General features: G+C 44.6%; 49 protein-coding genes, 2 tRNA genes, 1 rRNA gene and 1 pseudogene. 42 read left to right on the forward strand and 11 right to left on the reverse strand.

What is annotated here, in order from left to right:
• Nucleotides 1–117: 117 nt before the first annotated feature.
• The 4 genes from rrf to L1D23_RS21140 all read left to right on the forward strand — a co-directional run bounded on the left by rrf (nt 118) and on the right by L1D23_RS21140 (nt 1,544).
• Nucleotides 118–233: ribosomal RNA gene (rrf, locus tag L1D23_RS21125) — 5S ribosomal RNA — on the forward strand.
• Nucleotides 234–274: 41 nt separating this feature from the next.
• Nucleotides 275–351 (forward strand) — tRNA-Asp (locus L1D23_RS21130).
• 33 nt (nt 352–384) lie between these two features.
• Nucleotides 385–461: transfer RNA gene (locus L1D23_RS21135), tRNA-Trp, on the forward strand.
• Between the two features lie 186 nt (nt 462–647).
• Nucleotides 648–1,544 (forward strand): AraC family transcriptional regulator, encoded by an 897-nt coding sequence (locus L1D23_RS21140; RefSeq protein ID WP_239871433.1) that lies wholly within the window; start codon nt 648–650, stop codon nt 1,542–1,544.
• A gap of 63 nt (nt 1,545–1,607) precedes the next feature.
• On the opposite strand, the gene suhB is transcribed toward L1D23_RS21140, so the two are convergent.
• Complete coding sequence (gene suhB / locus L1D23_RS21145) at nt 1,608–2,411, reverse strand: inositol-1-monophosphatase (protein WP_239871436.1); 804 nt, start codon at nt 2,409–2,411, stop codon at nt 1,608–1,610.
• 178 nt (nt 2,412–2,589) lie between these two features.
• On the opposite strand from suhB, the gene trmJ reads away from it, so the two are divergent.
• From trmJ to fusA, 12 genes are all read left to right on the forward strand, one after another.
• Nucleotides 2,590–3,315, forward strand: coding sequence for a tRNA (cytosine(32)/uridine(32)-2'-O)-methyltransferase TrmJ (gene trmJ, locus L1D23_RS21150; RefSeq protein ID WP_239871439.1), 726 nt, complete (start codon nt 2,590–2,592; stop codon nt 3,313–3,315).
• A gap of 118 nt (nt 3,316–3,433) precedes the next feature.
• Nucleotides 3,434–3,940: a Fe-S cluster assembly transcriptional regulator IscR gene (gene iscR, locus L1D23_RS21155; RefSeq protein ID WP_239837387.1), complete on the forward strand. Its 507-nt coding sequence runs from the start codon at nt 3,434–3,436 to the stop codon at nt 3,938–3,940.
• A gap of 29 nt (nt 3,941–3,969) precedes the next feature.
• Nucleotides 3,970–5,184 carry an IscS subfamily cysteine desulfurase gene (locus L1D23_RS21160; RefSeq protein ID WP_239837388.1) on the forward strand — a complete coding sequence of 405 codons (1,215 nt, stop codon included), beginning with the start codon at nt 3,970–3,972 and terminating at the stop codon, nt 5,182–5,184.
• A gap of 50 nt (nt 5,185–5,234) precedes the next feature.
• Complete coding sequence (iscU, locus tag L1D23_RS21165; RefSeq protein ID WP_239837389.1) at nt 5,235–5,618, forward strand: Fe-S cluster assembly scaffold IscU; 384 nt, start codon at nt 5,235–5,237, stop codon at nt 5,616–5,618.
• A gap of 66 nt (nt 5,619–5,684) precedes the next feature.
• On the forward strand, nt 5,685–6,008 hold the full coding sequence (gene iscA, locus L1D23_RS21170; RefSeq protein WP_004747799.1) for an iron-sulfur cluster assembly protein IscA: 324 nt from the start codon (nt 5,685–5,687) through the stop codon (nt 6,006–6,008).
• A gap of 55 nt (nt 6,009–6,063) precedes the next feature.
• Nucleotides 6,064–6,579, forward strand: coding sequence for a co-chaperone HscB (hscB, locus tag L1D23_RS21175; protein WP_239871442.1), 516 nt, complete (start codon nt 6,064–6,066; stop codon nt 6,577–6,579).
• A 19-nt stretch (nt 6,580–6,598) separates the two neighbouring features.
• Nucleotides 6,599–8,452: a Fe-S protein assembly chaperone HscA gene (hscA, locus tag L1D23_RS21180; protein ID WP_239871445.1), complete on the forward strand. Its 1,854-nt coding sequence runs from the start codon at nt 6,599–6,601 to the stop codon at nt 8,450–8,452.
• A 13-nt stretch (nt 8,453–8,465) separates the two neighbouring features.
• A complete protein-coding gene (gene fdx / locus L1D23_RS21185; RefSeq protein ID WP_239837392.1) occupies nt 8,466–8,804 on the forward strand; it encodes an ISC system 2Fe-2S type ferredoxin in 339 nt (112 codons plus the stop codon).
• 30 nt (nt 8,805–8,834) lie between these two features.
• Nucleotides 8,835–9,029: a Fe-S cluster assembly protein IscX gene (gene iscX / locus L1D23_RS21190; protein ID WP_239837393.1), complete on the forward strand. Its 195-nt coding sequence runs from the start codon at nt 8,835–8,837 to the stop codon at nt 9,027–9,029.
• Nucleotides 9,030–9,190: 161 nt separating this feature from the next.
• Entirely contained in the window at nt 9,191–10,489 is a 1,299-nt protein-coding gene (gene pepB, locus L1D23_RS21195) for an aminopeptidase PepB (protein ID WP_239871448.1), read from the forward strand.
• Between the two features lie 58 nt (nt 10,490–10,547).
• Nucleotides 10,548–10,976: a nucleoside-diphosphate kinase gene (gene ndk / locus L1D23_RS21200; protein WP_239871451.1), complete on the forward strand. Its 429-nt coding sequence runs from the start codon at nt 10,548–10,550 to the stop codon at nt 10,974–10,976.
• A gap of 226 nt (nt 10,977–11,202) precedes the next feature.
• The gene (fusA, locus tag L1D23_RS21205; RefSeq protein ID WP_239871454.1) at nt 11,203–13,290 is read left to right on the forward strand and encodes an elongation factor G; all 2,088 of its coding nucleotides are present in this window, start codon (nt 11,203–11,205) and stop codon (nt 13,288–13,290) included.
• Nucleotides 13,291–13,428: 138 nt separating this feature from the next.
• Here fusA and L1D23_RS21210 read toward each other — a convergent pair whose 3' ends face one another.
• Complete coding sequence (locus tag L1D23_RS21210; RefSeq protein WP_239871456.1) at nt 13,429–14,361, reverse strand: LysR substrate-binding domain-containing protein; 933 nt, start codon at nt 14,359–14,361, stop codon at nt 13,429–13,431.
• A gap of 97 nt (nt 14,362–14,458) precedes the next feature.
• Between L1D23_RS21210 and L1D23_RS21215 the strand changes: the two genes are divergently transcribed.
• A complete protein-coding gene (locus tag L1D23_RS21215; protein WP_239837398.1) occupies nt 14,459–14,665 on the forward strand; it encodes a DUF1127 domain-containing protein in 207 nt (68 codons plus the stop codon).
• Nucleotides 14,666–14,677: 12 nt separating this feature from the next.
• Here L1D23_RS21215 and L1D23_RS21220 read toward each other — a convergent pair whose 3' ends face one another.
• The 3 genes from L1D23_RS21220 to L1D23_RS21230 form a co-directional block, all read right to left on the reverse strand.
• Entirely contained in the window at nt 14,678–15,577 is a 900-nt protein-coding gene (locus L1D23_RS21220) for a LysR substrate-binding domain-containing protein (RefSeq protein ID WP_239837399.1), read from the reverse strand.
• Nucleotides 15,578–15,667: 90 nt separating this feature from the next.
• Nucleotides 15,668–17,353, reverse strand: a complete 1,686-nt coding sequence (locus tag L1D23_RS21225) for an AMP-binding protein (protein WP_239871460.1) — start codon at nt 17,351–17,353, stop codon at nt 15,668–15,670.
• Between the two features lie 133 nt (nt 17,354–17,486).
• The gene (locus L1D23_RS21230; protein WP_239837401.1) at nt 17,487–18,224 is read right to left on the reverse strand and encodes an AraC family transcriptional regulator; all 738 of its coding nucleotides are present in this window, start codon (nt 18,222–18,224) and stop codon (nt 17,487–17,489) included.
• Between the two features lie 501 nt (nt 18,225–18,725).
• Here L1D23_RS21230 and L1D23_RS21235 point away from each other — a divergent pair.
• The 15 genes from L1D23_RS21235 to L1D23_RS21305 all read left to right on the forward strand — a co-directional run bounded on the left by L1D23_RS21235 (nt 18,726) and on the right by L1D23_RS21305 (nt 31,391).
• A complete protein-coding gene (locus L1D23_RS21235; RefSeq protein ID WP_239837402.1) occupies nt 18,726–18,899 on the forward strand; it encodes a Flp family type IVb pilin in 174 nt (57 codons plus the stop codon).
• 78 nt (nt 18,900–18,977) lie between these two features.
• Complete coding sequence (locus tag L1D23_RS21240) at nt 18,978–19,130, forward strand: hypothetical protein (RefSeq protein ID WP_239837403.1); 153 nt, start codon at nt 18,978–18,980, stop codon at nt 19,128–19,130.
• Between the two features lie 25 nt (nt 19,131–19,155).
• Entirely contained in the window at nt 19,156–19,680 is a 525-nt protein-coding gene (locus tag L1D23_RS21245; protein ID WP_239871462.1) for an A24 family peptidase, read from the forward strand.
• 15 nt (nt 19,681–19,695) lie between these two features.
• Nucleotides 19,696–21,042 (forward strand): AAA family ATPase, encoded by a 1,347-nt coding sequence (locus tag L1D23_RS21250; protein WP_239871465.1) that lies wholly within the window; start codon nt 19,696–19,698, stop codon nt 21,040–21,042.
• Nucleotides 21,039–21,782 carry a Flp pilus assembly protein CpaB gene (gene cpaB / locus L1D23_RS21255; RefSeq protein WP_239837406.1) on the forward strand — a complete coding sequence of 248 codons (744 nt, stop codon included), beginning with the start codon at nt 21,039–21,041 and terminating at the stop codon, nt 21,780–21,782. The genes L1D23_RS21250 and cpaB overlap by 4 nt, the downstream gene beginning before the upstream one ends.
• Before the next feature lie 8 nt (nt 21,783–21,790).
• Nucleotides 21,791–23,257 (forward strand): type II and III secretion system protein family protein, encoded by a 1,467-nt coding sequence (locus tag L1D23_RS21260; RefSeq protein WP_239837407.1) that lies wholly within the window; start codon nt 21,791–21,793, stop codon nt 23,255–23,257.
• A gap of 11 nt (nt 23,258–23,268) precedes the next feature.
• A complete protein-coding gene (locus tag L1D23_RS21265) occupies nt 23,269–23,538 on the forward strand; it encodes a hypothetical protein (RefSeq protein ID WP_239837408.1) in 270 nt (89 codons plus the stop codon).
• Between the two features lie 17 nt (nt 23,539–23,555).
• On the forward strand, nt 23,556–24,764 hold the full coding sequence (locus L1D23_RS21270; protein WP_239871467.1) for a pilus assembly protein TadG-related protein: 1,209 nt from the start codon (nt 23,556–23,558) through the stop codon (nt 24,762–24,764).
• Nucleotides 24,761–25,204, forward strand: coding sequence for a TadE/TadG family type IV pilus assembly protein (locus L1D23_RS21275; RefSeq protein ID WP_239871470.1), 444 nt, complete (start codon nt 24,761–24,763; stop codon nt 25,202–25,204). The genes L1D23_RS21270 and L1D23_RS21275 overlap by 4 nt, the downstream gene beginning before the upstream one ends.
• Complete coding sequence (locus L1D23_RS21280; protein ID WP_239871473.1) at nt 25,201–25,686, forward strand: TadE/TadG family type IV pilus assembly protein; 486 nt, start codon at nt 25,201–25,203, stop codon at nt 25,684–25,686. The genes L1D23_RS21275 and L1D23_RS21280 overlap by 4 nt, the downstream gene beginning before the upstream one ends.
• Before the next feature lie 11 nt (nt 25,687–25,697).
• On the forward strand, nt 25,698–26,921 hold the full coding sequence (locus L1D23_RS21285; RefSeq protein WP_239871476.1) for an AAA family ATPase: 1,224 nt from the start codon (nt 25,698–25,700) through the stop codon (nt 26,919–26,921).
• Nucleotides 26,922–26,949: 28 nt separating this feature from the next.
• The gene (locus L1D23_RS21290) at nt 26,950–28,428 is read left to right on the forward strand and encodes an ATPase, T2SS/T4P/T4SS family (protein WP_239871478.1); all 1,479 of its coding nucleotides are present in this window, start codon (nt 26,950–26,952) and stop codon (nt 28,426–28,428) included.
• Nucleotides 28,429–28,439: 11 nt separating this feature from the next.
• On the forward strand, nt 28,440–29,408 hold the full coding sequence (locus L1D23_RS21295; protein WP_239837414.1) for a type II secretion system F family protein: 969 nt from the start codon (nt 28,440–28,442) through the stop codon (nt 29,406–29,408).
• Nucleotide 29,409: 1 nt separating this feature from the next.
• Nucleotides 29,410–30,357, forward strand: a complete 948-nt coding sequence (locus tag L1D23_RS21300; protein ID WP_239871480.1) for a type II secretion system F family protein — start codon at nt 29,410–29,412, stop codon at nt 30,355–30,357.
• A 14-nt stretch (nt 30,358–30,371) separates the two neighbouring features.
• On the forward strand, nt 30,372–31,391 hold the full coding sequence (locus L1D23_RS21305) for a tetratricopeptide repeat protein (protein WP_239837416.1): 1,020 nt from the start codon (nt 30,372–30,374) through the stop codon (nt 31,389–31,391).
• A gap of 48 nt (nt 31,392–31,439) precedes the next feature.
• Here the strand turns inward: L1D23_RS21305 and chrA are convergent, their stop codons facing one another.
• Nucleotides 31,440–32,585, reverse strand: coding sequence for a chromate efflux transporter (chrA, locus tag L1D23_RS21310; protein ID WP_239871483.1), 1,146 nt, complete (start codon nt 32,583–32,585; stop codon nt 31,440–31,442).
• A gap of 105 nt (nt 32,586–32,690) precedes the next feature.
• Between chrA and L1D23_RS21315 the strand changes: the two genes are divergently transcribed.
• A complete protein-coding gene (locus L1D23_RS21315) occupies nt 32,691–33,599 on the forward strand; it encodes a LysR family transcriptional regulator (protein ID WP_239871484.1) in 909 nt (302 codons plus the stop codon).
• Here the strand turns inward: L1D23_RS21315 and L1D23_RS21320 are convergent.
• Nucleotides 33,580–34,683, reverse strand: a complete 1,104-nt coding sequence (locus L1D23_RS21320; RefSeq protein ID WP_239871487.1) for a phosphatase PAP2 family protein — start codon at nt 34,681–34,683, stop codon at nt 33,580–33,582. The two genes, L1D23_RS21315 and L1D23_RS21320, sit on opposite strands and share 20 nt — an antisense overlap.
• Nucleotides 34,684–34,761: 78 nt before the next feature.
• Nucleotides 34,762–35,772, reverse strand: a complete 1,011-nt coding sequence (melR, locus tag L1D23_RS21325; protein WP_239871490.1) for a transcriptional regulator MelR — start codon at nt 35,770–35,772, stop codon at nt 34,762–34,764.
• A gap of 331 nt (nt 35,773–36,103) precedes the next feature.
• Here melR and L1D23_RS21330 point away from each other — a divergent pair, with 331 nt between their 5' ends.
• The 3 genes from L1D23_RS21330 to L1D23_RS21340 all read left to right on the forward strand — a co-directional run bounded on the left by L1D23_RS21330 (nt 36,104) and on the right by L1D23_RS21340 (nt 41,275).
• Nucleotides 36,104–37,456: an alpha-glucosidase/alpha-galactosidase gene (locus tag L1D23_RS21330; RefSeq protein WP_239871493.1), complete on the forward strand. Its 1,353-nt coding sequence runs from the start codon at nt 36,104–36,106 to the stop codon at nt 37,454–37,456.
• Nucleotides 37,457–37,526: 70 nt separating this feature from the next.
• Entirely contained in the window at nt 37,527–38,957 is a 1,431-nt protein-coding gene (gene melB / locus L1D23_RS21335; RefSeq protein WP_239871496.1) for a melibiose:sodium transporter MelB, read from the forward strand.
• A gap of 74 nt (nt 38,958–39,031) precedes the next feature.
• The gene (locus tag L1D23_RS21340) at nt 39,032–41,275 is read left to right on the forward strand and encodes a hypothetical protein (RefSeq protein WP_239871499.1); all 2,244 of its coding nucleotides are present in this window, start codon (nt 39,032–39,034) and stop codon (nt 41,273–41,275) included.
• Between the two features lie 188 nt (nt 41,276–41,463).
• On the opposite strand, the pseudogene L1D23_RS21345 reads toward L1D23_RS21340, so the two are convergent.
• Nucleotides 41,464–41,643: pseudogene (locus L1D23_RS21345) on the reverse strand (LacI family DNA-binding transcriptional regulator); the annotation flags it as partial.
• Between the two features lie 379 nt (nt 41,644–42,022).
• Here L1D23_RS21345 and galE point away from each other — a divergent pair.
• The 4 genes from galE to galM all read left to right on the forward strand — a co-directional run bounded on the left by galE (nt 42,023) and on the right by galM (nt 46,466).
• Nucleotides 42,023–43,045 (forward strand): UDP-glucose 4-epimerase GalE, encoded by a 1,023-nt coding sequence (gene galE, locus L1D23_RS21350; RefSeq protein WP_239871503.1) that lies wholly within the window; start codon nt 42,023–42,025, stop codon nt 43,043–43,045.
• Nucleotides 43,046–43,107: 62 nt separating this feature from the next.
• Nucleotides 43,108–44,163: a UDP-glucose--hexose-1-phosphate uridylyltransferase gene (locus L1D23_RS21355; RefSeq protein ID WP_239871507.1), complete on the forward strand. Its 1,056-nt coding sequence runs from the start codon at nt 43,108–43,110 to the stop codon at nt 44,161–44,163.
• A 69-nt stretch (nt 44,164–44,232) separates the two neighbouring features.
• Entirely contained in the window at nt 44,233–45,393 is a 1,161-nt protein-coding gene (gene galK / locus L1D23_RS21360; protein ID WP_239871510.1) for a galactokinase, read from the forward strand.
• 8 nt (nt 45,394–45,401) lie between these two features.
• Nucleotides 45,402–46,466: a galactose-1-epimerase gene (gene galM / locus L1D23_RS21365; protein ID WP_239871513.1), complete on the forward strand. Its 1,065-nt coding sequence runs from the start codon at nt 45,402–45,404 to the stop codon at nt 46,464–46,466.
• Nucleotides 46,467–46,500: 34 nt separating this feature from the next.
• Here galM and L1D23_RS21370 read toward each other — a convergent pair whose 3' ends face one another.
• Complete coding sequence (locus tag L1D23_RS21370; protein WP_239871516.1) at nt 46,501–47,508, reverse strand: LacI family DNA-binding transcriptional regulator; 1,008 nt, start codon at nt 47,506–47,508, stop codon at nt 46,501–46,503.
• Nucleotides 47,509–47,722: 214 nt separating this feature from the next.
• Between L1D23_RS21370 and L1D23_RS21375 the strand changes: the two genes are divergently transcribed.
• Together L1D23_RS21375 and L1D23_RS21380 are read left to right on the forward strand one after the other, a co-directional pair.
• A complete protein-coding gene (locus tag L1D23_RS21375) occupies nt 47,723–48,793 on the forward strand; it encodes a cellulase family glycosylhydrolase (RefSeq protein ID WP_239871519.1) in 1,071 nt (356 codons plus the stop codon).
• A 109-nt stretch (nt 48,794–48,902) separates the two neighbouring features.
• Nucleotides 48,903–50,252, forward strand: a complete 1,350-nt coding sequence (locus tag L1D23_RS21380) for an MFS transporter (RefSeq protein WP_239871522.1) — start codon at nt 48,903–48,905, stop codon at nt 50,250–50,252.
• Nucleotides 50,253–50,399: 147 nt separating this feature from the next.
• On the opposite strand, the gene L1D23_RS21385 is transcribed toward L1D23_RS21380, so the two are convergent.
• Nucleotides 50,400–51,348 (reverse strand): EAL domain-containing protein (locus L1D23_RS21385; protein WP_239871525.1); only part of this gene is annotated, 949 nt, incomplete at its 5' end.

The raw sequence follows: 51,348 nt of genomic DNA on the forward strand, positions 1-51,348 counted from the left end.
AGGCTTAACCATACAACACCCAAAGGGTTTTGATGGACTCAAAGTAGAACATTGAATGTGTAAACACAGAACTTGCTCTTTATTTTAAAGAAAGCAGCTTTCCGAATTAAGAATTTGCTTGGCGACCATAGCGTTGTGGACCCACCTGACTCCATGCCGAACTCAGAAGTGAAACGCAATAGCGCCGATGGTAGTGTGGGGCTTCCCCATGTGAGAGTAGGACATCGCCAGGCTTTAAATTTTGGACATCTGCAATAGCAGATGATACCACTGCGGAGTGGTAGTTCAGTTGGTTAGAATACCGGCCTGTCACGCCGGGGGTCGCGGGTTCGAGTCCCGTCCACTCCGCCACTTATTAGAGAGTCGTCTCATTAAACACGAGATAGGGGTGTAGCTCCAATTGGCAGAGCAGCGGATTCCAAATCCGCGTGTTGGGAGTTCGAATCTCTCCACCCCTGCCATATTTAAGGCTCTAGTCGAAAGACTAGAGCCTTTTTCATTTTTCGTTTGTCTCCAGTCTAACCAATAGCCACCTTTACCAATGATGGATTTATATCTATCACAAAACAATCGCCTGTGAATCTACTACCTAATGATCTTACTTTACTGTGTTAGCATGGTAGCAGGATTGGATGATAGGAGAGGGAATGGATCACTTGCAAAGGGTTAGACAGCTTCAATTCTATTTAGAGGAGAACTGCTCTGAGCGACTTAATTTAGATAAGGCCTCAAAGGTCGCCAATCTCTCACCTTTCCACTTACATCGAGTGTTTAAAGTCGTAACAGGGGAGACCATCTCTGAATATATACGCCGAATAAGGTATGAGAAAGCTGCACAGTTACTCATGTTTCAATCCTCTTCAATAACAGCAGTGGCACTAGAGTGTGGCTTTTCAAGCTCTCAGGCTATGGCCAAAAGCTTTAAAACTTATATTGGTGTCACCCCAACTCAGATTAAGCAATGCCAAACCATGCAGGAATACTCGGCTTTAATGAGAAATAGCAAGATTGGATCCAAGCTCCGCAAGAATGGTAACGAAGTAGGTGCTTCTCTTAGATATTCTGATTTCGAATTAAAGAAGCAAGGGAATATTGATATGAAGACAGTGAATTTAGAAAAGAGAACGGTTGCGTATGTTCGGGTTGTTGGGCCTTACGGTGAGAACTATGAAGAAGCGGTAGAAAAGCTCTATTTATGGGCTGGGGCTAAAGGTTTACAAGGAGAATGCCTATTTCTCTATCATGATAACCCTGAAATTACACCTGCTGATAAGTGTCGAACAGATATCGCTTTGCAAGTACCTGAAGGTACGACTGGTGGGAGTGGCGTTGCTATCGAGGTGATCCCTGCGGGGAGCTATGCAGTATTACGTAAAACTGTTGAAGATAAACAGCAATATGAAAAATACTGGAATCAGTTGATTGAGGAAATCATTGCGAAAGAGTTTGAGCTGGATCAGCGCCCATGTTTCGAACTGTATCATTCTTATGATGAGAAAACGGGTAGGGCTGATGTGAGTTTTTGTGAAGCTATCAAAATCTAATTAAACAAAAAGCCCACTCGTTGTAGAGCGGGCTAAGAATTTCAGCTGTGACGGAGCTTTTGGTTATTTTAGGAGTGCTTCATTGCCATTTTCACGGATGTGCTTAAGAATACCTTTTACACCACGTGCACTTGAAGCAACAAGGTTACCAGATTTTATATAATCCGTACCACCAGCGAAGTCGGTGACAATAGCGCCAGCTTCGCGAGCAATCAATTCACCTGCAGCGATGTCCCAAGGCTTTAGGCCAAGTTCGAAGAATCCATCAACACGCCCAGCTGCTAAATAACATAAGTCTAGGGCGGCAGAGCCCGTACGACGGAAGTCTGAACAATCAACAAAGAGTGAAGACATGATCTTGAAGTAAGACTCAGAGTGTTGCTTCTGTTTGAATGGGAAACCTGTAGCTAGAACAGTGCCTTGAAGATCTTTTAATTGCTTAACACGAATGCGAGCATTGTTAAGTTGAGCCCCAGAACCACGTTGAGCCGTGAAGAGCTCGTTGAGCATAGGGTCATAAACACAAGCGACTTCTGTTTTGCCTTTGATGCGTACAGCAATCGATACAGAAAAATGAGGCAAACCTTTTACAAAGTTTGTTGTGCCATCCAGTGGGTCGATGATCCATTGCACTTCGTCATCTTTACCTTGAATAAGGCCTGATTCTTCACCAACAACAGTGTGATCAGGGTAAGACGCTTTGATCGTATCGATGATGATAGCTTCTGCTTCTTTGTCTACGTTAGTAACAAAGTCATTGATGCCTTTTTGAGTCGATTCAATCTTCTCAGCATTTTCTAAAGATTTAGCAATATGATTGCCTGCTTTTCGTGCAGCACGAATAGCAATATTAAGCATTGGATGCATACTAATTTCCCAACGGATGTTAAAGAACAGAAAAACGGGCAGCAGTATACCAGATAAACCTCCAAATGGAAGTGGTTAATTTTTACACTTTTGAGTTAATTCCGTGAAAGGGTCTGACCATTTTACTCAGGTATATGATAATATCGCGCAGTTCAAAATTCTGTCTTGGAAAACACCAATGCTAAACAATGTCAAAGTAGTACTGGTTGGCACATCTCACTCAGGAAATATCGGCTCTGCAGCTCGCGCTATGAAGGTGATGGGATTGTCTAACCTAGTTCTGGTTGAACCTCAATGTGAGATCGATGATCAGGCTATTGCACTCGCGGCTGGGGCTGCTGACATTGTACAGCAGGCTACTATTGCAGAGACTTTGAGTGATGCCGTTGCGGATTGCAGTTTGGTCGTTGGCTCCAGCGCACGTTCGCGCACCTTAGAATGGCCAATGCTAGAGCCTCGTGAATGCGGTAAGAAATTCGTGGAACAAGGCTCTGTGGCTCCTGTTGCCTTGGTATTTGGTCGTGAACGAACAGGGTTAACGAATGAGGAATTACAGACTTGTCATTATCACGTATGTATTCCAGCCAACCCCGAATACAGTTCGTTGAACTTAGCGATGGCAGTACAAACACTTAGCTACGAAGTTCGTATGGCTTACTTAGATAAAGAACAAAGCCAATATCAACCCGTTACGACTGAGGAATACCCTAGGCACAAAGAACTCGAATTGTTTTTCCTGCACCTTGAAAAAGTGGCTAAGTTAACCCAATTCATTAGTGATGATCATCCAGGTAAGGTTATGAACAAGCTACGTCGTTTGTTCAATCGGGCCCGACCTGAAGCTCAAGAACTGAATATTCTGCGCGGGATTTTGACCTCTGTTGAGAAGAAAATGAGTCGTTGATTTATCCTCCTTTTATGTGGGGTTGAATACTTGAGTAAAATAGTCAATTATATACTTGACCAAATTACTCAAGTATGAAAAACTCTATACCACATAAACGATGTGGATATGGTGTTATATGAGACTTACATCTAAAGGAAGATACGCAGTTACAGCCATGTTAGATGTGGCTCTGCACTCACAGCAAAACCCAGTACCGTTGGCGGACATTTCTGAACGTCAAGGTATCTCGCTTTCTTATCTGGAGCAGTTGTTTTCCAAGCTACGTAAAGCGGGGTTAGTCTCCAGCGTTCGTGGTCCTGGTGGTGGTTACCGATTGGGAGCAGAAGCGAATACCATTGCTATCGGCACAGTTATCGCCGCTGTTGATGAGTCTGTGGATGCAACTAAGTGTCACGGTAAAGCCGACTGTCAAGGTGGAACGCGCTGCCTGACGCACACTCTTTGGCGTGATTTGAGCTCACGTATTAGTGACTTCTTAAACAACATCACCTTGGGTGAGTTGATGACGGATAATGAAGTCCTTGAAATTTCAGACCGACAAGACCTAGATCTTGCGGTAAATCATGGGTTTTCTAACAAGAATTCTAACACCGCGCCCATCGGTGTAAATGTCCGCTCTTAAGCGGTTTGCCTGTTACATTGGAGTAGAGAATGAAACTGCCTATTTATCTAGATTATTCAGCGACTTGTCCTGTAGACCCTCGTGTGGCTGAAAAAATGGTTCAGTACATGACAATGGACGGTACGTTTGGTAACCCAGCATCTCGTTCACATCGATACGGCTGGCAGGCAGAAGAAGCGGTTGATACTGCTCGTGAGCAAATTGCTGATCTACTGAATGCCGACCCTCGCGAAATTGTTTTCACTTCTGGCGCGACAGAATCAGATAACCTTGCAATCAAAGGTGCAGCTCATTTCTATTCGAAGAAAGGTAAACACGTTATTACGTGCAAAACTGAGCACAAAGCTGTCCTAGATCCTTGTCGTCAATTAGAACGCGAAGGCTTCGAGGTGACATACCTTGAGCCAGAATCGAATGGCTTGATCGATCTTAAAAAGCTTGAATCAGCGATGCGTGAAGACACGGTATTGGTTTCTATCATGCATGTGAATAACGAAATCGGTGTTATCCAAGATATCGCTTCAATTGGCGAATTATGCCGTGAGCGCAAAGTTGTTTTCCATGTGGATGCAGCGCAATCAGCTGGTAAGCTTCCAATTGATGTGCAAGAAATGAAAGTCGATTTGATTTCACTATCTGCGCACAAGGCGTACGGTCCTAAGGGTATTGGCGCATTGTATGTACGTCGTAAGCCTCGTATCCGTCTAGAAGCTCAGATGCACGGTGGTGGCCATGAACGTGGTTTCCGTTCTGGCACATTGGCGACACACCAAATTGTTGGTATGGGTGAAGCTTTCCGCATTGCTAAAGAAGATATGCAGAAAGATTATGACCATGCAATGGCACTGCGTAACCGTCTTTATGATGGAGTTAAGGATCTTGAAGCCGTTACTGTAAACGGTTCATTTGAACAGCGCGTACCGCATAACCTAAACATTAGCTTTGCTTTCGTAGAAGGTGAATCACTGCTGATGTCTCTTAAAGATCTTGCCGTCTCTTCTGGCAGTGCGTGTACATCTGCAAGCCTAGAACCTTCGTATGTTCTTCGCGCTCTAGGTTTAGATGATGAGCTGGCACACAGTTCTGTACGTTTCTCATTCGGTCGCTTTACTACTGAAGAAGAAGTGGATTACGCAATTGAACAAATCCGCGTAGCCGTTACTAAGCTGCGCGACATGTCTCCTCTATGGGATATGTACAAAGAGGGAGTGGATTTAAGTACTGTTGAGTGGGCACACCACTAATCAGTAACTAAAGCTCCAAGGATAGTAATAGAGGATTCGAGGTAAATAACATGGCATATAGCGAAAAAGTAATTGATCACTACGAGAACCCACGCAACGTTGGTTCATTCGATAAAGAAGATCCAGCGGTAGGTAGCGGCATGGTAGGAGCCCCTGCTTGTGGTGACGTAATGAAACTTCAAATCAAGGTAACACCGGAAGGTATTATTGAAGATGCAAAGTTTAAGACGTACGGTTGCGGTAGCGCGATTGCATCAAGTTCACTGGTAACTGAGTGGGTTAAAGGTAAGAGTATTGATGAAGCAGCAGCGATTAAGAATGCTGAAATTGCTGAAGAACTTGAATTACCGCCAGTAAAAGTACACTGCTCAATTCTTGCAGAGGATGCAATCAAAGCAGCGGTTGCTGACTATAAGAAAAAACACCAAGACTAAGTAATCAGTATATAATGGGAGCCTAAAGCTCCCATTCCGTTCGCAAATCAACACACAAGGTGCAGTATGGCCATCACAATGACAGAAACCGCGGCAAGTCGCGTTAGAACATTCTTAGAAAACCGAGGAAAAGGTATCGGTTTACGCTTAGGTGTCAAGACGACTGGCTGTTCTGGTATGGCTTATGTGCTTGAATTTGTTGATGAACTTAACGAAGAAGACTCGGTATTCGAACACGAAGGTGTTAAGGTCATTATCGATCAAAAGAGCCTAGTGTACTTAGATGGTACAGAGCTTGACTATGTTAAAGAAGGGTTGAATGAAGGCTTTGAATTCAATAACCCGAATGCTAAAAGTGAATGTGGTTGTGGTGAAAGCTTCAACGTATAATTGATAGCACCTGCAAGCCTCACTTGCAGGTTGATTACCAAGGGCCGAATTCTCCATGAATTACTTTGAATTATTTGGGCTACCAAGTCAGTTTCAGCTGGATGGTAGCCTTCTTTCTTCACAATTCCGTGATCTTCAAAAACGCTTCCATCCAGACAACTTTGCCAATGGATCCGAGCGTGATCGCCTAATGGCGGTACAAAAAGCATCAGAGATTAACGATGCTTATCAAGTCTTAAAAAGCCCTCTCTCTCGTGCAGAGTACATTCTTGCTGAAAATGGTGTGGATATTCGTGGCGAACAGCAAACGATGAGTGATCCCATGTTTCTAATGGAGCAAATGGAGCTGCGTGAAGAGCTTGAAGCGATCTCGACTCAGTCTGATCCAGAAGACGCGCTATTCGACTTTGATAGCAAGGTGAGCAAAATGTACAAGCAGCATCTTCAGTCTGTTGAGCAGGAACTGAATGATGGTCTTTGGCTGCAAGCCGCTGAGCGTGTACGTAAGCTAAAATTTATCGCCAAATTAAAAAATGAAATCGAGCTAGTGGAAGAGAAACTCCTCGGCTAGTTATAGATAAGGAACCACCATGGCATTACTTCAAATCGCAGAACCGGGTCAAAGCTCGGCGCCACATGAGCATAAACTGGCTGCGGGCATCGATCTTGGCACGACAAATTCACTTGTTGCGTCTGTTCGCAGCGGCGATGCTGCAACGCTAAAAGATAAGCAAGGGCGTAGCATCCTGCCATCAATCGTCCACTATGATGGTGAGCAAACTGAAGTAGGTTATGACGCGAAAGCGCAAGCCGAAGTTGACCCACAGAACACAGTGATTTCAGTGAAGCGGTTAATTGGCCGCTCACTTGAAGATATTCAGGCTCGCTATCCAAATCTACCTTATCAATTTAAAGCGAGTGATAACGGTCTTCCTGTTCTTCAGACCGCATCCGGCGATAAAAACCCAATTGAAGTCTCAGCCGATATTTTGAAAGCGTTAGGACAGCGTGCTGAAGAAACGCTCGGGGGAGATTTAGCGGGTGTAGTGATTACTGTACCAGCATATTTTGATGATGCTCAGCGCGCCGGAACTAAGGATGCAGCTAAACTGGCGGGCCTTCATGTGCTTCGTCTTTTGAACGAGCCTACGGCGGCGGCGATCGCATATGGTCTAGACTCTGGTCAGGAAGGCATCATTGCTGTTTATGACCTCGGTGGTGGTACGTTTGATATCTCAATACTTCGTTTATCAAAGGGTGTATTCGAAGTACTGGCTACTGGTGGCGACTCAGCATTAGGCGGCGACGACTTTGATCATCTCCTCGCTGAATTCTTGATTGAAAAGGCTGGAGTTCACACCGCACTGACGGCCGAGCAAAACCGCAAGGTTCTCAATATCGCGACGGAAACAAAAATTGCATTTTCTGAGCAAGATAGTGTCGACGTTGACATCCTTGGTTGGAAAGGTTGTGTGACGCGAGAGGAATTTGAATCTTTAATTCAGCCTCTTGTAAAGAAAACCCTGATGTCTTGTCGCCGAGCACTGAAAGATGCAGACGTTGATGCGGATGATGTGCTTGAAGTTGTCATGGTTGGCGGTTCAACTCGTACACTACTTGTCCGCGAAATGGTTGGCGACTTTTTTGGCAGAACGCCGCTCACTAGCATCAACCCTGATGAAGTGGTTGCCATTGGTGCAGGTATTCAAGCGGATATTTTAGTGGGGAACAAGCCTGACTCAGAAATGCTGCTACTCGATGTTATTCCACTTTCTCTCGGCATTGAAACCATGGGTGGGTTGGTTGAGAAAATTATCCCACGCAACACCACGATTCCAGTCGCACGAGCACAAGAATTTACCACGTTTAAGGATGGTCAGACGGCCATGAGTGTTCATATTGTTCAAGGTGAACGTGAAATGGTAGATGACTGCCGCTCGCTCGCTCGCTTTTCACTCAAAGGTATTCCACCAATGGCTGCGGGCGCCGCACATATCCGAGTGACATACCAAGTGGATGCGGACGGTTTACTCTCTGTGACTGCGATGGAAAAGAGCACGGGTGTTCAGTCTGAAATTCAAGTGAAGCCTTCTTATGGCTTGAGTGATGACGAAGTCGCAAACATGCTTCGAGAGTCGATGACTTATGCGAAAGAAGATATGAAGGCGCGAGCTTTGGCAGAGCAACGTGTTGAAGCTGACCGAGTGATTGAAGGTTTGCTAGCTGCAATGCAAGCTGATGGTGACGAGTTACTGTCTACAGCTGAAAGAGAAGTGTTGATTAAAGCTATTGAGTCTTTGATTGAGCTTCGTAATGGCGAAAATGCAGAGGCTATTGAGCAGGGAATCAAGGATACAGACAAAGCAAGCCAAGAATTTGCTTCACGCCGTATGGATAAATCGATTCGAGCTGCACTGTCAGGTCAATCGGTAGATGATATTTAAGAGATAAGAAGTTATGCCTAAAATTATAGTATTACCACACGAAGATTTATGCCCAGAAGGTGCTGTACTGGAAGCAAATACGGGTGAAACTGTACTGGATGTGGCTCTGAAAAATGGTATTGGTATTGAGCATGCGTGTGAAAAATCGTGTGCCTGTACGACTTGTCATGTTGTTATCCGCGAAGGGTTTGATTCCTTGGAAGAGAGCGATGAGCTTGAAGATGACATGCTAGATAAAGCATGGGGCTTAGAGCCTGAGTCTCGTTTGGGCTGCCAAGCGAGAGTTTCTGACGAAGACCTTGTAGTTGAAATCCCTAAGTACACATTAAACCACGCATCAGAAGATCACTAATCTACGTATCATCATATAGGACGTGTAATCATGAAATGGACAGACTCCCGCGATATTGCAATTGAATTGTGCGATAAATTTCCAGAAGTGGATCCAAAGACAGTACGTTTTACCGATCTACACCAATGGATCATGGAACTGGATGACTTTGATGACGAGCCTAATCGTTCAAATGAGAAGATTCTTGAAGCTGTGATCCTATGCTGGATGGATGAAATGGATTGATACTGCTGAAAAAGTCTTTCCAGTTAACAAATTTTACTAAAAATAACGGGCCTCAGTGCCCGTTTTTTTATCGAATTGACATTTTAACCCTACAAAATGCTAACATCCGAACGTTAAGCAAAATGGCGTAGGCAACGCTAATAAAAGGACAAGGAGAAACCATGTCTACACAGATGTCAGTATTTTTGAGTCAAGAGCCCGCTGCACCGCACTGGGGGGAAAAAGCGATCCTTTCTTTCACTGAGAATGGTGCCACCATTCACCTCGGTGAAGGCCATGATCTTGGCGCTGTCCAACGCGCAGCGCGTAAATTGGATTCACAAGTTATTACGGCTGTCTCTCTAGAAGGCGCAGGTTGGGACCTAGAAAGTGTATGGGCATTTCACCAAGGCTATCGTGGACCAAAGAAAAACAACACATTAGCTTTACCTGAGTTAGTGGAAGCAGCTCAGAGTGAGTTGGAAGCGCGCATTAAAGCGACCGAATTTACTCGCGATATTATTAACAAGCCTGCTGAAGAAGTGGCACCACGTCAGCTCGCGACCATGGCTGCTGAGTTTATCAAGTCGGTCGCGCCAGAAGGTACGGTTAAAGCTCGAATCGTGAAAGATAAAGACTTGCTAGCGGAAGGCTGGGAAGGCATCTATGCGGTAGGTCGAGGCTCTGAACGTACATCGGCGATGCTCCAATTAGACTTTAACCCAACTGGTGACGAAGACGCACCAGTGTGGGCATGTTTAGTCGGTAAAGGTATTACCTTCGACTCCGGTGGTTACAGCATTAAACCATCTGGCTTTATGACGGCGATGAAAGCGGATATGGGCGGCTCAGGGACTATTACTGGCGGCTTAGGTCTCGCGATTATGCGTGGGTTGAACAAGCGTGTGAAACTGATCCTTTGCTGTGCAGAGAATATGATTTCTGGGCGTGCACTTAAGCTGGGTGACATCATTACCTATAAAAATGGCAAAACCGTTGAGATCATGAATACCGATGCGGAAGGTCGCCTTGTTCTTGCCGATGGCCTTATTTATGCGAGTGAACAAAACCCTGAGCTGATCATTGATTGCGCGACCCTAACAGGCGCAGCCAAAAATGCATTGGGTAACGATTACCACGCACTGATGAGTTTTGATGAAGAGCTTTCTCAACAAGCGCAATCGGCGGCAAGAGAAGAAAAGGAAGGCCTTTGGCCTCTACCTTTAGCGGATTTCCATCGTGGGATGTTACCGTCAAACTTTGCGGACTTATCCAACATCAGTAGCGGTGATTATTCTCCAGGTGCAAGTACCGCTGCCGCTTTCCTCTCTTACTTTGTAGAAGACTATAAGAAAGGTTGGTTACATTTCGACTGTGCTGCAACGTACCGTAAGTCTGCCACCGACAAGTGGGCAGCTGGTGCGACAGGTGTTGGCGTGCGTACTCTTGCAGGCCTACTCATTCAGCAAGCAAACAAATAAATCCAAGAAACAGCTAGCTGTTTCTTGAAGTAAAACAAAGAAAATAAAAGGATACCCTATGGCTCTAGAAAGAACCTTTTCGATCATTAAGCCCGATGCAGTAGAACGCAACCTCATCGGTGAGATCTATCATCGTATTGAAAAAGCGGGTTTACAGATTATTGCAGCGAAAATGGTACGTTTAACTGAAGCGCAAGCGAGCGGATTTTACGCTGAACATGAAGGCAAGCCATTCTTTGAAGATCTCAAAGCGTTTATGACTTCAGGTCCTATTATGGTGCAGGTTCTTGAAGGCGAAAATGCTATTGCTCGCTATCGGGAGCTAATGGGTAAAACCAACCCGGAAGAAGCGGCATGTGGTACGATTCGCGCTGATTACGCACTCAGCATGCGCCATAACTCTGTTCATGGCTCAGATAGCCCAGAGTCCGCAGCGCGTGAAATTGAGTTCTTCTTCCCTCAAGCTGAAATCTGCCCACGCGGATAAGCCGTGGCTTAAGTAACACAAAGGTGCTGCGAATAATGATATGAGCAGCCCTTTTTCTCTATATAAGCTCGTATAACGAGCTTAGATTGATCATAAAAACTCATCATTTACTGCTAGTATTGGTGAGAAAAGTTTTTTTTATTCACATAGGCACGCAAAGCTATCAGTCTTGACAGATTGTGATATACTCTGCGCGCAATTTATACCTTATTAACAGAGTAAGACAATGGCAGATTTATCAAAGTACAGAAACATTGGTATTTTCGCGCACGTTGATGCGGGTAAAACTACCACCACTGAGCGTATCCTTAAGCTTACTGGTAAAATCCACAAAACTGGTGAAGTACATGACGGTGAGTCTACAACTGACTTCATGGAGCAGGAAGCTGAGCGTGGTATCACAATCCAGTCTGCTGCCGTAACTTGTGAGTGGAATGGCCACCGCCTAAACGTTATCGATACTCCAGGACACGTTGACTTTACAGTAGAAGTTTACCGTTCACTTAAAGTTCTTGACGGTGGTATCGGTGTATTCTGTGGTTCTGGTGGTGTTGAGCCTCAGTCAGAAACTAACTGGCGCTACGCTAACGATTCAGAAGTATCTCGTCTGATCTTCGTAAACAAACTAGACCGTATGGGTGCAGACTTCTTCCGCGTTGTTGACCAAGTGAAGAACGTTCTAGGTGCAAACCCACTAGTAATGACTCTGCCTATCGGTCGTGAAGACGATTTCGTTGGTGTTGTAGACGTACTGACTCGTAAAGCGTACGTATGGGATGACTCAGGTCTTCCAGAAAACTACGAAGTTCAAGACGTTCCAGCTGACATGGTTGACGATCTAGAACAGTACCGTGAAGAGCTAGTTGAGACTGCTGTAGAGCAAGACGACGACCTAATGGAAGCTTACATGGAAGGTGAAGAGCCTTCTATTGAAGACCTTAAGCGTTGTATCCGTAAAGGTACACGTGACCTAGCATTCTTCCCAACATTCTGTGGTTCTGCGTTCAAGAACAAGGGTGTTCAGCTAGTACTAGACGCTGTTGTAGATTACCTACCAGCGCCAACTGAAGTTGATCCTCAGCCTCTAACTGATCCAGAAACTGGCGAGCCAACTGGTGAAGTTGCAACTGTATCAGCAGACGAGCCATTAAAAGCGCTAGCATTTAAGATCATGGACGACCGTTTCGGTGCACTAACGTTCATCCGTATCTACTCTGGTCGCATGAAGAAGGGTGACACTATCCTTAACTCTGCAACTGGTAAGACTGAGCGTATCGGTCGTATGTGTGAGATGCAAGCAGACGAGCGTAACGAGCTTACTGAAGCACAAGCGGGTGACATCATCGCTGTAGTTGGTATGAAGAACGTTCAAACTGGTCACACTCTATGTGATCCTAAGCACGAATGTACTCTTGAAGCTATGATCTTCCCAGAACCAGTAATCTCTATCGCTGTTTCTCCGAAGGACAAAGGTTCTACTGAGAAAATGGGTATCGCTATCGGTAAGATGGTTGCAGAAGATCCATCTTTCCAAGTTGAGACTGATGAAGATTCAGGTGAGACTATCCTGAAAGGTATGGGTGAACTTCACCTAGACATCAAGGTAGACATCCTTAAGCGTACTTACGGCGTTGAGCTAGAAGTAGGTGCTCCACAGGTAGCTTACCGTGAAACTATCACTCAACCAGTTGAAGATAGCTACACGCACAAGAAGCAGTCTGGTGGTTCTGGTCAGTTCGCGAAAATCGACTACCGCATCAAACCAGGTGAGCCAAACTCTGGCTTTACGTTCTCTTCAACAGTTGTTGGTGGTAACGTACCTAAAGAATTCTGGCCTGCAGTTGAGAAAGGCTTCCAAGGCATGATGGAAACTGGTGTTCTAGCTGGCTTCCCAACTCTAGACGTAGAAGTTGAACTATTCGACGGTGGTTTCCACGCAGTTGACTCTTCAGCTATCGCTTACGAAATCGCTGCTAAAGGCGCATTCCGTCAGTCTATGCCTAAAGCGGGTGCACAACTTCTAGAGCCAATCATGAACGTTGACGTATTCACTCCAGAAGACAACGTTGGTGACGTAATCGGTGACCTTAACCGTCGTCGTGGTATGATCAAAGACCAACAAGCTGGTACTACAGGCGTTCGTATTAAAGCAGACGTTCCTCTATCAGAAATGTTTGGCTACATCGGTCACCTACGTACTATCACTTCTGGTCGTGGTCAGTTCTCTATGGAGTTCGCACACTACGCACCTTGTCCAGCAAACGTTGCTGAGCAAGTAATCGCAGAAGTTAAAGAGCGTAACGAGAAGAAGTAATTCTTTACGCTAGCTAGATAGCTTTAAAACCCCTGAAGTGAAAGCTTCAGGGGTTTTCTTTTTGGGCCTAAAAGGGGCTGTTTTGAAGTACGAGTGGGACTGAATATGGCCCGCTGTATTTTCTGGCTATCATTACGTTCACTTTAGGCTTCGAGTATCAATAATCTCCAAACCACTAGGGTGTTCCTTTCTACACTCTTCAACTTGACCGAAAATCCAATCGCAGAATTGTTGAATTTTTTCACGTCTAAAATAGGCACTCGGAGCACAAAGGAAGTAATTGTAATCCGTTCTTTGTGCTAAATTGCCAATGCGCACCAATTTCCCTTCTTCAATGTATCTTTGTGCTAACGTATGTTTTGCTAGGGCAACCCCTTGCACCGCTAGAGCGCCTTCCAAAACAAAATGTGAGCCATTGTATTTTAAACTTGGCTTTGAAGCTTTATGGCCGACATTGCTGAGCCAAACTCCCCAATCTATATCTCGCCAGTAATCTTCAATTAAATCTGCGCCTGTCAGATCGCTCAACTCGTAAACACTATGCTGTTTTTGATAGATAGGGTGACAAACCGGATAAAGCAGCTCCTCCATCAGTAACTCTGAGGCGATATTGGGGTAATTTCCGGGACCATAGCGAATACATAAGTCGAGACTGGAGGTTTGAAAATTGGCTAGCTCGCTAGTGGGTTCAATCATGAGCTCAAGATCGGGGTTTTGTTGCCTGAAATGACCAATTCTAGGCACCAGCCAGTGCTGTGCGAAAGAAGGTAGGGTTGAGATGGATAGCTGATTAGGATTCGGGTCTTGGTTGATTTGTCTAATACCACGATGAAGATGTTCAAACCCTCGCTGGGCTTGGTCGAATAATATCTCGCCTTCCATCGTTAAAGTGACTTTACGATGCTGTCGTAGGAAAAGCTCGGTACCCAAAAAGTCTTCCAATTGCCGAATCTGTTGGCTGATTGCAGCAGCCGTTACGTAGAGCTCTTGAGCCGCAAGCTTGAAACTGCCGAGTTTCGCTGCGGTGTAGAAGTAATAAATACCTTGTAAAGGAGGTAGTCGATCTTTCACTTTAGTTTTCCTTAACTGATGGTCAATCTGTATCGTTTGAGGAAGGTATCAATATAGTTAATTATTTACTCAGTAAAGACAATATCGGAGAGTAAATATGGAAACTTCAGAATATGGCTATAAGCAAAGAATATCTGACACTTTGGTTTGGGACAAAAAAATCTTAACTAAAATTGCACGCTGGTGGCGCAATCATACAACACGTAAACAACTGGAACATCTGCCAGATCACCTGCTTGATGATCTAGGTTTAACAAAAGAGCAATCGCATGGAGAAAGCATTCGACGATTCTGGGATGAGTAATCCGTAAAAGGGTTACTCTGCAATTTCACTGTGCAGCCAGTTGGTAAATGCAGCGATGCGTTGTCGGCGAGGGGATTCCTTGTCATAAAAGAGGTTGAACTGAATGCCCGGCGTCATGCCAATATCAAAAGGCTTAATGAGTAAGCCTCGCTCAACATAATCATTGGCCAGTGAATCAGAGGCGAGACAAGCCCCGTGTCCAGACATCACCGCTTTCATGGCATGATCGAATGTGCTGACTTCCATCCAGCGAACAGAGTTCTTGCTCATACGGACACCTGCTTGAGCAAACCATGACTCCCAAGGATAACCGCCGGATTCATAATGGATTAACCAACAAGCTTGAAGCTGAGAAGGTTTTTTTAAATTAATGGATTTTGCTAGGTGAGGAGAGCAAAAAGGGTAAATGGTCTCTTCGAACAGGAACTCTTTGTGGAAAGCTTTATTATTTTCTATATCGAGCTGCTCGCCTTGCCAAATCGCTAGATCGGCATCACCTTGTTTTAAGTTTGGTGCGTCGCAACTGGTTAGGATACGAATAGGGATGTTGGGATGCTGAATTGAGAATTTCCAAAGCCGAGGAAGTAGCCACCTAGATGCAAACGAAGGGGTTGAATTGACACAAAGTAAGCCTTCAATCGGTTCGCTCTGAATTTGGTTTAAGCCAGTGATGATGTTTTCAAGCCCCAAAGAGACATGCTTGAAAAGGATTTTCCCTTGTTCTGTCAGGCGCATTTCTCGCCCATCGCGGATAAAGAGTTTACAGCCTAATCCGTCCTCAAGTTGACGTATCTTTTGGCTCACCGCGGCTTGGCTGACAAACAGCTCTTCTGCTGCTCGGCTATAGCTGTTCAGCCTAGCTGCGACTTCAAAATAGCGTAAACCAGGTAGATGATGCAGTCTTGCATCCATAGAGATTCCCTTCAATAAGCTCCATTGTGGCTATGCATCATAATGACAAATGATAAAAAAGCAAAAAGGAGAGCTTTCGCTCTCCTTGGTTTAGTCTTCCCAGACGACAAGCTGTCCTTTCGGCCAGTTGTGGCCGATGTCATGATATTTCTGTTCTAGGACATGACGTTTGATCTTTAACGTCGGAGTAAGAATGCCATTCTCAATACTCCATGGCTCTTTTATCATCAGAACACCTTTGATTTGCTCATGAGATTCCAGCTCCGCGTTCATTCTCTTGATCACTTTGTTTGTTGTTCTTTCATAGCGCTCACGATCAAAGTTAGGGAAGTCATGCGGTACAACCAAAAGGATTGGTGCCGGTAATCCAAGGCCAATCAAGCACATCATTTCTACACGACTGTACTCAAAGAGTTTTTTCTCGATAGGGACTGGCGCAACAAACTTCCCTTTTGCGGTCTTGAAGGTGTCTTTTTTTCGGCCCTGAATGGTTAAGTAGCCGTCACTGTCAATGGAGCCAATATCACCAGTGTGCAGCCAACCTTCAGAGTCAAACGACTCCTGTGTCGCAATGTCGTTCTTGTAGTAGCCAGAGAAAAGGCCCTTACCGCGTACCATGATTTCATCATCATCAGCGATTTTTAGCTCGATACCAGGCCCTGCATTACCGACAGAGCCAATCTTGTCGGCTCTAAATGGGTAGTTAAGCGTGCTGTAAGCGAATGATTCCGTCATTCCCCAAGCTTCTGTGATGTTGAGTCCGACGCTGTGATACCAGTTAAGTAGTGCTGGTGAGACTGGAGCAGAACCACAGCCCAGAACACGAGCTTGATCTAGGCCAAGGCCATCAGCCAGTTTCTTCTTAATCAATGAGTTAATGAAAGGTATTTTGAGCAGGATATTGAGTTTTTTCTGAGGTAGTTTGTCTTGAATTCGCTGCTGGAACAGTGTCCATAAACGTGGAACTGAGATGAACAGCGTTGGCCTTTGCATTTTTACATCTTCAATGAAGGTGTCTAGCGATTCTGGGAAAGCGGTTGGAACGCCACCCATGATAGAAGAACCAAAGATATATACTCGCTCAGTTATGTGGGCGAGTGGTAAATAAGAGAATAGGCGGTCATTTTCTTGGATACCAATATGATCGATCAATTGTTGTACTGACCAGCTAAAGGCTCCGTAGGTGAGCATCGCACCTTTTGGTAAACCTGATGTACCTGATGTATAAACCAGCGACATTAACTTATCATCGTAATGCTCAGGTCTTGCCGTACTGGGCTGAGACTGAGTGATTAAATCATTAAAGCTGTGCTGACACTTTGGAGCGGTATCGTAGGGAAGTGCAATACTGATTAGGTTTGGCATTGCATCCAGCACTTGCTGGGTTGCTGCTGCGTCATCGAGCTTGCCTCCTATCAAGGCTTTACTTTCGCTATGAGTGACACAGTACTCAATTGTGTCCGCGCCTGCTGTTGGAAAAATCGGTACACTGACAAAATCACCAAGCATCATCGCTAAATCACAAATAAACCATTCAGCGCAGTTTTTCGAGACTAAAGCAACTTTGTCCCGAGGCTGCAAGCCTAATTCCTGCAACGCAGAAACCAGCTTAAGTGCTTTATCGGCAACTTCTGCGTAGGTAAATTCAACGAATTGACGGTTAATTATTTGTTTTAGATACACTTCATTCGGGCGTTCCTCTGCCCAGCGAAGGATCATTTCATTTGGTGGTGGGAGAGCACAAGTTGTTTTGCTTAACTCGTTAGGCTGAATCATTTTCTAACTCCATGTTATTGGCAAAGTTATGATATTTTTATTGTTAACAGCTTGTTAACTTTAGCACGCAGGGTGAAAGAGAGGGAAGCATAAGAGGATAGTTGAACAGGAACTTGTGACCGTGACGTGAAAACTAGTGAAGTTGCCGATAAATAGCCGGACTGAAGCCCGTTTTCTTTTTAAAAATACGCGCAAAGTAAGACACATCATTGTAGCCACATTGAAAGGCGATGAAGGAAATTTTCTCTTTTCGCTTTTCACTAAGAAGTTGCTTTGCAAGGCTTATTCTTTTTAGTGTTAAATAGTCTCTGAAGCTGACTCCTATCGACTTATGAAAGAACTTAGAAAAATAGGTCACTGAGTAATGACAGTACTCAGCTATATCTTCTTCGCGAATGGTGCGTGATAGGTTTTTATCAATGTATCTAAGAATCTCAACCAGATCTTTACTGATTTTCTTTTGTTCTGCTATAGCGGGAAGTTTATGGATCTCTAAGATCTCTTGGTGCTTGTTAAACTGATAGTGAACTTGCTTACTTAGCTCTTCGACCCAAGGTTTGATTGACTTATCGTTAAGATCGAGTGTTGAAAAGACAACCTCTAATTGTTCGACTTCGGGATCCAAGTGATCGCGATATAACAGAACAAGGTGTTTGTGTAGGTTTTGACAGATCTTTGCTGTAGTCAGAAACAGCGACTCAAAATTTTCTTCGTAGAAAAAAAAACAAAAATCGATGTCTGGCTCACTCAATACTGAAACGTCATAACCATAGTCAAGAAGGTGAAAAAATCTCTCTAACTCTCTCACCGTATCTTTATGAACGTAACTTATTGATTGGCCAAGCCAATATCCCTTATGCAATACATCCACTGAAAGCGCATTCCTAGGTTGTTGTTTTGTGTTCTGTTAATAAGATTAGGTGAGGTCCTGATAATCTCAACTAAGACTTTCCTATCATTTTCACCCTTAACACTATGCCCATTGAGTGCCTTTATTGAGTTTAGTGTATTTTGTTTTTAGATTTTATGGGATCTGGGTCTCCATTTTGTTTTTGTTGTATCTTGTCAAGTATCAAAGTTGATACATGGAAAAAATAAATTTCTGCTCTCGTTTGGGTTTTATCTCTATGGAAAAATTAACTTTATAAAACAATATATTGTGAGGTGTTTTTTTTAAATTTATATTAGGGTAAATAATCTAAATTATGACCTAAGTATTATTTTTATTCGCTTTTATTGCTTTTTATTAAGCAAATTTATAGCAAAAAAGTACCAAAGATGGATAAAAAAATCCTAACTCTTATTCGATCAAATATCTAAATTAAAGGTTAAGCGAGACAGCTTACATGTACTTTTAGAAAGGAGACTGGTCATGAATAAAGTACTAACCAATATCAAAGCATTTCTTAAGGATGAAGAAGGTTTAACGGTCGTTGAATACGTTGTCGGTGCTGGCCTTCTTGTTGCGGGTTTAACGGGGATTTTTACCACCTTTAGTAGCACACTGACAACTCAACTAGGTAGTATCTTTAGTTCAGGTGGCTAATCTAAGCATAGTTGATGATTCCCGACCCATGGCTTAGGCCGTGGGTCATTTGTGCGTTTGTCGAAGGAGAATGGCATCGTGAACAATATAAAACGCTTCTTGGAAGATGAAGAAGGCCTAACTGTGGTGGAATATGTGGTTGGCGCTGGTCTTATTGTGGTGGGATTTGCTGGTTTATTTGTTGCATTTAGAGGAATACTGACCACTGAGTTTGCGTCACTATTTAGTTAGTGGATGAGATCGCAGGAGCGGTTAAATGAATTTACTTATATGGATTGTATTATTTGCTGTAGCCGTTTCCGATGCGAAAGAACATCGTATACCTAATACTTTGTTATTAGCTATTATTGGCTTGGTTTTTATCAACAAAGTTTTTTTCCTTCAAGATATTTCCCTTCTATTTTGGTCATTTATTACTGGTATTACTTGCTTTATTTGTGCGCTACTTCTTTACTTTTTAAAAGTGATGGCGCCTGGGGATGTAAAACTTTTGGGTGTGGTTGGTTTCTGGTTAGGAAGCGAACATATTACTCAGGCGATATTTTGGATCGCAGTGTCAAGCGTAGTAGTGGGTGTTTTCTATGCGTTATTACGAATAGCGGAATCCCCAGAAAAAGCGAAGGCCATATTTAATAAATACTCTCTTCTTGCTATGTATGGTGAATCTGGTTCGAAAGTTGTAGGTGGTTCGTTCAAAAGGAAGATGAGCGACCATTACAGAATGCCATTTGCTCCAGTCGTTGTGTTAGGAATTGCAATTTATTTTTATTTTTTGAATTAATGACAAGGAGTCATTATGGTTCAGGTTACGTCTCCAATACGACATAGAACTGAGCTCACTCCGCAAGCTCCGGAGCCTCCGGTCCCAACCACTTTCGACGACTTGGGAATACCTAAAGCTGTGGTCGAAAACCTTGTTATCAAGCATATCGCTGCCTACCCCAAATCAGACATTCTTCAACTCACGAAACTCCTGTGTATCAACAGCCATTTGATTGAAGACATTATCGCGGCTTTAAGAGCGAAATCTTTGGTTGAAGTGTTTCAGGCAGCCTCTAGCTCTTTTTCGGTTCAGACTAGTGGTCACGTACGATATGGTTTGTCTGAAGCGGGCATGCAAGAGGCAGATACCGCTTTCGTTAAGGACGCATACTTGGGGCCGGTCCCAGTATCGCTGAATGCATACAGTGAGATGGTCACAGCCCAGGATGTAAGAGCGCAGATGGTCAATCGGGATGATGTCGAATACGCGCTATCCGATGTGCTGGGTGCTCACCGAATGGTTGGAGTATTAGGTCCAGCGATCAATTCTGGTCGTGCACTGCTTCTCTATGGCAGTGCGGGTTCTGGTAAAACGTTTGTCGCGACGAAGATTCTCAACTCTTTGAATACCTCTATTTATGTACCTTACTCGGTGTTTGCTGCAGGTAACATCATCAAAGTATTCTCGCCGCAACATCACAAACGCGTTCGCAGTGATGAAATTCATTCCATTACTTTTAAAGAGCATTTCGATCGCCGTTGGGCATTGTGTGAAAGGCCAAGTATCCAAGTCGGTGGTGAACTGACCATGGATATGCTGGAGGTCAATCACAGTGAACACAACAAAGTTTGGATGGCACCACTACAAATGATGGCAAACAACGGCATCTTTATTATCGATGATTTAGGTCGCCAACCTATGCCTGTTGATACCTTGCTCAACCGTTGGATCGTGCCAATGGAATATTTTTATGACTACCTCAATCTTCCTAATGGTCAGCAGATAAGTATTCCATTTATTCTCACTCTGGCGTTTTCTACGAACTTGGATCCGGAAAAGATCAGTGACCCTGCGTTTTTACGTCGCTTAGGGTACAAAATCCAATTTGGGCCGTTATTAGAAGAGGAATACAGAGAGCTGTGGGGAATCATTTCTAAATCGAAAGATCTGTCCATTGGGGATGGATGCTTTGACACATTATTTGACTTACATCGTCAGCATAACGTGGGCTTTTATCCTTGTTTGCCCAAGGACATAGTCGGTATCAGCCGAGATATCATCATTTTTGAAGAAGTAGAACCCGTTATCTCCCCTGAAATAGTAAGCCGCGCGTGGGAAGTGTATTTCACTGCTGATGGCAAGGGAGGAGGTGATCGATGAGTCGCAATCAGGTGATTTTACTTTTTTTACTCTCTATTGCATTTGGTTTAGGCGCCGTATTTTTTGCTAAACAGTGGATGGATAGACAAATGCAACCTCAGACAGAAGTCGAGGTGGTGGAAAGGGAGCCGGTGATTGTCAGTACGCAGGAAATTTTAGCGGGGAGTGTGATTGAAGAACAGCACATCACTACCAAACTGCTTGAAAAAGCATGGCGTGATGAGTTTCAGTTTTCTAACGCAGAAGATTTAGTTGGCCAAGTGGTGGCTACCAATATCTACCCGGGAGAGATTGTAACTACTCACCGTTTGGCTAGGCCTGGAGAAGGGTCAACCTTAGCGTCGTTAATCCCAGAGAATAAACGAGCCGTGACCATTCGAGTGAATGATGTTATCGGTGTGGCTGGGTTCCTACTGCCAGGGAATAAAGTCGATGTACTGAACACGATCAAATACAGTTCGACATCGGCCTCGACGGTGACGGTTCTGAAAGAGATTAAGGTGTTGGCTGTTGACCAGACAGCAAAAACCAAAGAGAACAAGCCGATTATTGTTCGCGCGGTGACGTTAGAAGTGTCACCAAGAGAAGCAGAGAAACTACTCTCTGCTCAGAGTAAAGGCGAAATTCAGCTTGCTCTACGTAATCCTCACGAAGAAGAAAAAGTCGTCAAACGCTATGTTGCACCCAGTGTCACCATTATCAAAGGCACCGAATCTCGCAACATCAGAGTCAAGGACTGAGGTGAACCATGCGAAATCTAATAATTCTAATCTCCTTATTGTGTTTTAGTGCAGCTGGTACCCATGCGGCAACCCAGTCAAGTAAGGCTGTTCTAGTTCCGCATCATAAATCTACTCACGTGACGTTAGCCGGAAAAGCTAAGCGAGTGTCGTTGGGTGATCCGGAAGTGCTGGATATCGTGATGCTGAAATCTGATGAAGTGTTCTTGATTGGTAAAAAGCTCGGCTCAACCAACTTAATGGCTTGGGATAGCCGAGGACGGTTGATCGAATCGATTAATATTGAGGTGACACATGATCTCAATAGCTTGAAAGCGAAGCTGTTTGAGTTTTTACCTGATGAAGAGATCAAAGTGCACAGTGCTCAAAACCGTCTGATCTTAAGTGGGCAAATCAGCAATCAAGCGGCAATGAACATTGCATTGAGAGTTGCGGAAACTTACGCTGCGGGTGAAGAAGTCGACAAACAAACGGTCTCATTAAGCAAACAAGTGGATAAAACGGGTGTCATCAACTTAATGACTATTGGTGGCGCTCAGCAAGTCATGCTGGAAGTCACCGTCGCTGAAGTTCAAAGAAGCTTAGTACGTAAGTTTGATGCGAATTTTCACTTCTTTCAACAAAGCGGTGACTTTGGTTGGGGAGGAACCTCTGCTGGTGGGAGTATTGGTGATACTGGCAGTGGCGTGATTGGCCCCATTCTGAATAACCCCGCAATCGATAGTACGGGTTTATTGGGCACTTTCATTGATGGCAATACCTTATTCACTTTTGCCCTTGATATTGCCAAGCAAAACGGGACGGCGAAAGTGTTAGCTGAACCAAACTTGACTGCATTAAGTGGTGCTAAAGCCGAGTTCCTAGCGGGGGGAGAGTTCCCAATCCCTGTACCAGATGATGATGGTATTACTATTGAATACAAAGAGTATGGGGTTGGGCTGAAGTTTATTCCGACCGTACTCACAGACAAGAAAATTAACCTCAACCTTGCTATCGATGTCAGCGAAATTGCTAATACATCCTCGTTAACACTCAGCCCTGACCTGACTAATACCACCTATGTTATACCTCCGATTACGAGACGAAGCGCCTCTTCGACACTGGAACTAGCGGATGGTCAAACCATAGGTATTGCGGGCCTTATTAGTGAAAACGTCAGAGATATTGTCGGAGAAATGCCCGGCTTTAGTGATATTCCCATCCTAGGCCAAATGTTTAACAGTCAAGAGTATATTTCGGGTGAAACTGAACTGGTTATTTTAGTCACCCCAAGGCTGGCAAGGCCGGTGGACCGTAATAAAGTGTCGCTACCCACAGACTCCTTTGTGGAGCCGAACGACTTTGAGTATTACTTGCTAGGTCGCGGTGCATATATTTCTCCAGATAGCCCTCACCAGACCCACCAAGTCAATGATGAAAGTTTTATTGATCATTCAAAAGGTGGCACTGAAGGCACATTTGGTCACAGCTTATAGGGACGATTAGCATGAATAATAATCTATTAATCATTAGTGTTTTTTGCTCATCATTATTGCTCTTAGGTTGTGTGAATAATGCTGAAAGGTTAGGGGCTCATGTTGCGAAATTGCAAACGGAGCAAACCTATAATTTGAATGCCACCCGAGACAACTTGGGTGTGATTCCAACGGGCAGTGGTGAACGAATGGAAGGTGCCTATCAGGTTTATACCGGTAAGCAGGATATGGATCTGGAAGGTACCGACAGTCAATTTGTTGAAGAAGGGCAGAGTAAGTAGCCCTTAAGGAAACCACTATGAATTTGGCAAGGCGATGCCGGGGAACGCCAAACCGGCAAAGAGGCTTAGTATTAGTCATGGTGACTGTTGCGATGCTTGCATTGGTGGGGGTCGCAGCCTTGTCTATTGACGTGAGTCATGCTGTCCTCAATAAAGCTCGATTACAAAATAGCGTTGACGCGGCAGCGCTGGCCGCCGCAATTGTGATGGATAGCGAAGGGACTAACGCCGATGCTACATCTGCTGCAAATACTACTCTGAGTAATATGGCTGGAGCGACCGGTAACGATGAGATGGATTTCTCCTCTGCCAGTGTTTCGATTGAATATTCCAACGACCCCACCGTTTTTCCTCAGGCAAGCTACAGCACTAACTTAGATACCTATGTTCGTATCACAGTGGATTCATATCCATTAGATAACTTCTTTGCTGATATTTTCGGTGTAAGTAAACAGCTTAGTGCGAGTGCCGTTGCTGGCCCGAGTACAGGTATCGATGTTGTTAATGTAGTCCCAATGGCAATTTGTGAAGGTGAAGATGGTGGCTCTACGGGATACAACACAGGTCAAATATACGCATTAAAAATTGCTGATCAAAATCAGAGTGATATGGGGCCGGGTAATTATCAGTTGTTAGACTTTGGTTCCGGTGCTGATACCGTGAGACAAGCGCTTGCCGGTGGGTACGAAGGCAGTGTTGGTGTTGGGGATACTGTGACGACTAAGCCTGGTAATACCATAGGTCCGGTGGGGCAAGGCTTAAATACGCGCTTTGGTAGCTATAGTGGTGGTGGGTTGAGTTCGAGTGATTACCCGTCAGATATCTATGTCAAAGAACCTGACAATAAAGCATCTTTAGATAACAGCGGTGAAGTGCAATATACAGATACGTGGGGTTATGACGACTATCAGGCGGCTTTGCCAGATTGTACGGGGGACTCGGATTGTCGAATCGCATCGGGTGGACAGCATGATAGACGTATATTGGTGATACCTATTGTGGATTGTACTGGAGCGAGTGGCGGTACTAGCAGCTTTACCGTTGAGGCCTTAGGTTGTTTCTTTATGTTACAGCAAGCACCGACCACGAATAGTGGTAAAGAAGCTGTGTTTGGTGAGTTTATCTCTGATTGTACTGCTTCGGAAGGAAACCCTGGGCAAGATTCAACTAGTGAAGGCCCATTTACAATTGTCTTGTATAAAGATCCGAGTGGGGAGGAGTCATGATGTATCTCAACCACTCGACGAATAAATGGAGACAAGGGGGGTTAGCAGCCGTCGAGATGCTGATTGCCGTCCCTGTTTTGATGATGGTCTTAATGTCGATTACCGAGTTTGGTAACGCATTTATTCAATACACCACTTTAAACAAAATGGCTCAGAGTGGTGTTCGTTATGCGACTTCAGGAATTACTGGAACGGAAAGTTATGATCAAATTGCAGATGTTGATGAGATAAAAAATATGGTCGTGTACGGCCATACAGGGACGGGTTCCACATCGTTGATGTCTGGTATCAGCACGTCAGATGTTTCCGTTAATCACTCTAGCGGCTATGTCACTATCACGATCAATCATACCTATACCCCGATTATTTCTGGCTTTAGTTCCACCATTAATTTTAATGTGCCGCTTAATGCCTCTGCCATGATGAGGACAGCGCCATGAAACTGCAAAAAGGGGTCACCATCATAGAGTTTACCTTAGTGTCGACGACGCTATTGCTGATCATATTTGCTGTGATAGAAGTCGGGCGCTACGTCTATTCATTACAAGTGGTGAATGATATGACTCGAGTTGCTGCTAGACTGGCAGTGGTATGCCGAGTTCAAGACCAAAATGATATTCCAGCTTTAGCTTTGTCTGACAATGCGCCAGTGGGGTTCACCGCTGCTAACTTAACGGTGGAGTATCTTGATGCTTCAGGAAATGTCGTGACAGGAACTCTGACAGATAACGATGTGTTTCCTACAATTGAATATGTAAGGGCAAGAGTCGTTAACTTTGACTATCAATTTACGGGTTTACTGAGCTTTGTCAGCTTAACAGGGTTGTTAGCTGTTCCTGAATTTGAAACCACTCGCCCAAGAGAGAATTTGGGGCGTCATCGTTCGACGCTTCTGAATCCAACCAATGACACGGATTGTTAGGAGATGCGTAAATGGGAGAGGCGGTTAAGCTAACACCGAATGGAGATAGTCCAATCCGATTAAAAACGAGCTTAACAGTTTGGGTGTTTTATTCGTCTGATGCTTTTCATCTACACATCAGTCACGAGCTATCAAAATGCCAAAGCATCAGTTTCGAAATGATTTCATTTCATGGGTTGGTGGTGGGAAACTTGGCTCATTTTGCGCCGCCGGACCTTATTTTTGTCGAAACTGGGCCTAACTGGGCGCAGAAAATTGTTGAGCTACAGCAGTTTGAAGCACCTGAATCCCATGATGCTGGGCATGATGCATCGCTGATCGTTTTTGGTAATGAGAGTGACAATGGAGCCTTGAAAATCGCTTTGCGAATAGGCGCCACAGACTTTATGTCTGACAAAGCCACGCTTGAAGAACTGGTACCGCTTTTAAAAAATATCGCTGAAGAAAAAGTGGCCAGCCGCCACTTAGGTGAATTACTGGTGTTTATGAATACCAAAGGGGGCGCTGGTGCTTCTATGCTGGCACTCAATACAGCGATTACGATAGCGAAAAGGCACCCGGATGAAGTGTTACTACTCGATCTTGATATGCAGTTTGGTGTGATTGAAGATTACCTGAATGTTAATAGCACTTATGGCCTTGCTGATGCCATTGCCAATGTATCTGACTTGGATGAAGTCTCTTTAGGCAGCTTAGTCACCAAGCATGAATCCGGTTTGCATGTAATTGGTTTTAAAAGAGAAAGTAGTCACGATAATTTTGAAAAAGCCCATCATATGAATAAGCTCATTCCGCTATTGAGAGAGCGCTATCCTTATGTGATTGTGGATTTATCTCGAGGTTTAGACCGATTGTTTGCTTCGGTGATCTCCCCAGCAACAAAGATATTTTTGATTACCCAGCAAAATTTAGTCGCGATTAAAAATACCACTCAAATTCTGAAATTACTGACATTCGAATTTGGTGTATCCAAGGAACAGATGGAAGTAGTAGTTAACCGATATGAGAAGCGTCAGTCAATCAAACTCAAAGATGTTAAAGATACCGTAGGTAATATAGAAGTTCATACCGTACCTAATGAGTTTAAGGTGGCTATCGAAAGTGCCAATCTTGGTCGCCCATTTATTCAAGCTAAGAAAAGCAGCTCAATCGCTAAGTCTGTCAGAAAATTCGCCAACACCTTATTACCCGACCAAGACGTCAAAAAAGGTTGGTTTAAAAAGCTATTTTCATAGTTGGCATTGTGCATAAAAGGGACGCTTTATGTTTTTTAAAAGAAAAAATATAAACCCAGAACTACAGCAAAAAGTTGCCGAAGCAGAAGAAACGCAGAAACCGCTGCAACAAGAACTTACCCCAACGGTCACTTTAGACGTTCAGGTAAATACGGAAGTGGCTGAAACTTTTCAAGAAAGACGAAAGTTAGAAGCTGAAGCGAAAGAACATGCTGTTGAAGAGGCGAAGAAGCAACTTGAGCAAGAATTAGCGGTTAAGCACTATTATCACCAAAGGTTGCTTGAAACTCTCGACTTAGGACTATTGGCAAGCCTTGAAAAAGACAGAGCGAAAAAAGAGCTCCACGACGCTATCGTGCAGTTAATGGCGGACGATCAAACGCATGCTTTAAGTGCCGAAGGCCGCAAGCGTGTGATACAGCAAATTGAAGATGAGGTGTTTGGTTTGGGGCCTTTGGAGCCACTGCTCAAGGATCCAACCGTTTCCGATATTTTGGTCAATGGCCCTAAACATGTCTTTGTTGAACGAAGAGGTAAGCTTGAGTTAACGCCCTATACTTTTCTCGATGAGCGTCATTTGAGAAACATCATTGACCGAGTAGTCAGTCAGGTTGGTCGACGTATCGATGAAGCTTCCCCTATGGTCGATGCTCGTTTAATTGATGGCTCTCGTGTGAATGCCATTATCCCGCCATTAGCGCTTGACGGTTCATCCGTCTCCATACGCCGCTTTGCGGTGGAAAAGCTCAATATGGACAACCTGCTGAACTTTAATTCCCTATCACCGGAAATGGCCAAATTTGTCGAAGCCGCTGTCCGAGGGGCGATGAATGTACTCATCTCAGGTGGTACCGGTTCAGGAAAAACCACCACACTGAACATCTTCTCTAATTTCATTCCATCTGATGACCGTATTGTGACTATTGAAGATTCCGCGGAGCTACAGCTTCAACAGCCACATGTGGTGCGGTTAGAAACGCGACCTGCCAACCTGGAAGGTAAAGGTGAGATTACTCAGCGAGATTTGGTAAAAAACTCCTTACGTATGAGACCAGATAGAATTGTGCTTGGGGAGGTGCGGGGAGCGGAAGCGGTAGACATGCTAGCGGCCATGAATACTGGTCACGATGGCTCTTTGGCAACCATTCACGCTAACACCCCTCGCGATGCCCTTTCTCGGGTTGAAAATATGTTTGCGATGGCAGGCTGGAATATGTCCGCCAAGAACCTCAGATCTCAGATTGCTTCTGCGATTCACCTTGTCGTTCAAATGGAGCGTCAGGAGGATGGTAAACGTCGCATGGTCAGTATTTGTGAAATCAATGGCATGGAAGGCGAGATTATTACCATGTCTGAAATCTTTAAGTTCCAGCGAAAAGGGATGGACGAAGAAGGCAACGTCATTGGTTACTTTACGGCCACTGGCGTTGTTCCTCAATGCCACGACCAATTGGCTAAAAAAGGGATGCACTTGCCGTTTGATATTTTTAATGAGTCTTACTCATAAGGAGGGGAGTCATGACGCAGGATGCCACGTTATTTTTCATACTATTATTCTTTGCGGTTGTTTTCATATCGCAGGCACTGATCCTTCCCGCTGCGGGGAGTAAGGCGAAACATAAGGAACTTTCAGACCGACTGAGGGAATCGCAGTCAAAGCTGGATGAAGAAGCTCGTTCCTTACTTCAGGAGCACTATCTCAAGAGTTTGACCCCACTTGATAGAAAGCTCGTTAAAGTCGAAGTGTTCTCCTCACTTAAGAAGATGATTGAGCTTTCAGGCTATGACTGGAGTTTAACTCAAACCTTAATGGTGACGTCGATTTTGTCGGTGTGTGCTTTTTTTATCGTCTTGCTAATTGGTCAGCCCATTTACGTTGGCGCCGCGGCAATTGTGGGGGTTTGGGTGTGTCTTTACTTTTGGCTCAATAAGAAGATTTCAGATCGACTCGCTGCGTTTGAGGAGCAACTCCCTGAAGCTCTAGATATTATGAGGCGTATGTTGCAAGCCGGTCAGCCCGTGACGCAGGCATTCAGTGAGGTTGGGAACGAGATGCCAGCCCCGATTGGTATTGAGTTTAAGAATACCTTTAACCTTCTTAATTATGGCTATGACATGCGTATGGCAATCATGCAGATGGCAGAACGGACACCTACGGTTTCCATGTTGGCATTTTCCAGTGCGGTGTTATTACAGAAGGAAACTGGGGGGAACCTGTCGGAAAACCTTGAAAAAGTATCCAAAGTGCTACGTTCTCGGTTTAAATTGCAGCGAAAAATTAAAACTTTGTCAGCAGAAAGCCGACTGTCTGCTTGGATTTTGGTGTTGTCTCCCTTTGTGTTGTTTATCTTTCTTAGCTTTATCAACCCAGGGTATGTCGAGCCTTTATACACTGATCCAAGAGGTATGACTCTAGTAAGCGGTGGCGTTGTCAGTTTGTTTTTTGGTTCTTTGTGGATCCGCAACATCATTAATTTTGAGGTGTAGCATGGAGAACATTTTTGAACAATTCACCACTTATAATCTGGATGAACAAACGGTATTTCTTGGCCTTATTCTTCTTGCGACCATATTGATAGTATTCACTTTGTCTCTGCTGCTCGTAGGATCTAAATCACCACTGAGAGCCAAGTTAGAGCAGCTCAGGGATTCTACTCGTGCCGACAAACTGAAAAAAGGACGCAAGTTTGATAACACGCTTGAGTCGTTAGCCCCGATGATGAAGCCTTCTAACTCGAAAGAGAGTGAAAGTATTCGTCAAAAGCTGATGCATGCGGGGTATCACGATGCCAACGCACTTACCGTTTTTTATGCTTTTAAAGGGATGTCCTTGGTGATTGGCCTTGGGATGGCGGCTGGTTTTTATTTCCTCGCTCCTGATATGTCGATGTTGAATCTAGCAATGGCGATTAGCGTAGGGGTGGGGTTGTATGCACCCAATATGGCGCTCAACTACAAAGTGGAAAAGCGGCAGAAAAGAATTCGTGGCGGTATCGCTGATGCGCTGGATTTGCTGGTGGTATGTACGGAGTCTGGGCTAGGTTTTAATTCTGCACTGAGAAGAGTCGCTGACGAACTCACTATCTCTCATCCAGACTTTGCCGATGAATTGGATACCGTATGCGTCAAGATCAATGCGGGGATTGAAATGTCAGATGCGTTTGAAGACCTGATTGAACGCACTGGTCTGACTGAAATTGCAGGCTTGGTCACTATGTTGGCTCACGCTTCACGTATCGGTGGTAGCTTGTCGCAAACATTACGTGAATATACGGAAGACTATCGAGATAAAAGAAATCAGGAAGTCGAAGAAATTGCAGCGAAAATCCCGACAAAAATGATTTTCCCATTATTGCTATTTATCTGGCCATGCTTCTTTATTGTTGCGATTGGTCCATCTATGTTGCTGTTCACGTCGACTTTAGGTAACGGGTAATTAAGGAACCAGTTATGAAAGGACTTCATTTTATAATGCTCACTCTGTCTATGATGTTTTTGACCGCTTGTGCATCCAATGAGCCAGGTATCGATACCTCGTTATACGAAGGTAAACCGATTGATACGTTATCCTCAGATGAGCCACCAAAAACGGAGCAAGAAGCGATTACGCGCGGTGATACGGCGTTAAGTGCGGGGAACAGTGACTTGGCCCTCTACGAATACATTCGCTCATTATCTTTCGAAAATGGTCAGTATAAGGACAGATCGCTATACAATATCGGCCGAATTCATCAGTCGAGAGGCAATCTGCCTTTAGCGGAAAAAGCATTCTTACTCGCAATCAATGAAAACCCGAATAATATTGAAGTGTTGGAGCAGCTTGGCACCATCTACAGCAAGTCAGGTGACTTAGAGTTGGGTAAGAGTTATTTCCTTCGCTCAATTAACGCGGATCAGATCCGCTTCAAGAGCAATAAAACACTGAATGAAAAAGATTTGGTTAAGCCTCAGGAAGTGATTGAGCTTAACGTTGACCAATACTCTCCGGAATACGCTTATATGGGGCTTGGAGTGATTGCGGATTTAGATGCGGAACACAAACTCGCTCAGGCGTTTTATAAACAAGCATTGAGTATAAAGCCGGACTCGATTAAGACGTTGATTAATGTCAGTTACTCTTTTTATATGTCGGGAGATTATCGTAAAGCTCAGCGCTTCGTATTACAGGCATTAAAGCAAGACTCAAGTAACGAGAAAGCATTGAATAACCTCGCACTGATTTATTTGGGGAAAGGGGAGATCACTCGTGCCGTCAATGTATTCTCCAAGCATATGGACAAACCGGAAGCTCTCAACAATGTCGGTTATTTTCTGATCTTACAGGGTAAGCCTGACCAAGCCATTCCCTACTTACAACAAGCCATAGACAGCAAAACCTCCTATTACAAGGTAGCTAATGAAAACCTTGAACGGGCGTTGGCTATGGTCAGAGAAGAAAAGGCGGCAGAAGGGCTTGCTGCGTCAGAATAGTCATAGGGAGAGTTTTCTCTCCCTACTTGGTAAACGAGTGAGCTGGTTTTAAGTGAGGTATCCGCCAGCTACACCCACAATCATGAAGAAGATGACCATCCAAACAATAGGCAGTTTCATCTGCTTGAGTAGATAAAAGCCAACCAGAACCAGTGAAATATCCAGAGGGCTCATAACCGCGCTGGTAAAGACGGGCTGATAGAGAGCAGCGATCAGCAAGCCCACAACGGCAGCATTGACACCGCTCACCGCACCAGACACCTTCGGCATTTTCGATAGCGATTGCCAGTTTTTTAGCACGCCAAGTAGCAGCAAAAAGCCTGGTAAAAATACCCCCAGAGTGGCAATTAATGCGCCTGCCACTGGTGTTTGTGGTAACAACTCATAACCAATGTAGGTTGCAAAGGTAAACATCGGTCCCGGTACGGCTTGAGCAGCAGCGTAGCCTGTGAGGAAAGCATCTTGAGTGATCTGGTCTCCTACCATATTTTGTAGTAAGGGTAAGACAACATGGCCGCCGCCAAATACCAAACTCCCTGCTTGGAAAAAATCGTTGAAGAGCGCGAGGGCTGGCATAATGTGGGTGATGAAAGGCAAGCCCATAAGCAAAGCCACAAAGAGAGCCAGAGGAAGGACAGATGGTTCAAAGCGCTTTGGGACTGTTTGATCTTGTTTTCTGAGGCACATCATACCAATCAGTGCGGCAACAAGCAGAATCAATACTTGGGTTGCAATACCGGGTAAGAGTAAAAGGGAAATTGCAGTCACTAAACAGAGGGTTACCGAGACTCTTTCTTTACAGAAGTTTTTGTACATTCCCCATGTCGCATCCGCGACGACAACCACTGCTAAAAGCTTCAGGCCATGAACGATATTTTGGAATAAGGTTGTCTCAGTTAACTGGCTGCTGAGTAGCGCTAGAGTCAGCATGATAAGCACCGATGGTAGCGTAAACCCCAGAAACGCCAAACAGGCGCCGCTCAAGCCACCACGTTTGTAACCGAGAGCAAAGCCAACTTGACTGGAGCCCGGGCCCGGAAGAAATTGACTCAATGCGACAATTTGTGCGTATTCTTCATCGTCGAGCCAATTGAGCTTTTCAACAAAGGTATGACGAAAGTAGCCTATATGAGCTGCCGGACCGCCAAAGCTTATCCAACCTAGCCAGAAAAAGGTTTTAAAAATAGACAACATGGTCTGATTACTCTTAGAACAAATACTGCAGACACTTTAAGAAATGTACTAAAATGACTCAAATTAATAGTTTTAATATTATCTATGAATCAAATGGGATTGAGTGTGAAAGAGTTTAACTGGAAGGGGGTAGACCTCAATCTTTTGGTGGCTTTCCAAGCCTTATATCACAAGCAGAGTGTCAGCCTTGCAGCGCAAGATTGTTATATTAGTCAGTCAGCGATGAGTCATACACTACAGCGAATGCGGGCATTATTTGATGATCCTTTATTTGAACGTGTAGGGACATGCATGGAACCCACACAACGAGCCCATGATATGGCTCCAGTTGTTGATCAACTCTTAGCGTGCATTAAAAACGATTTATTGAGTAAGAAAGGCTTTGAAGCTGAAAATTATCAGGGGGTGTGGAAAATCGGACTGACGGATTATGCTGAGCAGCTCTTTGCACCTCGATTATACGATGCGATAAAGAAGGGTTCGCCTCACTCACAGATCAGCTTTTTTAACGTTAACCGGAGCAACTACCAAACCATAGCAGACAGCGAACAACTTGATGCCATCATTGGCAGTATTGAGAATCCTAATCGTCGTTTCGTATCTCACTATCTCTACTCTGAGCAGCATGTATGTCTGTTTGACCCTATGCCGTTTGACGAGCAAGAGTCTCTCACATTGGAGCAATTTGTTTCTGTGGAACATGCGTTAGTTAGCCCAGATGGTCGACTGGACACCCAGATCGATAAAACGCTGGCTAAAATGGGCCATGAACGAAGAGTGGGCGTGGCATCGAGACACTTTTTGACCATAAGAAGGCTACTGATTGGGCGTAAGATGCTCTGTATTGTGCCGAAAAGGTTTGCTGAATTAGACATAGACAACCACAGATTAAAAGCGGTGCCAGCTCCTTTGGAGGTCCCAGACTTCGACATAAAGCTATTGTTTCTTAGTGCCAATCAACATGAGGAGAAAAGTATTTGGCTGCGTAGCATCGTTACACGTGTTGTGAAGTAGTGCTTTGTTGATGTCGGTTTTGTAGCCACCCAATCAGCTTCCAAATTACGATTGTCAAAATAAAGCTCAGGTATCCGTCGATGGCGTAATGCCACGCGAGATGGACTGAGCCAATTTGTATGGCTAACGCATAGCTCCACATGACGACCCCTAGTTTCCTATTGTATCGATAAGCGGCCAGCGCCATGGCGACAGCGATGGCCACATGCATACTCGGCATTGCAGAGATCCCACCACCGATCCCCGGTGTATCGCTTGAGTACATTTGCCAAAGTGTGTCTTGCACATTCAATGCCCATAAGCCGAACCAGCCACTTTGAATCAGTTGTTGATGTTGCATCTCAAGCTTTTGCATCAATGGCTCATATTGCAATGCGCTTGGATCCAGCAAATGAAGATAGCAAGGCCCTGCAGAAGAAAGAAGAATCGCCCCTACTCCCCCAATGAGCAGCCAACTGGTCAGAAACGTAATAAGAAACTGAGTCCGTAACTTTGCTAAATCGCGCCGAACGATGAAAAACAGTACGGCTCCCCACATTAGAAGAAACCAAAGGTGGTACAGAAAATTCAGCAGACTTGTTGCAAGTGCGCTACTGAAGATCGTGTGTGTCAGTTCCCAAGGGGAGTAGCCGAAGTGAAGCCACTTGTCGATCTGATAGAAAAGCACATCGTATTGAAAGGGGTTAATGTCGGGAATGAGTGGTTTTAGAAAGGTATAACTAGAGAACGTCAAGTTCAGTGCCAACACCAACAACATAAAACTGACGGCTTTAGATAAAGGTTGGAAGAACCCTTTAATGGCTTGGAGAAAGTGAACCAAAGGATGTGGTGCTTTCCGGTAAAGCAGAATGACAAAGTAAATGCTTGCCCAAACTAAAAAGGAGACATAGCAGACTTGGAGTAATGTCGCGAGGTAGATGAAAGGATTGAAGTCAAACTTGGCGTCACTACCGAGCAAAAAAGACAGCGCGTATAAAAGTAGGGTTGTGACAAATACATACCCATAAAGCACTCTATCCTGATGAAGAGTCGCTTTGATATGCTGCCATTGTGAATGGGGAGAAGTCTGAGTCAAAGGTTTCATTAAAATGAAGGTCTTATTGCTCCTATACTTAAGTGTAGAGCAACTCTCTCAGAGGTGAATGAGAGAGTTGCTGTATGTTTATCTTTCTATATTACGGCTTATCGTTAGTGGTCTCTTTCCATCACATGCCCCTTTTTCCAATTGGTTGATGGGGTTGGCATCCTTCCATCCCCAGCGATGATCTTCGCGACTGAGCTTACGATACTGGGTCGGTGTGACTTCCATATAACGGCGAAAGGTATCATAAAAGCGGCTGATCGAGTTGAAGCCGACCGTCAGAGAAATATCGAGAATGGTACGTTCGGTGTCACTGAGTAAGGCGCGAGCATGGTTAATGCGCATGGCCGTGATGTACTGCTTTATCGTCATTTGCATGGTGCGCTGAAAGATGGTCATGGCGTAATTGGCGTGCAAGCCAGCATAATCAGCGACTTTCTGAGCGGTAAGAGGAGTGTTGTGATGTGTTGCGATGTATTCTAGCATTTGGCTGACATAAAACTGTGAGTGTTTAGAAGTGCCGCTTTTCGTCGCTTTGTCTGCTCGGCTCGTTAAAAGTTGTTGCCAGCCATCAAGGCATACTCGTTTTAGCATCAGGCCGATCTCATCCGTCACGAGTTGTTGACGACTCTCTGATGGATGTTGATTTTCATCCACCCAACGAGCTATCTCGAACTCACTAATTAAACAGCAGGAGTCAGACTGTAATACCGCTCCATGTGTTAGTTGATTGACCAGATCCCGACTCAAAGGCCACGACATAAAGTGATGGACGGGAATGTTGATGATTGCCATGTTGTGGCTTATTCCGGGGTTGGTTAAGCGGTGGGGAACCGAAGCCCAAAACAACCCAATACTGCCATTGCGTAGTGTAATAGGAGTACCATTTATCATGTATTCGACGTTGTCACCAAATGGGATGTTCACTTCAATTTGGCCATGCCAGTGATACCCGGGCATGGCATGAGGAGCGCGTAGTTCTACGTCAATCCTCTCATGAGAAGAGTAAAGTGATAAAGGGCTAACAGAGACACATTCTGAAGAGTATCTCTCTTGCGGTGCGACAGATAATAAGTCATCAGATTGTGGCATCTTGACTCCTTACGAAATGGTAGTGAGCTGTTTGTAACAGAGCAGAGTTTGGTAAAAAGAGAGGCAGCTCAAACGTTGATAAAATAGCGAATTTCATATTTAAGAACGGAACCTAGCTAACATTTCTCTGTTATTGCTGGCCGCATTAGGATTGGAGGGCTCAATTAATCCGGAAAATACCTAAAAGAATCCTACTTCGTTAGTTTTTGTTAACTCGGTTGATAAATATTAGGAATTGAGAGAGTGATGTGTTGAACCGAGACGACTTAGTTATAGATGAGTCAGTAATGTGAGCTCATAACTAAGACCTAGCAATAAGGATCCTACGAGCATGAACAGTCCAAAAATCACTTTCATTGGTGCCGGTTCCACCATCTTTGTCAAAAACATTCTTGGTGATGTTTTTCATAAGCCCGCTTTAAGAAATGCACACGTTGCATTAATGGATATTGACGAAATTCGCCTTGAAGAATCGCATCTCGTCGTCAGTAAGTTGATGAATTCTGCAGGTGCTACGGGCACCATCTCTTGTCACCTTAATCAGAAAGAAGCATTGCAAGACGCTGACTTTGTTGTCATCGCATTTCAGATTGGGGGGTATGAGCCTTGTACCGTGACAGATTTTGAAGTGTGTAAGCGCCACGGGTTAGAGCAAACTATCGCTGACACCTTAGGGCCAGGCGGAATTATGCGTTCATTGCGGACTATTCCTCACTTGTGGAGTGTGTGTGAAGACATGAAACAAGTCTGCCCGGATGCCACCATGCTCAACTATGTCAACCCAATGGCCATGAATACCTGGGCTATGTACGAAAAGTACCCAGAGATTAAGCAGGTCGGCCTGTGTCACTCCGTGCAGGGGACGGCGGAAGAGCTAGCTCGCGATCTGGATTTGGATTACGCTGACTTGCGTTATACCTGTGCCGGTATCAACCATATGGCCTACTACCTGACTCTGGAGAAGAAGGACGAGCAAGGTAATTATGTTGATATCTATCCGGAGTTGTTGGCCGCCTTTGAACGAGGAGACGCGCCTAAACCGGGCTTGCATCATGGTGGTCGCTGTACCAATTTAGTTCGCTACGAAATGTTTAAGAAGTTGGGCTATTTTGTCACGGAATCTTCAGAACATTTTGCCGAATACACACCTTACTTTATCAAACCCAATCGACCAGATCTGATTGAACGTTACAAAGTGCCTATTGATGAGTATCCAAAACGTTGTGTAGAACAAATTGCCGCGTGGAAACAAGATCTGGATGACTATAGACAAGCCGAGAATATCACGGTGAAAGAATCTCAAGAGTACGCGAGTACCATTATGAATTCTATTTGGACCGGCACGCCAAGCGTGATTTATGGCAACGTTAAAAATGAAGGCTTAATTGATAACCTGCCGCAAGGGTGTTGTGTCGAAGTCGCGTGTTTGGTCGATGCGAATGGCATCCAGCCAACCAAAGCTGGGCGCTTACCAAGCCACTTAGCCGCCTTGATGCAGACCAATATCAATGTTCAGACTTTGCTGACAGAGGCGATTTTAACGGAAAATCGTGAACGCATTTACCATGCAGCGATGTTAGATCCACATACTGCAGCCGTGTTAGGGATTGATGAGATCTATGCGCTGGTGGATGACTTAATCACTGCGCATCAGGGCTGGCTCCCTGAATGGATTTATCAATAAAAATAAGAATATCCCCTTCAATAACGTGAATCATACACGCTCCCAGTGATGGGAGCGTTAAGGAGCAAACATGAGTATTTCGATGAGCACCAAACTCAGCTATGGGTTTGGTGCATATGGTAAGGACTTCGCCATCACAATTGTCTACATGTATCTGATGTTTTACTACACAGATGTGGTCGGTATCTCGGCTGGGATTGTAGGCACTATCTTCTTGGTGGCTCGGATCTGGGATGCGGTGAATGATCCCATCATGGGTTGGATTGTGAATAACACGCGCAGTCGCTGGGGGAAATTTAAACCTTGGATTCTGATTGGCACTTTAGCCAACTCTGTGGTGTTGTATATGGTGTTCAGTGCTCATTTAATTGACGGTCCATGGCTTATCGCTTACGCCGCTATCACCTATATTCTTTGGGGGATGACCTACACCCTAATGGACATTCCATTCTGGTCCTTGGTCCCGACACTCACTATTGACAAGCGAGAACGTGAAGAGCTAGTACCTTTCCCAAGGTTCTTTGCCAGCTTAGCATGGACAGTGACCGCTGCGATCGCCATGCCATTCATTAACTATGTTGGTGGCGATGATAACAAAGGCTTTGGTTTTCAGATGTTCACCTTGCTATTGATCGTTTGTTTCCTGATTTCCACTTTTGTTACGCTACGTAATGTTAAAGAGCGTTATTCAAGCACTCAGCTTAATAACGCTCAACCTGAGAAAAAAGTCTCACTGAAGAAAATGTTGTCGTTGATCTATAAGAATGATCAACTCAGTAGTCTGCTTTGTATGGCACTTTCGTACAATTTAGCCGCCAACATTATTACAGCTTTTGCTGTGTACTACTTTACCTATGTCATTGGTGATGAGAGCTTATTTCCTTACTATATGGCATACGCCAGTATTGCTAATTTGATTACTCTTGTCTTGTTCCCTAAATTAGCTCAGTGGTTCTCCCGCCGTGTACTTTGGGCCTGTGCATCTGGCTTCCCAATCATTGGTAGTGCTGTACTCATCTATATTGGAATGAACGATACTCAAAGTGTATGGCTTATCTCAACGGCAGGTGTCTTCCTGCAAATTGGTACTGCGCTGTTCTGGGTACTTAACGTCATCATGGTGGCAGATACAGTGGATTACGGTGAAGTGAAGCTAGGGGTACGCTGTGAGAGCATTGCTTATGCCGTGCAAACTCTGGTTGTGAAAGCGGGTTCAGCATTTGCTGCGTTTTTCATCGGTATTGCTTTAACTGCTGTGCATTACGTGCCCAATGTTGAACAGACGCCAGAGACCATTTTTGGTATGCAGTGCATCATGATTGGATTACCAAGCTTGTTCTTCGCGATTGCCCTGATCATGTATTTCCGCTACTACAAGCTTAATGGGTCATATCAGCAGCAGATTCAGCAGCAGTTGATGGAAAAATACGAGGGGCTCGATAAAGAAGAGTCCGGTGAAGCTCTGCCTTCCTCTCATCAGCACAAGCCTATTCAGGCGTAATGGGCTCAGCCCTTTGACTCGAAGGGCTGCTTCTCTAATTTTTACTATCCCATTGCAATAGGGAGATTTACAAGATGAAACACACTGTAGTTGCCAGCATGATCCTAGGATCTTTGGTCAGTGGAATTGTGGCTGCGAATCCTCACTCTACAGCTATCCTGACTTCGACGAAAAGCCAAAACATCCTCGTTAACTCAGGCTTTGAAGATAACGGCTTAGGTTGGCATTACTGGTTTGCCAACATCAAAGATGACCAAGCGTTCGATGGCCAATATCGAGGCAGAATCGCCATTGGTGCAGGGCATAGCATCAGCCAGACCGTCACTATACCTGAAACTGGCGTTTATCAGTTATCGGTCCAGGCTATTAGCCCATCCAACGATGCTCGCGTAGAACTGACTAACCTTGCTGATGAGCCTTTTTTGAGCAAAAAACTGAAAAAAAGCCATGACTATAAACACAATAAGGTTAACCAAATTCCGCTTGAGAAAGGCGAACGGATAAAGCTGCGCTTTACTGGTACGGACGCAGGCAGTGTCAGTATTGATCAGGTTGAACTGGTAAAAAGCAATACGTCTAAGCCGCCACACTTTAACCAAGTTATTGATTTTGAAACGCAAGGGCAGGTGGGTGAGAGCATAATCGACAAAGAACGTAAAACCATAGAGTTTGAATTGCCGTACGCGAGTGACTTGTCCAGCGTGGTCATTACTCAATTAGGTGTTTCTCAAGGCTCTCAATCGTCAGTCGAACCAGGGGATGTATTGGATTTTACCCAGCCAGTAGACATCGAACTTAGCGACGAAAAAGGACGGGTAGAAAAATGGCAAGTGCAGGCACGGGTGAAAGCCAAGCAAGTGATGGTTTCTTCTTCCAATACCAAGTTGCAGGAGTCATTTGATTGGGCGATGGAGAAAACACGTCAGTTTGTGATGACAGGGCAGCACGACTTGATCAACCGTGATGAAAATAATAACGATGGTACGGGCAGTGCCGATTATTTGCCTTCCTACTGGGCGGGTTATTTTGACCGTACCGCTTTCTACTCACGCGATTTTCTCCATCAGTCAGCAGGCGCCAAGCTAGCAGGGCTGGAACGAGAAAATTTTGCCATGTTCAAAACCTTTGCTAAGCACTCTACTGAGTCGAGAAAGTGGTACACCCTATGGGCGATCAACTTTGATGGCAGCCCACACTTGATTGATTACGAAGATGACGACTGGTTTGTGCGAGAAGTTCCGGCCCAGTTTGAATTTCTTGAGAAAGCTTGGGAGCAATATCTGTGGACGGGAGACCGACGTTATATTGAAGATAAAGACTTGTGGCGCTTTTACACTAAAGTGATGACGGACTATATCTCATTGCATGATGATCAGGATCCGAATGGGATTGCGGAAGGTTATGGTGGCATCTTTGAAGGTTCGGCAACCTATAACGAACGGGGAGAATTCCCGATTGAAGCGGGAGATGGGATTGGTTCTCAGTATCAAGCAACCGTCGCTTATGCGGCGATGCTCAATGCCAGAGACGAATACAGCGCATCTCGTGAGTGGCAGCAAAAAGCACAACAATTGAAAGACTTCTTTAATCAGCAGTGGAGTATTGCTGATCCAGAAAAGCCTTTAGATAACTACGTCAATATCGTGCAGAAGGATGGATTGAGACTGAATGATTTCGGCAAAGAAAACAGTTGGTTTATGCCGATGAAGTTGATTACGGAGCCGGGTGAGCGTAATGACCGCTATTTAGACTTTATCGCGCAAAGTCTTGGAGATGGAATTGGTTCAACACCGGATGCACCAAACAACATTGAAGCCTACAGTTACATTCCAGAGACCTATTTTCCATATAATCGTAATGAGGAAGCATGGAAGTGGATGCAGTACATTATGGACATGAAGGACTTGCCTCACGAGCGCCCTACTCAAGGCACTAATGGGGACTATCCAGAGATCTCGTTTACGTTTATTGCCAATACCATTGAGGGGCTCATGGGTGTGAAACCAAATGCGGCAGATAGTCATGTGATCACGGCGTCTCATCTAACTGAGGATATTGATTGGCTAGCGGTGGACTATTTGCCTATCGGTGAGCATGAAGTAGCTCTGCGTCATGATGGTACGAACAAGTCGACACTGACAAATAACAACCATAAGCCGCCTACATGGGAAGCGTGGTTCTATGGTGAGCACTCCACCTTGCTGGTTAATGGCAAACCCGTTCAAGCAAAGCACAAAGTAGTGAATGGCTTGCAGGTGAGTTATGTACAGGTCGAGGTCTTGGGGAAAGAATCTCATACCGTGTCTAAAGGTCGTTAAGTGAATGGTATACTGAATGTAAGGGCGCTCTTGAGCGCCTTTTTTAGTTATCCCCTTGGCGAAAAAGATCAAACTCTCATGCCGAGGTTGTTATCAAATAATGGCTATATGATGACAGGGTAAATATGTGAGTAAAATTTTTTACTAAACTACAGTTGTGATAACGTTTACCTAAAATTGGTCGCTGTGTCCTGTTTGTCGCTATACACCGCGTCGAAGTGATGTTGTTGCTTTTTCGACAGAATGGATTTTTTTGATCTGCTGGCTTGGTATTCGAGCTTCTCTGCAATTTCCAGAATTCTATGTCTGGTTTCTTTTTTGACGTTTAAGGTTGGATAATCATTCTGGACTCAGGAAACAGTCGCCAGTGAGACACCTGATTAAGCCGCAATATCTTGTAATGCAGTTATGTGTTGTGTTCCATTGGCATGCCCAGTTTCCTTGGGATGTCATCTGTTTTGTTCGGTTGTAAACAATCTTTAGAGTGTTGTAATAATTTTTAGTAGAAAACTCAGTGTGTGTCTGCTGATGGTCTTTGCGTAGCGAAGATTGATTATCTTATTGATAGTTAAACGCTTATAGATTTTGCTTTTGTTTTTACTTTCATTTGTCATGATCTCTCAAAATACCTTTTTTTGGAAACGTTTACACAATGAGGGGTGGATCACGGAAAACGATCCAGATTGATTGCTAGACTTTTTAGCGAGCTAGAGATCCAACACGGCGAATTGAGACAGAGAGGCGACATTGAAAGTACTAGTAACAGGTGGAATGGGGTATATCGGTAGTCATACTTGCATACAGATGATCGAAGCGGGTATTGAACCGATCATCATCGATAACTTATGTAACTCAAAACAGGAAGTGCTGCATCGAATTGAAGCATTGACTGGTCAACAGCCTTATTTCCATCAAGGTGATATTCGTGACGCAGCTTTTTTGGATGGTATTTTTGAGCAGCATCAGATCACGTCAGTGATTCACTTCGCGGGCTTAAAGGCGGTGGGCGAATCGGTGCAAAAACCGCTTGAGTACTTTGACAATAACGTCAATGGTTCTTTGGTACTCGCTCGTGCAATGCGAAAAGCAGGGGTTAAAAGCATGGTCTTTAGCTCATCCGCTACTGTGTATGGCGACCCTGAAGTCGTTCCAATTACCGAGGATTCACCTACGGGCGCGACGACCAACCCCTATGGCCGCAGTAAATTCATGGTGGAAAAGTGTTTCTCTGATTTATTCAGTGCTGAGCCTGATTGGAGTATCACACTACTGCGTTACTTTAACCCTGTAGGTGCACACCCTTCGGGCACTCTGGGGGAAGATCCGCAAGGCATGCCGAATAACTTGATGCCCTTTATCGCGCAAGTGGCGGTCGGACGTCGAGAAAAGTTATCGGTATTTGGCAATGATTACCCAACGCCCGATGGTACCGGTGTTCGCGATTATATTCATGTGATGGATCTGGCAGATGGTCATATTGCCGCATTGAAATCGGTTGGTGAGAAAGCGGGCTTACATATTTATAACTTAGGGACAGGTAAAGGTTCGAGCGTGCTGGAAATGGTTGAGGCCTTTGGCCACGCTTGTGGCAAACCTATCCCATATGAATTGTGCCCTCGCCGCCCTGGTGACATCGCTGAATGTTGGGCAAGTACTCAAAAAGCGGAAAAAGAATTGGGTTGGAAAGCGACACGCAGTGTTGCAGAGATGAGTGCCGATACTTGGCGCTGGCAATCTAACAACCCTAAGGGGTATTCCCCTGAGTCGTGACGGCTAAGCTGTATTTTTGAGCTCTAGAGAGCATGTAATGATTTTAAAGTTGAGTAATTGAGATGTCGAATATTGAGTTTAACCCTGTGGATCACCCGCATCGTCGCTACAACCCTCTGACTGGGCAATGGATATTAGTGTCCCCTCATCGTGCTAAGCGCCCTTGGAGTGGGGCAGATGAAAATCCATCAGTTGATGAGCATCCTAGTTATGATGAGCAGTGTTTTCTTTGTCCGACCAACGAGAGAATCTCGGGGGATATCAACCCGGACTATCAAGGCACCTATGTTTTCTCTAATGATTTTGCTGCTCTGATGACAGATTCACCAGATGCTCCAGAATCGAATAATCCTCTGTTCCAAACTCAAGGGGTGCGTGGCTTAAGTCGAGTGATTTGTTTTTCCCCAGATCATAGCAAGACTTTGCCGGAACTGCCAGTCAGCCAAATTCGTGGTGTTATTGACACTTGGAACGAGCAAATTGAAGAGTTGGGCAAAGAATTTATCTGGGTTCAGGCGTTTGAAAATAAAGGTGAAACTATGGGCTGCTCTCAACCTCACCCCCATGGACAAATTTGGGCTAACAGCTTTTTACCCAATGAAATTGAGCGCAAAGAACATCACTTAAAAACTTATTATCAAGATCAAGGTTCGAACCTGTTGGTCGATTACGTGGAAGCTGAAATGAAAGATGGCTCGCGTATTGTGGTCGAAACCGAACATTGGGTGGCACTGGTTCCATATTGGGCCGCTTGGCCATTTGAGACCATGTTGCTGCCGAAAAGTCACATTCGCCGTATGAGTGAACTGAGTGGTGAGCAACGTGATGATCTTGCTGTCGCGATCAAAAAACTGACCAGTCGTTATGACAACCTGTTCCAGTGCTCTTTTCCGTACTCTATGGGCTGGCACTACGCGCCTTTCTTTGAACAGGGAACGGATATTGAGCACTGGCAATTACATGCCTTGTTTTATCCACCTCTATTACGGAGTGCCAGCGTGCGTAAATTTATGGTGGGCTACGAAATGCTGGCAGAAAGTCAGCGCGACCTAACCGCCGAGCAGGCGGCACAGCGCCTGCGTGAGCTCAGCGATATTCACTACAAAGAGCAGAAATAATTACCCAATCTATTGATTCCTGAGTTTTGTCTTGGGCATCACAATCTATTTTGAGTGTGAGATGGAAACATGTCTGAACTAATTCAAGCAGTAAAGAGCTCCTTTGAGCAGGTGTTGGGGTACCAACCAAGCCACATTATTCAAGCCCCCGGACGAGTGAACTTGATCGGTGAACATACGGATTACAATGATGGTTTTGTGTTGCCTTGTGCAATTGACTACCAAACCGTAGTCGCTGCCTCCAAACGTGATGACAACATTGTGCGTGTCATTTCGGTTGATTATGGCAATGATGTGGATGAATTTGATGTCACACAAGAGGTTGAATTTCAAGAAAACAAGATGTGGGCTAATTACATCCGTGGTGTGGTCAAATGCCTTAGAGCTCGTGGCTATCTATTTAGCGGAGCAGATATATCAGTCAGTGGCAATGTTCCTCAAGGTGCCGGGCTTAGCTCATCGGCGGCCCTTGAAGTGGTGATTGGCCAAACATTCAAGGTGCTTTATAGCCTAGAGATCTCTCAGGCTGAAATCGCCCTGAATGGTCAACAAGCTGAGAATGAGTTTGTTGGATGTAACTGCGGCATTATGGATCAGATGATTTCAGCAGAAGGTAAAGAGAATCACGCACTACTGCTTGATTGTCGTAGCTTAGAAACACAGGCGGTCTCTATGCCTGAGGAGATGTCCGTCGTGATCATCAACTCAAACAAAAAGCGTGGATTAGTGGATAGTGAATACAACACACGCCGTGAGCAGTGTGAAGAAGCAGCGCGCATTTTTGGTGTCAAAGCACTGCGTGATGTCAGCATTGAACAGTTCAATGACAAAGTTTCTCTGCTTGATGAGGTAGTGGCTAAACGTGCTCGCCATGTGATTACTGAAAATGCTCGCACTGTTGAAGCTGCCAATGCATTGCGCCATCACAATATGGAGCGTATTGGTGAGTTGATGGCTCAGTCTCATGCATCTATGCGTGATGACTTTGAAATCACGGTCAAAGAGATTGACACCTTAGTCGACATCGTCAAGCAAGTGATCGGTGAGCAAGGGGGCGTTCGTATGACTGGTGGTGGTTTCGGTGGCTGCATTGTCGCGGTGATGCCTCCTGAACTGGTTGAGCCTGTTAAAGCCGCGGTTGAAGCGCAATATCAAGCTGCGACAGGCTTGAAAGCGTCCATTTATGTATGCCAAGCCAAACAAGGGGCGGGCTTGGTTGAGACAATATAAGGATTGGAATGCAAACTTATCTAGAATCACTAGAGCGGACAATGGGGCAAGCCCCTTCATTTGATGGTAAACCCGCTCAACTTATCCAGCTAACCAATCGCTTCGGTATGAGTGTCGTCTTTATGGATATAGGAGCTACTTGGTTGAGCTGTACATTACCAATCAATGGTGAGTCACGTGAAGTACTATTGCGCTCACCTAATATGGCAGAGCACATGCAGCAGAGCGCGTATTTTGGCTCGATTATTGGTCGATTTGCTAACCGTATTGGTAAAGGTCAATTTGATATTAATGAGCAGTCTTTTCAGTTGGGTATCAACAATGGTGAGAATTCCTTACATGGTGGGTTAGATGGTTTCGATAAACGTCGCTGGGCGGTGGCCGAGTACGATGGTCAACATGTTGTATTCAGCTTGCATTCGCCCGATGGCGATCAAGGCTATCCAGGTAATCTTGATGTAAAAGTAACCTATACCTTGACGGATGATAACGAGCTGGTTATTGCCTATGCTGCCAGTACTGATCAAGCTTGCCCTGTGAATTTAACTAACCACGCCTATTTTAATTTGGCGGGAGAGGCGAGTGCGTTTAAGAGTTTAGATCATCACCTTAAGTTGAATGCCAACGCTTATCTGCCTACTGACAGTGGCTTGATTCCTACAGGGGAAATCCAAGCTGTCGAGGGAACTAGTTTTGACTTTACTCAATCCAAGAAGATTGGTTGTGAATTCTTAACTGAGCCTGATCAGAAAATGGCTGGTGGTTATGATCATGCGTTTGTATTTCGGCCTGATGTGACTGATGGGAGCGAGATTGCTGCGGAGTTGGTGGCCCCTGAAAAAGACGTTGTGATGAAGATAAAAACGACCAAGCCGGCCGTGCAGTTTTATTCGGGTAATTTTCTTGCTGGCACCCCGGGGGCGAGTAAAACTTATCAATTGTATGACGGCCTTGCATTAGAAACTCAATTCTTTCCTGATGGGCCAAATAAACCAGAATGGGGAGTTAACCGTGGGGTGTTAACTCCTAGGGGAAGCTATCAGCACCGAACTGTTTATCAGTTTGAGTTCTAGGTAGCCTTTAGGTGGGCAGCAAGCCCACCTTTTTTTATTTGCTTGATGAAGCACGAACGACCAGTTCGCCTTCGACTTTACGCCGTTTCGAAACCAAAGGCTGACCTTCCATCTGTGTTACTAAAGATTCTATAGCCAGTTTACCCATCTCAGAGTAGGGTAACTCCACTGAGGTTAAAGCAGGGAAGCTTTCCGATGCGATTTGCTGGTTATCGTAGCCGACAACTGCGACATCATCTGGGATTTTTAAGCCAAGCTCTGCGAGGGCTTGATAACATCCCATCGCCATATAATCACTGCTGCAGAAAATGGCTTCTGGCGGTTGAGCTAAATTGAATAATGCCAGTGTTTGTTGGTGCGCTTCCTTTAATGACCAATTTGCTTCACGTAGGTAATCCGGATTGGGGATGATATCGGCATCAATTAAAGCTTGGCGGTAACCTTCTGTACGTTGTTTACTGGCTTGCATCCAGTTTTCACCGCAGAGCATGGCAATATAGCGATAACCTTGTGCGGTTAAATGAGAGACAGCTTTGTAAGCCCCGATCATATCTGCGGGCAGTATGCTCGGGATTTGATCATCTGCCTGATTGGTACAGTTGAGTAATATCGTGGGCAGGAAAGTGTTGACTCGTTGCTGTTTCAGCTCTCTTGTCATACTTGACGCATATACCAAACCTACATAATCCCCACCATTAATTTCAGATTCAATCTTATTTGCCATCACTGCGTCATGGCTGTAGTTAAAGGTCACTAAAATATAGTCATTGGCCCAAGCCTCTTCGCGAGCGGAGTTGATGGCATCAATGAAAGGGTCATAACTGGTGAGCCCATTGATGACGAAAGCCATTTTTTTTGGTCGACCTAAGGCATGGGCGACTTTTTTGTTGTTGTATCCAAGGGACTCCGCGGTGTCGATCACTTTGCGCTTTGTCGCGTCTGCAATTTTTACCGACGTTGAACCGTTCAGTACTAAGGATACGGTTGATTGAGACACGCCTGCTGCTGCAGCAATGTCACTCATCGTAATTTTTCTAGCCATCTTAAAAATCAACTTAACTCAGTGAGCTAAAGATATTAGCTAATTATTAAATCTTGATCATCTGTTAAAGATTAAGATCACAAAAGCTTGTGCTAAAAGTCGGATTGTTGTGATTGTCCGCTCAATTTCATTTCTACCTTATGGTCTAAACGGTATTAATAAATATATTAGCTAATATTATTAGTTAATAGTTTAGTTTTGAAGGTTGAGTAAGATGGAAAGATGGTCTGAAGATAAGGCGTGGCAGTGGCAAAAGCAGCAGGGGTGGTTGCGTGGATTTAATTACTTACCAAGGACAGCTGTCAACTGGAATGAAATGTGGCAAGAAGACACGTTTGCCCCTGAAATTATCGAAGAAGAATTGGAATGGGCGAAGCAAGTGGGTTACAACACCTTGCGTACCAATCTCCCTTTTATCGTGTGGCAGGCAGATCGTGATGGTTTGCATACACGCATCGACCGTTTCTTAGATATTTGTGAACGTAACGACATCAAAGTCATGCTAACACCTATGGATGACTGTGGGTTTTCTGGTGATCACCCATTCTTGGGCGAGCAGAAAGCGCCTGTGCCGGATCTGCATAACAGCCAAGCAGCGGCGAGCCCAGGTCGAAATGTAGTGATGGACAAAGCGCAGTGGGGAGAAGTTGAAGCTTATGTTCGCGATATTCTCTCGACCTACAAAGAAGATCCGCGCATTGTCATTTGGGATCTTTACAACGAACCTACGAATCGAATGATTTTTACCCCAACAGGTGAGGTCGCTTATGACGAAGAGATGGAAGTGTTTAGTCATGAGCTGATGGAAAAAGCTTTCGAGTGGGCTCGTGAAATCAATCCTAGTCAGCCATTGACGGTTGGAGCGTGGCACTGTCCAAGTATTCTAGATCGTAGCTTACCTATTTTTGAGCACCCAACCGATCGTCGTGCCTTTGAGCTATCGGACATTATTACCTTTCACGCTTACTTACCACTTGACCTTTTTCACCAAGCATTAGAGGTTGTAGAGGCGCATAATCGTCCGATAATGTGCACTGAGTGGCTCGCTCGTCATGCACAATCCTACTTACATGAACAACTACCGATTTTTAAAGATAAGAACATCGGTTGTTACCAGTGGGGGTTAGTCAAAGGCAAAACCCAAACGCACCTTCCTTGGCCTGAAATTAAACGTAACGACGTTAACTATGCCCGTCAATGGTTCCATGACCTCCTTGACGAGCAAGGCCAGCCTTATGATGCAAGTGAAGTGCAGTTAATTAAAACACTCACAGAAGTGGAATAACTGTCAGTGCTCCGGCCTTGAGAAATAGGTCGGTTTCTTACCTACAATTAAATCAATCGAGACGTGAACAATGACAACTGTACAAAATAGATTGAATAATAGAGAGCTGATGTCTTATTTCGGCTACGGAGTAGGCCAGTGCTTTAGCTTTGGTTTAGTCGGCTCTTTTATCTTATATTTCTATACCGATATTCTTGGTATTTCGCCAATAGCGGCGAGTACCATCTTTTTAATCGCTCGAGTGTGGGATGCGGTCAACGATCCTCTGATTGCCGGATATATGGACACATTGGAATCTCGTTTTGGCAAATTCCGTCCATATATGTTGTTTACGCCGTTTCTAATTGTTTTGGTCACGGTGGCAGCGTTTTACAATATGGATGCAGATACGTCGACTAAGGTTATCTATGCGGGTGTGACCTATATCCTTTGGGGCACGTTATACACGATTTCAGATGTTCCATTCTGGTCCATGTCATCTGTAATGACTGATGAACCCCAAGAGCGCGCTAAAGCGGCAACCTGTGCCATGTTAGGGGTTAATGCCGGTATTGGTGCGACCTTGGTCATTTTTCCTAAGTTAAGTGCCTACTTTGCTGATGGACGCGCAGACCAAGGCTACTTACCAGCGGTAATTGTGCTGATGATTGCAGGGTTGTTGTTTATGCTTAATGGTTTTTACAACACTAAAGAGCGTATTTCGACTGCGAGTTGTGAAAAAGTCACGTTGAAGCAAACCTTTCAAGCTGTACGTAAAAACAAGCCTCTGTTTTTCATTTTGGCAGCCTTCTTTATGAATGTATTTTTTAACCTCGTCAATGGTTTGTACATTTTCTTCTTCACCTACAACATGGGAGACGCTGGGTTAGTTTCCTTGATTGGTACCATTACTTTGGTCAGCGCCATTGCGTGTTTGGCAACTCCTGTATTAACGAAACGTTTCAAAAAGAGAGACATCTTTATTGCTCTATGTGTGTTAGAGATCATTGCTCGTATCGGTTTCTACCTCACGGGTTACGACAACCCAACGGCTGTGATGGCATGGCTTGCAGTGATCACGGGCATATTTATGATGACCAATCCACTCATCTCAGCCATGATTGCCGATACTGTTGAATACTCTTATTACCACAGTGGTAAACGCACTGCTGCGATCACTTTCTCTGGGCAAACTTTCACAGGTAAGCTTTCTGTGGCGGTTGCTGGGGGGCTAACAGGGTTGATTCTTACAGCGATCGGCTATGTACCCAATGCAGAGCAAACTGAAACCGCATTAAGTGGTATGTTCTTCTGTATCGCACTGCTGCCTGCTCTGGGGGCTTTGGTACGTATCTTTATTATGTCTCGCTATACTTTTACGGAAGACCAACATGCGATTTTGCGTGAGAAACTCCAACGTGGTGAATTTGCAGAAGGAGTTGAGGTTGCACCACTTAAAGCAAACCAAGTCTTGAACTGATCGCTTTTTGATATCATCGCCCTCTCAAGTTGAGAGGGCTGATGTGTTTAGGAAGAAACGATGAGATGAAAGGAGTGGTAAAGAGCATAAAGTTATGATGGCCAAAAACAAGGCCATATCACATTAATTACAGTAGCTTAGGTCATCTTATTTCTGCCGAAAATCGATAACATTGAGTGCCGGTGTGTTTTGGGCTAACCAAAAATCTTGACTTTGCGGTTTGCCAAAATAATAGCCTTGTTGCATTGGGCAGTGCATTTTGCTCAATAAATCAGCTTGCTCTTGAGTTTCAACTCCTTCAGCAACGGTGGTCATTCCAAGCGTTTCTGCCATAGTGATGATGGCATTGACAAAAACGTTGTCTTGGGAATCAACGGCTAAATCACGAACAAACTCTTTATCAATTTTCACGATATCGATGGGGAAGCGTTTTAAGTAGCTTAGGCTCGAGTANTGGGAATCAACGGCTAAATCACGAACAAACTCTTTATCAATTTTCACGATATCGATGGGGAAGCGTTTTAAGTAGCTTAGGCTCGAGTAACCTGTGCCAAAGTCATCTACAGCAAGTAAAATACCTTGCTGTTTTAGCTTGTTGAGAACTGATAGGTTTTGTTGCCAGTTTTCCATTAAGACGGACTCCGTAATTTCAAAGATAAAGCTGGAAGCGGCAACGCCTTTTTCTTTTAATAATTGCTTTACTTTGTCGCCAAATTTTTTATCTAACAATTGGGCGGCGCTGATATTAACCGACAGCCTTGCATCATGGTTTGCATAGCTGACTTGTTTTATAAAGTCGCAAGCTTGGCTTAAGGTTTCCATCCCTAACTCGTTGATTAACCCCATCTCTTCTAGTTGCGGAATGAAGTCCGATGGCGGAATATCATCCCCTCCATGATTCCAACGGCACAGCGCTTCCCAATAGAGAATCTGATAATCAATACTGGTCACAATAGGTTGAAAATGAAGGTAGAACTCTTTATTTGTAAGCCCAAGACGCAGTTTCTTCTCGCTTTCAATTTTGTTCTCCACATCTCGCTCAATATCAGAACAGTAGAACTGAAAGCGGTTCCTGCCATTTTCTTTGGCTCTGTAC

The organism is Vibrio sp. Isolate24 (assembly GCF_022398215.1).
GTDB lineage: Bacteria > Pseudomonadota > Gammaproteobacteria > Enterobacterales > Vibrionaceae > Vibrio > Vibrio coralliilyticus_A.

What these genes read in the sequence shown, in the direction of transcription:
- L1D23_RS21355 (WP_239871507.1), top strand. Translation starts at nt 43,108, where the DNA reads ATGTCGAATATTGAGTTTAACCCTGTGGATCACCCGCATCGTCGCTAC.
- fdx (WP_239837392.1), top strand. Translation starts at nt 8,466, where the DNA reads ATGCCTAAAATTATAGTATTACCACACGAAGATTTATGCCCAGAAGGT.
- fusA (WP_239871454.1), top strand. Translation starts at nt 11,203, where the DNA reads ATGGCAGATTTATCAAAGTACAGAAACATTGGTATTTTCGCGCACGTT.
- L1D23_RS21245 (WP_239871462.1), top strand. Translation starts at nt 19,156, where the DNA reads ATGAATTTACTTATATGGATTGTATTATTTGCTGTAGCCGTTTCCGAT.
- L1D23_RS21305 (WP_239837416.1), top strand. Translation starts at nt 30,372, where the DNA reads ATGAAAGGACTTCATTTTATAATGCTCACTCTGTCTATGATGTTTTTG.
- L1D23_RS21270 (WP_239871467.1), top strand. Translation starts at nt 23,556, where the DNA reads ATGAATTTGGCAAGGCGATGCCGGGGAACGCCAAACCGGCAAAGAGGC.
- ndk (WP_239871451.1), top strand. Translation starts at nt 10,548, where the DNA reads ATGGCTCTAGAAAGAACCTTTTCGATCATTAAGCCCGATGCAGTAGAA.
- L1D23_RS21220 (WP_239837399.1), bottom strand. Translation starts at nt 15,577, where the DNA reads ATGGATGCAAGACTGCATCATCTACCTGGTTTACGCTATTTTGAAGTC.
- L1D23_RS21340 (WP_239871499.1), top strand. Translation starts at nt 39,032, where the DNA reads ATGAAACACACTGTAGTTGCCAGCATGATCCTAGGATCTTTGGTCAGT.
- galM (WP_239871513.1), top strand. Translation starts at nt 45,402, where the DNA reads ATGCAAACTTATCTAGAATCACTAGAGCGGACAATGGGGCAAGCCCCT.
- pepB (WP_239871448.1), top strand. Translation starts at nt 9,191, where the DNA reads ATGTCTACACAGATGTCAGTATTTTTGAGTCAAGAGCCCGCTGCACCG.
- galK (WP_239871510.1), top strand. Translation starts at nt 44,233, where the DNA reads ATGTCTGAACTAATTCAAGCAGTAAAGAGCTCCTTTGAGCAGGTGTTG.
- L1D23_RS21295 (WP_239837414.1), top strand. Translation starts at nt 28,440, where the DNA reads ATGACGCAGGATGCCACGTTATTTTTCATACTATTATTCTTTGCGGTT.
- L1D23_RS21215 (WP_239837398.1), top strand. Translation starts at nt 14,459, where the DNA reads ATGGAAACTTCAGAATATGGCTATAAGCAAAGAATATCTGACACTTTG.
- L1D23_RS21160 (WP_239837388.1), top strand. Translation starts at nt 3,970, where the DNA reads ATGAAACTGCCTATTTATCTAGATTATTCAGCGACTTGTCCTGTAGAC.
- L1D23_RS21285 (WP_239871476.1), top strand. Translation starts at nt 25,698, where the DNA reads ATGGGAGAGGCGGTTAAGCTAACACCGAATGGAGATAGTCCAATCCGA.
- hscA (WP_239871445.1), top strand. Translation starts at nt 6,599, where the DNA reads ATGGCATTACTTCAAATCGCAGAACCGGGTCAAAGCTCGGCGCCACAT.
- L1D23_RS21300 (WP_239871480.1), top strand. Translation starts at nt 29,410, where the DNA reads ATGGAGAACATTTTTGAACAATTCACCACTTATAATCTGGATGAACAA.
- iscR (WP_239837387.1), top strand. Translation starts at nt 3,434, where the DNA reads ATGAGACTTACATCTAAAGGAAGATACGCAGTTACAGCCATGTTAGAT.
- cpaB (WP_239837406.1), top strand. Translation starts at nt 21,039, where the DNA reads ATGAGTCGCAATCAGGTGATTTTACTTTTTTTACTCTCTATTGCATTT.
- L1D23_RS21235 (WP_239837402.1), top strand. Translation starts at nt 18,726, where the DNA reads ATGAATAAAGTACTAACCAATATCAAAGCATTTCTTAAGGATGAAGAA.
- melR (WP_239871490.1), bottom strand. Translation starts at nt 35,772, where the DNA reads ATGCCACAATCTGATGACTTATTATCTGTCGCACCGCAAGAGAGATAC.
- L1D23_RS21380 (WP_239871522.1), top strand. Translation starts at nt 48,903, where the DNA reads ATGTCTTATTTCGGCTACGGAGTAGGCCAGTGCTTTAGCTTTGGTTTA.
- L1D23_RS21320 (WP_239871487.1), bottom strand. Translation starts at nt 34,683, where the DNA reads ATGAAACCTTTGACTCAGACTTCTCCCCATTCACAATGGCAGCATATC.
- iscU (WP_239837389.1), top strand. Translation starts at nt 5,235, where the DNA reads ATGGCATATAGCGAAAAAGTAATTGATCACTACGAGAACCCACGCAAC.
- L1D23_RS21225 (WP_239871460.1), bottom strand. Translation starts at nt 17,353, where the DNA reads ATGATTCAGCCTAACGAGTTAAGCAAAACAACTTGTGCTCTCCCACCA.
- iscA (WP_004747799.1), top strand. Translation starts at nt 5,685, where the DNA reads ATGGCCATCACAATGACAGAAACCGCGGCAAGTCGCGTTAGAACATTC.
- chrA (WP_239871483.1), bottom strand. Translation starts at nt 32,585, where the DNA reads ATGTTGTCTATTTTTAAAACCTTTTTCTGGCTAGGTTGGATAAGCTTT.
- L1D23_RS21275 (WP_239871470.1), top strand. Translation starts at nt 24,761, where the DNA reads ATGATGTATCTCAACCACTCGACGAATAAATGGAGACAAGGGGGGTTA.
- L1D23_RS21290 (WP_239871478.1), top strand. Translation starts at nt 26,950, where the DNA reads ATGTTTTTTAAAAGAAAAAATATAAACCCAGAACTACAGCAAAAAGTT.
- L1D23_RS21250 (WP_239871465.1), top strand. Translation starts at nt 19,696, where the DNA reads ATGGTTCAGGTTACGTCTCCAATACGACATAGAACTGAGCTCACTCCG.
- L1D23_RS21330 (WP_239871493.1), top strand. Translation starts at nt 36,104, where the DNA reads ATGAACAGTCCAAAAATCACTTTCATTGGTGCCGGTTCCACCATCTTT.
- L1D23_RS21375 (WP_239871519.1), top strand. Translation starts at nt 47,723, where the DNA reads ATGGAAAGATGGTCTGAAGATAAGGCGTGGCAGTGGCAAAAGCAGCAG.
- iscX (WP_239837393.1), top strand. Translation starts at nt 8,835, where the DNA reads ATGAAATGGACAGACTCCCGCGATATTGCAATTGAATTGTGCGATAAA.
- L1D23_RS21370 (WP_239871516.1), bottom strand. Translation starts at nt 47,508, where the DNA reads ATGGCTAGAAAAATTACGATGAGTGACATTGCTGCAGCAGCAGGCGTG.
- L1D23_RS21280 (WP_239871473.1), top strand. Translation starts at nt 25,201, where the DNA reads ATGAAACTGCAAAAAGGGGTCACCATCATAGAGTTTACCTTAGTGTCG.
- L1D23_RS21140 (WP_239871433.1), top strand. Translation starts at nt 648, where the DNA reads ATGGATCACTTGCAAAGGGTTAGACAGCTTCAATTCTATTTAGAGGAG.
- melB (WP_239871496.1), top strand. Translation starts at nt 37,527, where the DNA reads ATGAGTATTTCGATGAGCACCAAACTCAGCTATGGGTTTGGTGCATAT.
- trmJ (WP_239871439.1), top strand. Translation starts at nt 2,590, where the DNA reads ATGCTAAACAATGTCAAAGTAGTACTGGTTGGCACATCTCACTCAGGA.
- L1D23_RS21265 (WP_239837408.1), top strand. Translation starts at nt 23,269, where the DNA reads ATGAATAATAATCTATTAATCATTAGTGTTTTTTGCTCATCATTATTG.
- suhB (WP_239871436.1), bottom strand. Translation starts at nt 2,411, where the DNA reads ATGCATCCAATGCTTAATATTGCTATTCGTGCTGCACGAAAAGCAGGC.
- hscB (WP_239871442.1), top strand. Translation starts at nt 6,064, where the DNA reads ATGAATTACTTTGAATTATTTGGGCTACCAAGTCAGTTTCAGCTGGAT.
- L1D23_RS21260 (WP_239837407.1), top strand. Translation starts at nt 21,791, where the DNA reads ATGCGAAATCTAATAATTCTAATCTCCTTATTGTGTTTTAGTGCAGCT.